Origin of the sequence: Microbispora sp. H10949, assembly GCF_014161435.1 — a bacterium.
Classification (GTDB): Bacteria; Actinomycetota; Actinomycetes; order Streptosporangiales; family Streptosporangiaceae; genus Microbispora; species Microbispora triticiradicis.
This window is the reverse complement of sequence record NZ_JABBWZ010000010.1, coordinates 245,578-301,808: the sequence shown is the minus strand read 5'-3', so window position 1 is coordinate 301,808 and position 56,231 is coordinate 245,578. Positions and strand designations below refer to the sequence as shown.

At 72.2% G+C, this 56,231-nt stretch carries 53 protein-coding genes, 1 tRNA gene and 1 pseudogene (1 of these 55 running past the window's edge); 22 read left to right on the top strand and 33 right to left on the bottom strand.

Annotated features, from left to right (window positions below):
* The first annotated feature begins 7 nt into the window (after positions 1-7).
* Positions 8-1,183, top strand: a complete 1,176-nt coding sequence (locus HHX40_RS26475) for an amino acid deaminase/aldolase (RefSeq protein WP_182882742.1) — start codon at positions 8-10, stop codon at positions 1,181-1,183.
* 39 nt (positions 1,184-1,222) lie between these two features.
* On the opposite strand, the gene HHX40_RS26470 is transcribed toward HHX40_RS26475, so the two are convergent.
* Positions 1,223-1,558: a DUF3618 domain-containing protein gene (locus HHX40_RS26470; protein ID WP_117408107.1), complete on the bottom strand. Its 336-nt coding sequence runs from the start codon at positions 1,556-1,558 to the stop codon at positions 1,223-1,225.
* 134 nt (positions 1,559-1,692) lie between these two features.
* Here HHX40_RS26470 and bcp point away from each other — a divergent pair, with 134 nt between their 5' ends.
* From bcp to HHX40_RS26450, 4 genes and pseudogenes are all read left to right on the top strand, one after another.
* Positions 1,693-2,160, top strand: coding sequence for a thioredoxin-dependent thiol peroxidase (gene bcp, locus HHX40_RS26465; protein WP_182876632.1), 468 nt, complete (start codon positions 1,693-1,695; stop codon positions 2,158-2,160).
* 57 nt (positions 2,161-2,217) lie between these two features.
* Positions 2,218-2,652 (top strand): annotated as a pseudogene (locus HHX40_RS38325) (HNH endonuclease signature motif containing protein); the annotation flags it as partial.
* Between the two features lie 36 nt (positions 2,653-2,688).
* A tRNA-Leu gene (locus HHX40_RS26455) sits at positions 2,689-2,762 on the top strand.
* 323 nt (positions 2,763-3,085) lie between these two features.
* Positions 3,086-4,279 carry an esterase-like activity of phytase family protein gene (locus HHX40_RS26450; RefSeq protein ID WP_182882741.1) on the top strand — a complete coding sequence of 398 codons (1,194 nt, stop codon included), beginning with the start codon at positions 3,086-3,088 and terminating at the stop codon, positions 4,277-4,279.
* Positions 4,280-4,416: 137 nt separating this feature from the next.
* On the opposite strand, the gene HHX40_RS26445 is transcribed toward HHX40_RS26450, so the two are convergent.
* Positions 4,417-5,127, bottom strand: a complete 711-nt coding sequence (locus HHX40_RS26445; RefSeq protein ID WP_182882740.1) for a hypothetical protein — start codon at positions 5,125-5,127, stop codon at positions 4,417-4,419.
* A 166-nt stretch (positions 5,128-5,293) separates the two neighbouring features.
* Between HHX40_RS26445 and HHX40_RS26440 the strand changes: the two genes are divergently transcribed.
* The 4 genes from HHX40_RS26440 to HHX40_RS26425 all read left to right on the top strand — a co-directional run bounded on the left by HHX40_RS26440 (position 5,294) and on the right by HHX40_RS26425 (position 10,654).
* Positions 5,294-6,478, top strand: a complete 1,185-nt coding sequence (locus HHX40_RS26440; RefSeq protein WP_310738290.1) for a sensor histidine kinase — start codon at positions 5,294-5,296, stop codon at positions 6,476-6,478.
* A gap of 159 nt (positions 6,479-6,637) precedes the next feature.
* Positions 6,638-7,303, top strand: a complete 666-nt coding sequence (locus HHX40_RS26435) for a response regulator transcription factor (RefSeq protein WP_208759158.1) — start codon at positions 6,638-6,640, stop codon at positions 7,301-7,303.
* Between the two features lie 114 nt (positions 7,304-7,417).
* Positions 7,418-8,161, top strand: a complete 744-nt coding sequence (locus HHX40_RS26430; RefSeq protein ID WP_138462186.1) for an ABC transporter ATP-binding protein — start codon at positions 7,418-7,420, stop codon at positions 8,159-8,161.
* 3 nt (positions 8,162-8,164) lie between these two features.
* On the top strand, positions 8,165-10,654 hold the full coding sequence (locus HHX40_RS26425) for an ABC transporter permease (protein WP_182882739.1): 2,490 nt from the start codon (positions 8,165-8,167) through the stop codon (positions 10,652-10,654).
* Between the two features lie 119 nt (positions 10,655-10,773).
* Here HHX40_RS26425 and HHX40_RS26420 read toward each other — a convergent pair whose 3' ends face one another.
* The 10 genes from HHX40_RS26420 to HHX40_RS26375 form a co-directional block, all read right to left on the bottom strand.
* The gene (locus HHX40_RS26420; RefSeq protein ID WP_182882738.1) at positions 10,774-11,439 is read right to left on the bottom strand and encodes a dihydrofolate reductase family protein; all 666 of its coding nucleotides are present in this window, start codon (positions 11,437-11,439) and stop codon (positions 10,774-10,776) included.
* Positions 11,439-11,960 carry an SRPBCC family protein gene (locus HHX40_RS26415; protein ID WP_182882737.1) on the bottom strand — a complete coding sequence of 174 codons (522 nt, stop codon included), beginning with the start codon at positions 11,958-11,960 and terminating at the stop codon, positions 11,439-11,441. The genes HHX40_RS26420 and HHX40_RS26415 overlap by 1 nt, the downstream gene beginning before the upstream one ends.
* Positions 11,944-12,306, bottom strand: a complete 363-nt coding sequence (locus HHX40_RS26410) for an ArsR/SmtB family transcription factor (protein ID WP_182882736.1) — start codon at positions 12,304-12,306, stop codon at positions 11,944-11,946. Before HHX40_RS26410 ends, HHX40_RS26415 begins: the two co-directional genes overlap by 17 nt.
* A gap of 113 nt (positions 12,307-12,419) precedes the next feature.
* Positions 12,420-13,943 carry a toxin glutamine deamidase domain-containing protein gene (locus tag HHX40_RS37895; RefSeq protein ID WP_310738289.1) on the bottom strand — a complete coding sequence of 508 codons (1,524 nt, stop codon included), beginning with the start codon at positions 13,941-13,943 and terminating at the stop codon, positions 12,420-12,422.
* Between the two features lie 107 nt (positions 13,944-14,050).
* Positions 14,051-15,853, bottom strand: coding sequence for a molybdopterin-dependent oxidoreductase (locus HHX40_RS26400; protein ID WP_310738288.1), 1,803 nt, complete (start codon positions 15,851-15,853; stop codon positions 14,051-14,053).
* Positions 15,854-15,900: 47 nt separating this feature from the next.
* Positions 15,901-16,503 carry an RdgB/HAM1 family non-canonical purine NTP pyrophosphatase gene (rdgB, locus tag HHX40_RS26395; RefSeq protein WP_182876637.1) on the bottom strand — a complete coding sequence of 201 codons (603 nt, stop codon included), beginning with the start codon at positions 16,501-16,503 and terminating at the stop codon, positions 15,901-15,903.
* A 25-nt stretch (positions 16,504-16,528) separates the two neighbouring features.
* Positions 16,529-17,245, bottom strand: coding sequence for a ribonuclease PH (rph, locus tag HHX40_RS26390; RefSeq protein WP_117409402.1), 717 nt, complete (start codon positions 17,243-17,245; stop codon positions 16,529-16,531).
* A 5-nt stretch (positions 17,246-17,250) separates the two neighbouring features.
* Complete coding sequence (locus HHX40_RS26385; RefSeq protein WP_117409401.1) at positions 17,251-18,003, bottom strand: MBL fold metallo-hydrolase; 753 nt, start codon at positions 18,001-18,003, stop codon at positions 17,251-17,253.
* A complete protein-coding gene (gene murI / locus HHX40_RS26380) occupies positions 18,000-18,836 on the bottom strand; it encodes a glutamate racemase (protein WP_396699189.1) in 837 nt (278 codons plus the stop codon). The genes HHX40_RS26385 and murI overlap by 4 nt, the downstream gene beginning before the upstream one ends.
* A 127-nt stretch (positions 18,837-18,963) precedes the next feature.
* Positions 18,964-19,758 (bottom strand): thioesterase family protein, encoded by a 795-nt coding sequence (locus HHX40_RS26375; protein WP_117409399.1) that lies wholly within the window; start codon positions 19,756-19,758, stop codon positions 18,964-18,966.
* A gap of 189 nt (positions 19,759-19,947) precedes the next feature.
* Here HHX40_RS26375 and HHX40_RS26370 point away from each other — a divergent pair, with 189 nt between their 5' ends.
* Positions 19,948-21,627: a DUF3352 domain-containing protein gene (locus HHX40_RS26370; RefSeq protein WP_182882735.1), complete on the top strand. Its 1,680-nt coding sequence runs from the start codon at positions 19,948-19,950 to the stop codon at positions 21,625-21,627.
* A 58-nt stretch (positions 21,628-21,685) separates the two neighbouring features.
* On the opposite strand, the gene HHX40_RS26365 is transcribed toward HHX40_RS26370, so the two are convergent.
* The 5 genes from HHX40_RS26365 to clpS all read right to left on the bottom strand — a co-directional run bounded on the left by HHX40_RS26365 (position 21,686) and on the right by clpS (position 24,430).
* Entirely contained in the window at positions 21,686-22,633 is a 948-nt protein-coding gene (locus tag HHX40_RS26365) for a PLP-dependent cysteine synthase family protein (protein WP_182876641.1), read from the bottom strand.
* Positions 22,634-22,912: a MoaD/ThiS family protein gene (locus tag HHX40_RS26360; RefSeq protein ID WP_182876642.1), complete on the bottom strand. Its 279-nt coding sequence runs from the start codon at positions 22,910-22,912 to the stop codon at positions 22,634-22,636. It abuts the gene before it with no gap.
* Positions 22,913-23,191: 279 nt separating this feature from the next.
* Positions 23,192-23,608 carry a Mov34/MPN/PAD-1 family protein gene (locus HHX40_RS26355; RefSeq protein WP_117409395.1) on the bottom strand — a complete coding sequence of 139 codons (417 nt, stop codon included), beginning with the start codon at positions 23,606-23,608 and terminating at the stop codon, positions 23,192-23,194.
* A 10-nt stretch (positions 23,609-23,618) separates the two neighbouring features.
* Positions 23,619-24,143, bottom strand: coding sequence for a DUF2017 domain-containing protein (locus tag HHX40_RS26350; RefSeq protein ID WP_117409394.1), 525 nt, complete (start codon positions 24,141-24,143; stop codon positions 23,619-23,621).
* A complete protein-coding gene (clpS, locus tag HHX40_RS37150; RefSeq protein WP_182882734.1) occupies positions 24,143-24,430 on the bottom strand; it encodes an ATP-dependent Clp protease adapter ClpS in 288 nt (95 codons plus the stop codon). The genes HHX40_RS26350 and clpS overlap by 1 nt, the downstream gene beginning before the upstream one ends.
* A gap of 39 nt (positions 24,431-24,469) precedes the next feature.
* Between clpS and HHX40_RS26340 the strand changes: the two genes are divergently transcribed.
* From HHX40_RS26340 to HHX40_RS26325, 4 genes are all read left to right on the top strand, one after another.
* Complete coding sequence (locus tag HHX40_RS26340) at positions 24,470-25,753, top strand: nicotinate phosphoribosyltransferase (protein WP_310738287.1); 1,284 nt, start codon at positions 24,470-24,472, stop codon at positions 25,751-25,753.
* Positions 25,754-25,817: 64 nt separating this feature from the next.
* Positions 25,818-26,390, top strand: coding sequence for an isochorismatase family protein (locus tag HHX40_RS26335; protein ID WP_182882733.1), 573 nt, complete (start codon positions 25,818-25,820; stop codon positions 26,388-26,390).
* 89 nt (positions 26,391-26,479) lie between these two features.
* Positions 26,480-27,160, top strand: a complete 681-nt coding sequence (locus HHX40_RS26330; protein WP_182882732.1) for a hypothetical protein — start codon at positions 26,480-26,482, stop codon at positions 27,158-27,160.
* 241 nt (positions 27,161-27,401) lie between these two features.
* Complete coding sequence (locus HHX40_RS26325) at positions 27,402-28,046, top strand: hypothetical protein (RefSeq protein WP_182882731.1); 645 nt, start codon at positions 27,402-27,404, stop codon at positions 28,044-28,046.
* 57 nt (positions 28,047-28,103) lie between these two features.
* Here HHX40_RS26325 and HHX40_RS26320 read toward each other — a convergent pair whose 3' ends face one another.
* The 6 genes from HHX40_RS26320 to HHX40_RS26295 all read right to left on the bottom strand — a co-directional run bounded on the left by HHX40_RS26320 (position 28,104) and on the right by HHX40_RS26295 (position 35,242).
* Positions 28,104-29,858 (bottom strand): DEAD/DEAH box helicase, encoded by a 1,755-nt coding sequence (locus HHX40_RS26320; protein ID WP_182882730.1) that lies wholly within the window; start codon positions 29,856-29,858, stop codon positions 28,104-28,106.
* 310 nt (positions 29,859-30,168) lie between these two features.
* Positions 30,169-30,696, bottom strand: coding sequence for a hypothetical protein (locus HHX40_RS26315; protein WP_220499590.1), 528 nt, complete (start codon positions 30,694-30,696; stop codon positions 30,169-30,171).
* Between the two features lie 460 nt (positions 30,697-31,156).
* Positions 31,157-32,041 (bottom strand): hypothetical protein, encoded by an 885-nt coding sequence (locus tag HHX40_RS26310; protein WP_182882728.1) that lies wholly within the window; start codon positions 32,039-32,041, stop codon positions 31,157-31,159.
* 129 nt (positions 32,042-32,170) lie between these two features.
* On the bottom strand, positions 32,171-33,223 hold the full coding sequence (locus HHX40_RS26305) for a zinc metalloprotease (RefSeq protein WP_182882727.1): 1,053 nt from the start codon (positions 33,221-33,223) through the stop codon (positions 32,171-32,173).
* A gap of 71 nt (positions 33,224-33,294) precedes the next feature.
* Complete coding sequence (locus tag HHX40_RS26300) at positions 33,295-33,546, bottom strand: DUF3039 domain-containing protein (protein WP_373868705.1); 252 nt, start codon at positions 33,544-33,546, stop codon at positions 33,295-33,297.
* A 133-nt stretch (positions 33,547-33,679) separates the two neighbouring features.
* On the bottom strand, positions 33,680-35,242 hold the full coding sequence (locus HHX40_RS26295) for a DHA2 family efflux MFS transporter permease subunit (protein ID WP_182882726.1): 1,563 nt from the start codon (positions 35,240-35,242) through the stop codon (positions 33,680-33,682).
* A 134-nt stretch (positions 35,243-35,376) separates the two neighbouring features.
* On the opposite strand from HHX40_RS26295, the gene HHX40_RS37145 reads away from it, so the two are divergent.
* Positions 35,377-36,018 (top strand): TetR family transcriptional regulator, encoded by a 642-nt coding sequence (locus tag HHX40_RS37145; protein ID WP_182882725.1) that lies wholly within the window; start codon positions 35,377-35,379, stop codon positions 36,016-36,018.
* A gap of 22 nt (positions 36,019-36,040) precedes the next feature.
* On the opposite strand, the gene HHX40_RS26285 is transcribed toward HHX40_RS37145, so the two are convergent.
* Positions 36,041-37,018, bottom strand: a complete 978-nt coding sequence (locus tag HHX40_RS26285) for a leucine-rich repeat domain-containing protein (RefSeq protein ID WP_182882724.1) — start codon at positions 37,016-37,018, stop codon at positions 36,041-36,043.
* 238 nt (positions 37,019-37,256) lie between these two features.
* Between HHX40_RS26285 and HHX40_RS26280 the strand changes: the two genes are divergently transcribed.
* The gene (locus HHX40_RS26280) at positions 37,257-38,681 is read left to right on the top strand and encodes a cellulase family glycosylhydrolase (protein WP_182882723.1); all 1,425 of its coding nucleotides are present in this window, start codon (positions 37,257-37,259) and stop codon (positions 38,679-38,681) included.
* Between the two features lie 97 nt (positions 38,682-38,778).
* On the opposite strand, the gene HHX40_RS26275 is transcribed toward HHX40_RS26280, so the two are convergent.
* From HHX40_RS26275 to HHX40_RS26265, 3 genes are all read right to left on the bottom strand, one after another.
* Positions 38,779-39,354, bottom strand: a complete 576-nt coding sequence (locus HHX40_RS26275) for a YqgE/AlgH family protein (RefSeq protein WP_117409087.1) — start codon at positions 39,352-39,354, stop codon at positions 38,779-38,781.
* A 106-nt stretch (positions 39,355-39,460) separates the two neighbouring features.
* On the bottom strand, positions 39,461-40,870 hold the full coding sequence (locus tag HHX40_RS26270; protein ID WP_182876656.1) for an NAD-dependent malic enzyme: 1,410 nt from the start codon (positions 40,868-40,870) through the stop codon (positions 39,461-39,463).
* A gap of 241 nt (positions 40,871-41,111) precedes the next feature.
* A complete protein-coding gene (locus HHX40_RS26265) occupies positions 41,112-42,023 on the bottom strand; it encodes a tetratricopeptide repeat protein (protein WP_182882722.1) in 912 nt (303 codons plus the stop codon).
* Positions 42,024-42,150: 127 nt separating this feature from the next.
* On the opposite strand from HHX40_RS26265, the gene HHX40_RS26260 reads away from it, so the two are divergent.
* Complete coding sequence (locus HHX40_RS26260; RefSeq protein ID WP_182876658.1) at positions 42,151-42,657, top strand: DinB family protein; 507 nt, start codon at positions 42,151-42,153, stop codon at positions 42,655-42,657.
* 30 nt (positions 42,658-42,687) lie between these two features.
* On the opposite strand, the gene HHX40_RS26255 is transcribed toward HHX40_RS26260, so the two are convergent.
* Positions 42,688-44,358, bottom strand: coding sequence for an acyl-CoA mutase large subunit family protein (locus tag HHX40_RS26255; RefSeq protein ID WP_182882721.1), 1,671 nt, complete (start codon positions 44,356-44,358; stop codon positions 42,688-42,690).
* A 188-nt stretch (positions 44,359-44,546) separates the two neighbouring features.
* Between HHX40_RS26255 and HHX40_RS26250 the strand changes: the two genes are divergently transcribed.
* On the top strand, positions 44,547-46,277 hold the full coding sequence (locus HHX40_RS26250; RefSeq protein WP_310738286.1) for a S8 family serine peptidase: 1,731 nt from the start codon (positions 44,547-44,549) through the stop codon (positions 46,275-46,277).
* 131 nt (positions 46,278-46,408) lie between these two features.
* Here the strand turns inward: HHX40_RS26250 and HHX40_RS26245 are convergent, their stop codons facing one another.
* Entirely contained in the window at positions 46,409-46,954 is a 546-nt protein-coding gene (locus HHX40_RS26245) for a MarR family transcriptional regulator (RefSeq protein WP_244302225.1), read from the bottom strand.
* A gap of 420 nt (positions 46,955-47,374) precedes the next feature.
* Here HHX40_RS26245 and HHX40_RS26240 point away from each other — a divergent pair, with 420 nt between their 5' ends.
* The gene (locus HHX40_RS26240) at positions 47,375-49,213 is read left to right on the top strand and encodes a hypothetical protein (RefSeq protein WP_182882720.1); all 1,839 of its coding nucleotides are present in this window, start codon (positions 47,375-47,377) and stop codon (positions 49,211-49,213) included.
* 128 nt (positions 49,214-49,341) lie between these two features.
* Positions 49,342-50,073: a DUF4230 domain-containing protein gene (locus HHX40_RS26235; protein WP_310738285.1), complete on the top strand. Its 732-nt coding sequence runs from the start codon at positions 49,342-49,344 to the stop codon at positions 50,071-50,073.
* 117 nt (positions 50,074-50,190) lie between these two features.
* Here HHX40_RS26235 and meaB read toward each other — a convergent pair whose 3' ends face one another.
* Entirely contained in the window at positions 50,191-51,210 is a 1,020-nt protein-coding gene (gene meaB, locus HHX40_RS26230) for a methylmalonyl Co-A mutase-associated GTPase MeaB (protein ID WP_182882719.1), read from the bottom strand.
* An 18-nt stretch (positions 51,211-51,228) separates the two neighbouring features.
* Positions 51,229-52,422: an acetyl-CoA C-acetyltransferase gene (locus HHX40_RS26225; protein ID WP_182882718.1), complete on the bottom strand. Its 1,194-nt coding sequence runs from the start codon at positions 52,420-52,422 to the stop codon at positions 51,229-51,231.
* Between the two features lie 95 nt (positions 52,423-52,517).
* Here HHX40_RS26225 and mce point away from each other — a divergent pair, with 95 nt between their 5' ends.
* Complete coding sequence (gene mce / locus HHX40_RS26220; protein WP_182882717.1) at positions 52,518-52,940, top strand: methylmalonyl-CoA epimerase; 423 nt, start codon at positions 52,518-52,520, stop codon at positions 52,938-52,940.
* A gap of 184 nt (positions 52,941-53,124) precedes the next feature.
* Complete coding sequence (locus HHX40_RS26215; RefSeq protein ID WP_117409055.1) at positions 53,125-54,429, top strand: DivIVA domain-containing protein; 1,305 nt, start codon at positions 53,125-53,127, stop codon at positions 54,427-54,429.
* A gap of 301 nt (positions 54,430-54,730) precedes the next feature.
* Here HHX40_RS26215 and HHX40_RS26210 read toward each other — a convergent pair whose 3' ends face one another.
* Together HHX40_RS26210 and HHX40_RS26205 are read right to left on the bottom strand one after the other, a co-directional pair.
* Entirely contained in the window at positions 54,731-55,501 is a 771-nt protein-coding gene (locus HHX40_RS26210) for an alpha/beta fold hydrolase (protein ID WP_182882716.1), read from the bottom strand.
* A gap of 109 nt (positions 55,502-55,610) precedes the next feature.
* Positions 55,611-56,231 carry the 3' portion of an alpha/beta hydrolase gene (locus tag HHX40_RS26205; RefSeq protein WP_138462205.1) on the bottom strand. It continues 84 nt past the right edge of the window, so only the last 621 of its 705 coding nucleotides appear in the window; its start codon lies off the right edge, out of view — the gene reads right to left on this strand; it ends in the stop codon at positions 55,611-55,613.

Below are 56,231 nucleotides of genomic sequence, written 5' to 3'. Positions count from 1 at the left end.
TGCCCCCATGGACGACCGGCAGCGCCTCGACCGGGCGACGGCCCACCTGGAGCCCCCCTTCGCGGTCCTCGACATGGACGCCCTGCGGTCGAACGCGGCCGGCATGGCGCGCCGGGCCCGGGGCAAACCGATCCGCGTCGCGAGCAAGTCGATCCGCTGCCGCGCCGTGCTGGAGCGGGTCCTGGCCATGGACGGCTTCTCGGGAATCATGGCGTTCACGCTGCCCGAGGCGTTGTGGCTGACCTCCACCGGCCTTCGGGACGTGCTCGTGGCGTACCCGACGGCCGACCGGACGGCCCTGCGCGCCCTGGGGTCGGACGAGGCCGCGGCCCGGGAGATCACGGTGACGGTCGACTCGCCCGAGCACCTCGACCTGATCGAGAGCCTCCGGACGCCTCACCCCATCCGCGTCTGCCTCGACATCGACGCGGGCTTCACAGCCTTCGGCGGCAGGTTCCGCGCGGGCGCGCTGCGGTCGCCGGTCCGCGAGCCCGGGCAGGCCGCCGCCATCGCCGCCGACATCGTCCGGCGGCCCGGGCTGCGCCTGGCCGGGCTCATGGCGTACGAGGCGCAGATCGCCGGGGTGGGCGACGCCGTCCCCGGGCCGTACGGCGGGGCGGTGCGCTGGATGCAGCGGCGGTCGCGCCGCGAGCTGGCCGTACGGCGCGGCCGGATCGTGCGGGCCGTACGGCAGGTCGCCGACCTGGAGTTCGTCAACGGCGGCGGCACGGGAAGCATCGAGAAGACCATCGCCGAACGGGCGATCACCGAGGTCGCGGCGGGCTCGGGGTTCTTCCACCCCCGGTTGTTCGACTTCTACCGCGGCTTCACCGGCCGTCCCGCGGCGCTGTTCGCCCTGCCGGTGGTGCGCCGGCCCTCCGCAGAGGTCGTGACCGTGCTCGGCGGGGGCTATCCCGCCTCCGGAGCGGCGGGACCCACCCGGCTGCCCCAGCCGTACCTGCCGCACGGGCTTCGCTACCACCCGGACGAGGGAGCGGGCGAGGTGCAGACGCCCCTGCTCGGGGAGGCCGCGGCCGGGCTGCGCCTCGGCGACCGCGTCTGGTTCCGCCACGCCAAGGCCGGGGAGCTGTGCGAGCGTTTCCCCGTCCTGCACCTGGTCGAAGGGGACCGGGTGACCGAGGAGGTCCCGACCTACCGGGGCGAGGGCATGACGTTCCTCTGACGCCCTGCCCTCCGGCTCTTCGTGATCGGTGCGGGCCGGTCAGCGGGACCGGCGGCGCAGCAGCACGATCGTCGCGCCGACCGCCACCACGATCCCCACGCCGATGAGCACCGGAGCGAGGCTGCGCGCCGGATACTCGCCGGGCTCGGCCTCGGCGTCCCCCGGGCCGTACGTCGTGATCCCGCGCGGCGTGCCCAGCACCAGGTCCTCCACGGACGCGACGAAGTCCATCGCGTTCGACTTGGCCTTCGCCACGCCGCGCTCGGCGACGCGCTTCGGGCTCACCCGGTCCGCGATGGCGTCGACCGTGCGAGCGAGCTCCGCCCGCGTGCGCTCGATCCTCTTTTCCAGCGCATCGGGATCGGTGTCCGCCATGCGATCCCCCTCCTGTGGTATTCGTGTGTGATCAGTCTGCCAGGTCCGGCGGTCGCCCCGTGCAGCGGCCGAGCCGGTAGTTTGGTTGTCGCTTGCCCGCCGATCGCCGCGGGTCACCTTTTCCGGAGGACGTGATGAGCAAGCTCCAGCCCGGCGACGCCGCGCCGGACTTCACCCTTACCGACGCCGACGACAACGAGGTCTCGCTGGAGTCCTTCCGCGGCCGCCGGGTCATCCTGTACTTCTACCCGGCGGCGATGACCCCCGGGTGCACCAAGCAGGCCTGCGACTTCCGCGACAACCTCGGCGCCCTGACCGAGCAGGGGCTCGTGGTGCTCGGCGTGTCCAAGGACAAGCCGGCCAAGCTGCGGCAGTTCCGCGAGCGCGACGCGCTCACGTTCCCGCTGCTGTCGGACACCGGTCTCGACGTGCACAAGGCCTACGGCGCGTACGGCGAGAAGACGAACTACGGCAGGACCGTGATGGGCGTCATCCGGTCCACGTTCGTCATCGACCCCGACGGAAAGGTCGAGAAGGCGCTCTACAACGTGAAAGCCACCGGCCACGTCGCCCGCCTCGTAAAAGAGCTGGGAATTTCCTGATCCACCCCTTTCGCGAAGCCTCCGGAATTGTCGGCGACAGCCGATACATTCCGGGGCATGGCGAAGTACAAGTACACCCCGGAGCTGCTCGCCGACGCGGCGGCAACCGCGAGCAGCGTCGCTGACGTACTGCGTTGTCTCGGCATCCCGTGGTCGGGTGGGGCACACGCCCACATCAGCCGCCGCCTCAAGCACTTCGGAATCGACACCTCCCACTTCGGCAGGCCCTCGCCGAACAAGAGCGCCCCGGCCCCGCGGCGTTACCTGCCTGTGGAGATCCTGGTGCTGCTGCCTCCGGGCTCCGGTCGCGAGAAGCCTCGCAAGCTCAGGCGGGCGCTGCGAGAAGTAGGAGTTCCCTACTCCTGCGCAGACTGTAAGATAGGCGGCGCCTGGCAGGGCCGGCCGCTGACATTGCACATCGATCACATCAATGGCAATTGGCTGGACAACAGAAAAGACAATCTCCGATTTCTCTGTCCTAACTGTCATTCTCAGACCGAGAATTTCGCAGGAAAAGGAAGAGGAAAAGGGGTCGTAGCCCAATTGGCAGAGGCAACGGTTTTAGGTACCGTACAGCGCGAGTTCGAATCTCGTCGACCCCACCGAAATGCAGAGAATAATAATGAAGAGTCGCAGCAAAATTCGAAGAATCGAAAGTCACCGAACTCCGAGCGGCCCGCGCTCGCGAAATTGAACCTCATGCTCGGGGCCGACGATCTGTCTTTCCTGGAGCGGTTTGTATCCGCCGGAGGAGCGGGTTCGCGGACCGCGGCTATCCGCACGGCCATCGCTCTGCTGCGTGCTCGGAGTGAGCGGGAGTGACGTCGTGCGGAGACTTCCACGGTGGCGGCCGAAGGGCCAGTTGTTCGACCGTGGCCGCCTGCTGTTGGGGCGTCTGTCACGCGGCGTCCCTAACGTGCTCGTCATGAGAAAGCTTTCGATCACGTTGGGTGCCGCCGCGCTGGCCCTCGGACTGTCGTCCCCCGCCATGGCCGTTCCCCGGCCCGCGGACTTCGGCCAGGCGACGCTCACGGGATTCGCCGTCCTGCCCGCCGAGACCTTCGTCCCCGGCAGCGAGCCCTCGGGGTCGGCCATCGGCGCCGGGCCCTTCAACGGCATCGCCGCGCCCTTCTCCGGGCAGCCCGTCCAGGGTTTCAGCGGCGTCGTCAGACGAGGTGACGGCACCTACGACGTGCTGTCCGACAACGGCTACGGCAACAAGGCCAACAGCGCGGACTTCCTGCTGCGGGTCCACCGGATCAGGCCCGGCCTCAGGGACGGGACGCTGAAGGTGCTCGGCGGGTTCAACCTGAGCGACCCCGACAAGCGCGTGCCGTTCGCCCTGACCCGGGCGGATCGGGTGCTCACCGGCGCCGACTTCGACGTGGAGTCGATCGTGCGGTCGTCCGACGGCACCTACTGGATCGGCGACGAGTTCGGCCCGTTCCTGCTGCACTTCTCGTCCTCCGGGCGGCTCCTGCGGGCTCCGATCCCGCTGCCCGGGGTCAAGGCTCCCGAGAACCCGGACCTGAACGGCGGGCAGCCGAACATCCGCAGCAGCAAGGGGTTCGAGGGCATGGCGCGCTCGGTCGACGGCCGTCACCTCCACCCCCTGCTGGAGGGGACGGTGGATGGTGACACCCCCGGCGACCTGCGCATGTACGACTTCGACCTGCGCACGGGCCGGTACGGCTCGGCATGGCGGACCTATCGGCTGGAGTCGCCGTCGAACGCCATCGGAGACGCGATCTCCGTGGACGACAACCGTTTCCTGGTCATCGAGCGGGACAACGAGCAGGGTGACGCCGCGGCCTTCAAGCGCGTCTACCTGGCGGACGCCGCCGACCGCGACCACGACGGGCGCATGGACAAGACTCTCGTCGCCGACCTGCTGAACCTGGCCAACCCCAGGGGTCTCGGCGGCTTCGGGCGGACGTTCCGCTTCCCGTTCCAGACGATCGAGGACGTGGCCCTGCTCGACGACCACACGCTCGCGCTGCTGAACGACAACAACTTCCCGTTCTCGTCCGGCCGCACGGCGGGCAAGGCCGACAACGACGAGTTCATCACCGTACGGCTCGCGCGACCCCTGCACGCGGACCGGCGCGCGCTCCAGTGATCCTCGGCTGATCCGCCGGGCCCCGTGATGCGAGGCACCGCGGTGGTTCCGCGGACCCGGTGAGCATCGGCCCGCCGGGAGAACATGCAGGCGCGTGCCGGCCGCCCCGTCGGCACGCGCCTGCCGGAGAAGACGTCTCAGCCGTTCGGCCGGCAGACGATGCCGGTCTCGGTGCGCCGGCACCACTGGGGCAGGCGGCCGTCCTCGCCGCCCGGGAGGTTCCCACCACGAGGAAACAGGCCGTCCTGATCGCCGCCGGCCTCCCGGCTCGCCCCGGCGTGCGCCTCATCCCAGATCAGACCGGTGGCGGCTACGACGCCACCGCCGAGGAGCGCTCCGACGAGCGCCGACGCGATGCCGACAGTGATCAGCCGCCCGGTCTGGCCACGCGGCAGCCGCTCCGTCAGGCGTCCGCCCAGGCCCCCCGGCGACCGGACGGACTCGCTTCGCAGGGCGCCCGCGGGATGCGTAGCCGCTTCCCGCCAGCCGGGGGCCTGCCATCCGGCCCCTCCGGGGCCGAACGCGGACCCGCCGCCCAGCGGAGGGATCGAGGTGGTGCCCGGCGGAAGGATCGCGGGCCTGCCCGAGGGAAGGGCGCGGCGCGCGTTCGCGTAGCCGGCCGGACGTGGTCCTGGGGCCCCCGGCGATATGCCCGCGGGGCCGACGAATGAGGGCGGTCCGGGAGGGCTCGCAGGACCGGCCGGAGACACCGGCTGCGGCATGGCACTCCCCTGCGGCACGATGCTCACCTCCGTTACAGCACTCCCCTGCGGCATGGCGGCCGACTCAGGGCGCGGGCCGCGCGGCTCGTCCTCAACACCGCGCGGCACCGCGTCCTGACCCGCCATTCAGATCTCCCTTTACCCCGCTTCAAGAAGCGTTCCCGGTAACAAGGATGCGCCGTGATCCGTAAGAATCGCGTAAGGGCCGCCGTCGACTGCGACCTGAGTCGTACGGCGGTATCCGTCGCAAGGGTGAGACCTTTGTGAACAGCTGATACGTATCGTTGAGAACGTGTTCGGCAGTATGCGCGCCTGGACTCGGCGCCACAGCAGGATCGTGGACACGCTGGCGATCTCCCCGCTGGCGCTCTTGTGCGTGTCGACGGTCGAGGCGTTCAGTCGCACCAGCGGGATGATGCACGCGCGGCACGTCGGCGTGCCCGTGCTGCTGCTGCTGTCCGCCGCTCTCGTCGTGCCGCTGCTGTGGCGCCGCAACCACCCGCGTGAGGTGTTCGCGGTGGTGTCCGTGGTCAGCTTCGCGCAGTGGCTGCTGAACATCGCCGTCCTGCCCGCGAACCTGGCGGTGCTCGTAGCGATGTACGGCGTCGCCGCCCGCTGCCCGCGCCGGTGGGCGCTGGCCGCCGGGGTGGTCGCCGAGGGAGGCCTGCTGCTCGCCATGCTGAGCTGGTCTCCCGATCCCATGCGGGCGTGGCCGTCGGCCTCGGTCTTCGTCGTCGCCGTGTGGATCGGCGGCATGTACGCCAACACCCGCCGCCGTTACGTCGAGAGCCTGGTGGAACGCGCCGAGCGGGCCGAGCGGGAACGCGACCAGCAGGCCCGCATCGCGGCCGCCGCCGAGCGGGCCCGCATCGCCCGCGAACTCCACGACGTGGTGGCGCACAACGTCAGCGTGATGGTCGTCCAGGCCGACGGCGCGGCGTACGCGATCGACAGCGACCCGGAACAGGCGCGCCGCGCGATGCAGGCGATCTCGGCGACGGGACGGCAGGCGCTGGCGGAGATGCGCAGGCTGGTGGGCGTGTTGCGGCAGGACGCGGGCAGCCCGGCCGAGGAGTACGCGCCGCAGCCCGGCGTCGCGCAACTGGACGAGCTGGTCAGGCAGGTCAGGGACTCGGGACTGCCGACGGAGTTCACGGTGTCCGGCACGCCCCGCACGCTCCCGGAGGGCGAGCAGCTCGCCGTCTACCGGATCGTGCAGGAGGCGCTGACGAACGCGATCAAGCACGGCGGGCCGGGCACGCGGGCGCGGGTGGAGATGGCGTACGGCCCCGGGCTGATCGAGTTGCGCATCAGCGACGACGGCAGGGGCGCGGCGGCGCCGCGGGTGGTCGGCGGCCATGGTCTGATCGGGATGCGGGAGAGGGCGGCGATGTACGGCGGGAGCATCGAGGCGGCCCCCCGCACGGGCGGTGGCTTCCAGGTGGTCGCCCGGATCCCCGCCGGAATGGCCGCCTGAATCCATGAGCCAAGACACGAGCCGCCCGGAGCCCGTACCGGATTCGCCGGCGCCGCGTCAGCCGTCCGGGCCGGACCGGGGAAAGGCGGGGAGCCTGGCCGCCGGCGGGCTCGCGTACGGTGTCGGAAGCGCGACGGTGACGAGCGGAGCGAAGTGGCAGTGATACGCGTCATGCTGGTCGACGACCAGGAGCTGGTGCGGACGGGGTTTCGGATGGTCCTCGGAGCGCAGCCGGACATCGAGGTCGTGGGTGAGGCGGCGGACGGGCAGGCCGCCGTCGAGGTGCTGCGCACGGTCGAGGCGGACGTCGTCCTGATGGACGTCCGCATGCCCCGGATGGACGGCGTGGAGGCGGCCCGCGTCATATGCGCCGCGCCCGACGGCCCGAGGGTGCTGATCCTGACGACGTTCGACCTGGACGAGTACGCGTTCGCGGCGATCAAGGCGGGCGCGGCGGGGTTCCTGCTCAAGGACGTGCCCCCGGCCGAGCTGATCAGCGCGATCCGGTCGGTCCATTCGGGGGACGCGGTGGTCGCGCCGAGCACGACCCGCCGGCTGCTCGACCGGTTCGCCGTGCTCCTGCCGGAGGGGGACCGGCGGCGGCAGGACACCGGCGCGCTGACGGCGCGGGAGCGGGAGGTGCTCTACCACGTGGCCCGCGGCCTCTCGAACACCGAGATCGCGGCGCGGCTGCATCTGGCGGAGGCGACCGTGAAGACCCATCTCGGCCGTGTGCTGGCCAAGCTCGGGCTGCGTGACCGGGCCCAGGCGGTCGTGTACGCGTACGAGACCGGGGTGGTGGCCCCCGATCATCCGAGGGGCTGAGCCGGGGGTACCCCGGAAGTCGCACCCGCGCTTCGCCGCCCGGTCCCGGGGCCGCAGATCGAGAACGTCCGCGAGGCCGAGGAAACGCCCTGATCACGCCCATAGCGTGAACTCATGAGCACAACAACCCAGACCCGCACCGCCGTGGTCGCGCGCGGCCTGACCAAGGTGTACGGCGCGGGCGACGCGGCGGTGCACGCCCTTCGCGGCGTCGACGTCGACTTCGCCGCCGAGGCGTTCACCGCGATCATGGGGCCGTCCGGCTCCGGCAAGTCGACGCTGATGCACTGCCTGGCCGGGCTCGACACCGTGACGGACGGGCGGGTCGGCATCGGCGACGCCGAGCTCACCCGGCTCAACGACAAGCAGCTCACGCTGCTGCGGCGCGAGCGCGTGGGTTTCATCTTCCAGGCGTTCAACCTGTTGCCGACGCTGACGGCCGAGCAGAACATCCGGCTGCCGCTGGAGATCGCGGGCCGCCAGGCCGACCAGGCGCTGTTCGACCGGGTGATCGAGACGGTCGGCCTGCGGGACCGGCTCGGGCACCGGCCGAGCGAGCTGTCGGGCGGCCAGCAGCAGCGCGTCGCCGTGGCACGGGCGCTGATCAGCAAGCCTCAGGTGATCTTCGCCGACGAGCCGACCGGCAACCTCGACTCGCGCAGCGGCGCGGAGGTGCTGGCGTTCCTCCGCAGGTCGGTACGCGAGCTCGGGCAGACGATCGTGATGGTGACCCACGACCCGGTGGCGGCGTCGTACGCCGACCGGGTGATCTTCCTGCGGGACGGGCTGCTGGTGAGCGAGCTGGAGCGGCCGACGCCGCAGACCGTGCTCGACGCGCTGATGGCGCTGGAGGCCTGAGCCGTGCTCCGAACGACTCTCGCCGGGCTCCTGGCACACCGGCTGCGCCTGATGCTCACCTCCCTGGCGATCGTGCTCGGGGTCGGGTTCATCGCGGGCACGTTCGTGCTCACCGACACGATCGACGCCGGGTTCTCCCAGTCGTTCGCCGCGGACGCCGACAAGGTGGACGTGGTGGTGACGCCCGCCGACGCCGAGGACGACGAGACCCTGCCGGAGCGCGCGCTCGCCGCGGTCAGAGCGGTGCGGGGCGTCCGGGACGCCCAGCCCGTGCTGTCCGGCGACGCGCCGATGATCGGCAGGGACGGCAAGGTCGTGGGCGACTACCCCACCGCCGGCGTCTCCATCCCGGCGAGCCGCATGAAGATCACTTCCGGTAGGGCGGCCTCCGCCGCCGGTGAGGCGGTGCTCGACGAGAACACCGCCAAGGCCCAGGGGTATGCGCCCGGGGCCACCGTCGCGGTGCTGGACAAGGCGGGCGAACGGCACGAGTTCCGCCTCGTCGGGACCTTCGACGTGGGTCTCGACCCGGACCTCGCCTACCGGGGGGCGGTCGCGTTCACGCCGGAGACGGCCCGGCTCGTGACCGGCGCGAAGGGCTTCACCGAGATCGACGTCCTCTCCTCCGGTCCCGCGCCGGAGACCCTGCGTACGGCCGTCGCGGCGGCCGTGGGGAGCGGTGCGAAGGTCATGACCGGGCGGGAACGCGGCGACGAGCTGGCCCGGCGCAACCACGTGGACACGGCGTTCCTCCGGACCGGGCTGCTGCTGTTCGCCGCGGTCGCGCTGCTCGTCGCCGCGCTCGTGATCTACAACACCTTCGGCATCCTGGTCGCCCAGCGGACCCGCGAGATGGCGTTGCTGCGCTGCATCGGCGCGACGCGGCGGCAGGTCTTCGGCTCGATCGTGCTGGAGTCGGCCGTGGTCGGCCTGCTGTCGTCGGTGCTCGGCCTGCTGACCGGCCTCGGCCTCGGGGCCGCCGCGGTGGCGGTGCTGAGGGCCACCGGTACGGACGTCCCCACGGGCACGGTGAGCCTCTCCCCGCAGACGATCGCCATCGGGCTGTGCACCGGCGTCGTCGTGACGGTGGCCGCGGCGCTGCTCCCCGCGCGCCAGGCCACCCGCGTGCCGCCCGTCGCGGCGCTGGGCACGCAGACCGAGGAGCACACGTTCCGCACCGGGGTCGTCCGGGTGGTCTTCGCCACCCTGTTCACGGTGGCGGGGGCCGGCCTCACCGCGGCGGGCGTGCTCCAGAACCCGGGCCAGGTGGCGCTGCTGACGGTCATGGCCGGCGGCGTGCTCGTCTTCTTCGCGGTGCTCGTCCTCGGCCCGGTGATCGTACGGCCGCTGAGCGGGCTGGCGGGCTGGGTCCCGGCGCGGCTGTTCGGCGTGCCGGGGCGGCTCGCGGTGGGCAACTCCCGGCGCAACCCCAGGCGCGCGGCGACCACCACCGTGGCGCTGACCGTCGGCGTGACGCTGATGACGTTCATGTCGGTCCTGACCGCGACGGTGCGGAGCACCGTGAGCGACCAGCTCGACCGGCAGTTCCCGGCCGACTACATCCTGACGGCGCAGACGGGCGGCATCCCCCGCGCGATCGCCGACACGTTGCGCGCGAGCCGCGACCTGTCCGCGGTGACCGAGTTCCGGGGGAAGAAGGCCAAGGTGAACGGCCACGACTACGAGGTGGGCACCGTCACCCGAGCCGCCCTCGGCACCTCCGTCAAACCGGAGGCGTCGGCCGGCACGCTGGACGGCCTCGGCGCGGGCGATGTCGCGGTGGCCGACTTCGTGGCCCAGGACCTCGGCGTCAAGGTCGGCGACCACGTGACCGTCACGTCGGGCGGGCGGAGCGTCCCGCTCACGGTGGTGGCGGTGCTGAAGGCCGGCGTGTCCCTGCTGCCGCCGTTCACCATGGCCGAGCAGGCCTTCGAGCAGCGCTTCGGCAGGGTGGACGACGCGCAGATCCTGCTGAACGCCGCCCCCGGCGTGCCCGCCGAGCGGGCGCGTGCGGTCGTGGACGACGCGACCGCGGCCTACCCGGCGGTGAAGGTCGGCAGCACGACCGAGATCCGCGGCCAGTTCGACGAGGCGATCGACACCGTGCTCATGGTGGTCACCGGGCTGCTGGCCCTCGCGATCGTGATCTCACTGCTCGGCATCGCGAACACGCTGTCGCTGTCGGTGCACGAGCGCACCCGCGAGTCGGCGCTGCTGCGCGCGCTCGGCCTGACCCGGCCGCAGCTTCGGGGGATGCTGTCGGTCGAGGCGCTGGTCCTCGGACTGGTGGGCGCGATCGTCGGCGTCGTGCTCGGGGTGCTGTACGGCTGGGCGGCCACGGCGACGCTGACCAGGGACGTCTCCTTCCGGCTCCCGGTCACGCAGATCCTGGTCTTCATCGCCGCGTCGGGCCTGGCCGGGGTGCTCGCCGCGGTGCTGCCCGCCCGGCGCGCGGCCCGCGCCTCGGTCGTCGGCGCGCTGGCGGCCTCCTGACGGGCCTTCTCTCGTAAATCCGCGCCGCGTCCGCCCGATCGGGTGGACGCGGCGCCCACACACACGCCGGGAGCGCCGATGCGCACCGCGTCCTCCCGGGCAGGCTTGCCTTGCGTCGGCTACCGCCTGCCGACGGTGTAGGTCAGGTGGGTCACCCGGGATGACGCGTCCGTGCGGGTCTGTTCGAGGGCGAGGCGGGCCGGGTCCACGCGGTCGAACAGGCGGATGCCGGTGCCGAACAGCACGGGCGCGAGGGTGATCGAGAACTCGTCGAGCAGACCGCTGTCCAGGTACTCCTGGATCGTCTCGGCGCCGCCGGCGATGCGGACGTCGCGGTCGCCCGCGGCCTCGCGGGCCTGGTCCAGTGCGCTGGAGACGCCGTCGTTGACGAAGTGGAAGATCGTGCCGCCCGGCCGCTCCCACGGGTCACGCTTGGTGTGGGTCACGACGAACACCGGGGTGTGGAACGGCGCCTCCTCCGGCCAGGCCTGCTCGCCGGCGTCGAACATCCGCTTGCCCATGACGCTCGCGCCGGTGCGCTCGTACGTCGCCCGGGCGATGTCGTTGTCGAGCCCTTCCTCACCGCCCTCGCCGAGCTTGAGGTTCTCCCGGATCCACCGTTGCGGGAACGCCCACGCCTGCAGTTCCGACCACTTCGTCATCCAGCGCTGGACTCTCGGGTCGTTCCGGCCTTCGGGCGAGAAGACGTCCTCGACGGGCACGGCCTCAGGCGCCATGAAGCCGTCGAGCGACATCGTCACGCTGAAGAACACCTTCCCGGCCATCAGTCCTCCGCTCCCTTAGGTGTGGTCTCGTTCCGGGTGAGTTCGGCGACGTAGGCCGCCAGGTTGCCCAGGGTCTGCTCGCCGCCCTCGATCGCGTGGTATTTCTGCACGGCCTCCTCACGGAGCTCCTTGGTGGGGAACACGGTGCGCATCGTGATCCTGGTCTTCTCGCCGGCCGGCTCGAAGGTCAGGACCGACTCGAAGGCGTTGGGGTCGTCGCGGTACTCGCCGTGCACCAGCGCGATCCGCTCCGGCGGGACGATCTCGGTCCAGGTGATCCACTCCTGGTAGTCGGTTCCGTCCGGCCCGTGCATCACGAAGGCCCAGGCCCCGCCGACGCGGAACTCGAAGGACCGCGTCGTGGTCGTGAACCCCTCCGGGCCCCACCACTGCGACAGGTGCCGGACCTGCGTGAACGCCTCGAACACCAGCTCCCGCGGGGCGCCGATGGCCCGGGAGAGCACTATCTCGCGGTCCGTGGTCGTGTGGTCGGGCTCGCCGCCGCTACCGGTCGTCGCCATCCGGTGGTTCCTCCTGCCTTGCCTGTTCCAGATTTCGCACGTACTCGTCCAGCCGGTCGAAGGTCTCGTTCCAGAATCTCTCGAAGCCGCCCACCCACTCGTGGACCGGCCGCAGCCCGCGGGCGTCCAGGCCGTACAGCCGCTGCTTGCCCGCCCCGCGGACCCGCACCAGCCCGACCTCGCGGAGCACCCGCAGGTGCTTGGACGCCTGTGGCTGGCTCATCCCCAGGTCCCGCGCCAGCTCGGTCACGGGCCGCTCGCCACCCCGCAGCAGCACCAGGATCTCCCGCCGCTGCGGCTCGGCGATCGCGTTGAACGCGTCCGAGGTCGTTGCCGCTCGTGCCATGGCATCATCATATGCCTATATCGGCATGCGTAAGACAGCCTGTGCTCGACGACCGGCTCGGGCTGGTCCGGGTTGACAGGCCGTGTCTGCGGCTGCGTTCGGTTCAGACCGCGTTACAGACGGCGGCCCTGGCGGTCGACGACCACCGCGAAGACGCCCGTGACGTCCTCGTACGGCGGGTCCACCGCCATGTGACCCCGCTGGGCGTCGATCCACACGACCTCTCCCCGGCAGTTCACGGCGTTCCACGCGTGGCTGCCGCCCCCGGCCCACCGGGTGATGAGGACGGCGGCCGCGCCGTGCCCGCCGAAGATCAGCCGCTGCGCGACGGCCACGTACGCCCGGCGGCCGTGGCCCACGTACTCGAAGCGGTGCCCGAGCCACTCCTCGGCCCGCGCGACGCCCCCGGTCTCCCCGGTCAGCAGCGGCCGGCCCGACGGGTCGTACTCCGGGTGCCTGCGCGCCGCCACCACCGGCTCGCCGTGCCAGGTCGACATCACCGACAGCGCGCAGTCGACGGCGTTGTTGGACCTGAAGGCGTCCTCCGTCGGGCCCTCGGCGTTGATGAGGCGGATCCAGGTGCCGCGCGGGTCCGGGAAGCGCCCGTTCACCGCCTGTGCCAGGCTCGCCTGACCATCCGGGTCCGCCTCGGCGAGGCCGCCCGGCCGGCCGTACGTGCGGGTCTCCTCCAGCCGCCGCGGACGATCGGGGCCGTCCAGCCAGTCGCGCTCCGTCTCGTCCCGCAGGACGGCCGACCAGAAGTCGTCGCCGTCCGCGAACTCCTCCATACCGGCGCCACTCCCGGGAACCGTCACCGCGTCGAGCTCGGGACCTGCCTCGGAAGCCGCCGGCGCGCCCGCCTCGGGGTCGTCGCCGGGCGCCTCGTCCCGGCCGGCGGTCTCGTCCACGTGCCCGCGACGGTCGGTCTCCTCGTCCGGCCACGCGCACCCGGCCGAAGCGGTCTCATCCGTTTCCCCGGGGACCGGTCGCTCTCCCTCCGGGGCATCCGTCGCGCCGCCGTCCACCACGCCGTCGCCGGCGTACGGGCGATCGGCCTCGGCGCAGGGGGGATCGACCTCGGCCGTCCCGGTGAGAGCGTCCTGGTCGTCGTCCTGGTCGTCCTCCACGGGCGCGAGCGCGCCGGTGTCCTCCACGCCAGTCGGCGAGCCGTCGGGAACGGCGTCGGCGGCGGTCGCCTCCGCCGTCTCCCCGGTGGTCTCCGCGGCGGTCTCCCCGGTGGCCTCCTCGATGGTCTCCCCTGTTGTCTCCCCGGCGGTCACGGCGACCTGAGGATCACCGGCGTCCGCGACGACCCCGGTGTCCCCGGCGGGCGTCGTGGCGGCCACGGCGTCCCACACCGCCGGCGGCCCGCCGCGGCGGCCGGTCAACGTGCTCATGCCGTGGCCCGCGTTGTCGCCGTTCCTGGCGGCGGGGACGACCGGCACGGCCCCGGTGTCCGCGCCCAGCGGCAGTGCCGCGATCCGCACCTCCAGGCGGCGGTCCCCCAGCGAGGGAGCAGGCGCCTCGGCCGCCTGCTCGTAGTCCCGCCATCGCCGGCCGTCGGCCGCGACGACCGGGTTGTACACACCCGACGGCAGCCGCCACCTCGCATGCCGGCGCGCCTTCTCCTGGTTCACGCGTTTGGCCCCCCTCTTCGCGCCCCATCAGGGTGCCGATGGTAGGGGCGGGCCGTACGAGGCGCGGCGGGTTTTCCCAACTCCAGACCCGGCCCGTTGTGAGCGCCTCAGCGGGCCGTGACGGTGATGGAGTGATACCCGGTCGCGCCGTCCGGCGCGGGCGGCGCCTCGTCCGCAGTCTGGGTGTGGCCGGTGGCGTCGGTGGCCCGCACCGAGATCGTGTGCCTGCCCGGCGTCAGGTCCACCTCGGCCGACCACTGCCGCCAGGTATCGGGGCCCGTGACGTCCGCCAGCTTCGCCTGCTGCCATCCGGCGCCGTCCACCCGGACCTCCACCGCGTCGATCCCCCGGTGCTGGGCCCAGGCCACGCCCGCCACGGTCGTACGGCCCGCCCGCACCTTGTCCCCGCCGCGCGGCAGGTCGATCCTCGACTGGGTCTTGATGGGGCCCTTCGCGGCCCAGCCGCGGGGCGTCCAGTACGCCTCGTCCCGGTCGAACCGGGTGACCCTGATCTCGGTGACCCACTTGGTCGCCGAGACGTACCCGTACAGGCCGGGGACGACCTGACGGACCGGGAAGCCGTGCTCCTCGGGGAGCACCTCGCCGTTCATCGCGACGGCCAGCAGCGCGTCCCGGCCGTCCATGACCACGTCCACCGGTGTGCCGCAGGTCCAGCCGTCCTCGGAGACGCTGAGCAGCATGTCGGCCTCGCGCCGGATCCCGGCGTCGCGCAGCACGTCGGCCAGGCGCGCGCCGAGCCAGCGCGCGTTGCCGGCGTACGACCCGCCGACCTCGTTGGACACGCACGTCAGCGTGACGTCGGCCTCCGTCAGCGGCCGTTTGAGCAGGTCGGCGAAGGTCAGCTCGACCGGCCGGTCCACCAGTCCGTGGATCTTCAGCGTCCAGCGGGCCGGGTCCACCGTCGGCACCACGAGAGCGGTGTCCACCCGGTAGAAGTCCGCGTTCGGGGTCACGAAGGGGGTGAGGCCCGAGATGCGCAGGTCCGCCCCGGCCGGGATGGGCGCGGCCGGTCGCGCCGCACGCGGGAGGATCTTCGCCACGCCGCGCCTGGCCAGTTCGCCGTTCTTGCGCCCGGACAGCAGCCATCCGCCGAGACCGCCGGCCCCCGCGACCACGACGCCCGCCGCCACCCCGTTCAGCAGCCTGCGCCGGTCGAAGGCGTACGGCTCGGCGGGCTGCGCGGAAAACGGCGTGGAGGATGACGCGGGGGCGGGTGACACAGGGCCAGTAGACACGGTCCCCGCCCGCATCACGGCCGGCTTGGCCGGGCTGACCGGGCTGCCGACCGGGCTGCTGGCCGGGCTGCCGACCGGGCCGGCGTCGCCGACCGGCTGGACCGGCGTGCGGCTCTGAACCTCGGCCGCCCTGTCTGCGGCCCTGTCTGCGGCCCTGCTGGCGGTGACGTAGTCGTCCTCGTCGCTCCGCGTGGCCCGGCGCCACAGCCGCGAGAGGGCGTACGCCCCGGCGGCTGCCCCCGCGAGCGAGGGCAGCACGTGCGCCGCTCCCGCGTCCGGCCGGGACAGCGCCGCGGCGGCGCCGACGAGCCCGAAAACGGCCAGCCCCGCCATGCCGTACGCGGTCCGGCGGCGGGCGAGCAGCCCCAGGCCGGCGGCGACGAGCGCGAGCACCACGACGATCCCGGTCAGCAGCACCGGTTTGTCGGCGGAGCCGAACGTGCGGATCGCCCACTCCTTCAGACCGGCGGGCGTGGCGTCGATCACGGCGCCGCCCACCGCGACGACCGGCGCCGCGGCGGGGTCGACCAGACCGGCGACGAGCTGGGCCGCCCCCAGCGCCACCCCGGCGGCGACGAGACCGGTCAGGACGGCGGCCCAGGCGGGCACGCCGCTGCCTTCGCGGGCGCCTTCGCGGATGCCTTCTGCGTTCACGATCCGAACGCTACGCCCGCCCCCGCCCCGGCGGTCTTACGGCGCGATTACGAGACGACCTGACCGATCACCGGGGCCAGCGCGCGGAAGGCCCTGCCCCGGTGGCTGATCGCGTCCTTCTCCCCGGCCGACATCTCCGAGGTCGTCCGGGTGTCGCCGTCCGGCACGAAGATCGGGTCGTAGCCGAAGCCGCCCGTGCCGCGCCGCTCCCGGATGAGGAAGCCGTGCATGGCCCCCTCCACCACGTGCTCCTCGCCGTTCGGCAGCGCGAGCGCCGCGCAGCAGGCGAAGTGGGCCTGACGGCGGCCGTCCGGCACGTCGCCGATCTGCGCCAGCAGCAGGTCGAGGTTGGCGTCGTCGTCGCCGTGTCGGCCCGACCAGCGGGCGGAGAAGATGCCGGGCATGCCGTTCAGCGCGTCCACGCACAGGCCGGAGTCGTCGGCGACGGCGGGCAGGCCGCTCTGCGAGGCGACCGCGTGCGCCTTGAGCAGCGCGTTCTCGGCGAAGGTGAGGCCGGTCTCGGCCACGTCACCGATGTGCGGGAAGGCCTCCAGGCCCAGCAGTTCGACCGGCACGCCGGCGTCGGCGAGGATCCGGCGCAGCTCGACGATCTTCCCGGCGTTCCGGGTGGCCAGGACCACCTTGTTCATGCTCTCGTCCTCGGTGCTCGTAAGGTTAGGAGAGGGCCTCGGTCTGCAGGCGGGTGAGGTCGGCGCAGCCGCTCGCGGCGAGGTCGAGCAGGCCGTTGAGCGTCGTGCGGTCGAAGGGCGTGCCCTCGGCCGTGCCCTGGACCTCCACGTAGTCGCCCCTGCCGGTCATCACCACGTTCATGTCGGTCTCGGCCTTGACGTCCTCGCTGTAGTCGAGGTCGAGCATGGGCTCGGTGCCGACGATCCCGACCGAGACGGCGGCGACCGAGTTCACCAGGGGGTCGCCGGGGCACATCCGGCGCTGCCGCATCCAGGTGATCGCGTCGGCCAGCGCGACGTACGCGCCGGTGATGGCGGCGGTGCGGGTGCCGCCGTCGGCCTGCAGCACGTCGCAGTCGAGCAGTACGGAGTTCTCCCCCAGGGCCTTGTAGTCGACACAGGCGCGCAGGGAGCGGCCGATCAGCCGGGAGATCTCGTGGGTACGCCCGCCGATCTTGCCGCGGACCGACTCGCGGTCGGTGCGGGTGTTGGTCGACCGGGGCAGCATGGCGTACTCGGCCGTCACCCAGCCCAGCCCGCTGCCCTTGCGCCAGCGGGGCACGCCGCTTTCGACCGTCGCGGCGCACAGCACCTTGGTACCCCCGAACTCCACCAGTACGGAGCCCTCCGCGTGGGCGAGCCAGTTCCGGGTGATGGTCACGGGGCGTAGCTGGTCGGATCGACGACCGTGTGAACGAGCCATACGGGTCACCCTAGGTCATACACGGCGCCGCTCCGTGCCAACTCCATCGGCCCGTCGAAACCGCCGCGTGAGGCGTCCTCCAGGACCCGGGCCTTGTCGTACCACGGCACGAGATGGGTGAGGACGAGCGTGCCCGCCCCGGCCCGCGCGGCGTGCTCGGCCGCCTGCCTGCCGCTGAGGTGCAGGCCGGGCGTGAGGTCCGGCCCGTCGAGGAAGGAGGCCTCGCACAGCAGCACGTCGGCGTCGTGGGCGAGCTTGACCAGCTCGGCCGACTCCCCGGTGTCCGCCGAGTACGCCACCGAACGGCCCCTGCTGGACACGCGGAAGCCGTACGTCTCCACGGGGTGGTTCATGGGGGCGGCCGTCACCTCGAACGGGCCGACGTGCCGTGTGCCGGGTGACAGCCGCAGGAAGTCGAAGGAGTTCTCCAGCACCGGCTCGTCCGGCATGGCGTACGCCGCGTTGAGCCGCTTGGACGCTCCGGCGGGGGCGTACACCGGGATCTTCGGCAGCGGGCCGTCCGGGGTGTAGGTGCGTACGACGTGGTAGGCGCACAGGTCGAGGCAGTGGTCGGCGTGCAGGTGGGACAGCAGGACGGCGTCGACGTCGTAGAGCCCGGCGTGCCGCTGCAGCGCGCCCAGCGACCCGCTGCCGAAGTCGACGAGCATCCGGAAGCCCTCGGCTTCGAGGAGGTAGCAGGAGGACGGGCTGTCGGGGCCGGGGAAGCTGCCCGAGCACCCGACGACGGTCAGCTTCATCTCGGACTCCCCACGCCGGTCGCCTCGCCGAGCCCGGGGGCGGTCCGCTCCACCGACTGCAGCTCCGGGCCGAGGAACCGCTGGCCGAGCCGTTCGAACAGTTCCGTGTCGCCGGTCGCCCGGAAGCGGTGCCTCGGCCGGCCCGCGCCGTTGGACAGCCCCCGGTCGTGCAGGATCCGGTAGACGTCCTTGGCGGTCTCCTCGGCGCTCGACACGAGCGTGACCCCGTCCCCGGCGACGTACGACAGCGCGCCGGTGAGCAGCGGATAGTGGGTGCAGCCGAGGATCAGCGTGTCGCAGCCCGCGTCCTGGATCGGCTTGAGGTAGCCCCGGACCACCTCGATGAGGTCGTCGCTCATCGTCTCGCCGCGCTCGACGAACTCCACCAGCAGGGGGGTGGCCACCGCGACCAGTTCGACGTCGGGGGCCGCGGCGAAGGCGTCGTGATAGGCCATCGACTCGATGGTGGCCCGCGTGGCGATCACGCCGACCCTGCCGTTCCCGGTGGCTCGCACGGCCCGCCGCGCGGCGGGCTGGATCACCTCGACGACGGGGACGTCGTATCGCTCCCTGGCGTCCCTGAGCACGGCGGAGCTGGCGCTGTTGCACGCGATGACCAGCATCTTCACCCCGTGCTCGACCAGGTGGTCCATCACCTCCAGCGCGTACGCGCGGAGCTCGGCGATGCGCTTGGGCCCGTACGGCTGGTTGGCCGTGTCGGCCACATACAAGATCGATTCGTGGGGCAGCTGGTCGATGATCGCCCGGGCGACGGTCAGGCCGCCCACCCCGCTGTCAAAGATCCCGATCGCCCTGCTGTTGTCCTCCGGCACGCTTCCCAAGGTTAGGGGACCGGTCCCGGCCACCGGCGGTAAGAAAGCTCACATCGCGAGCCGCCGCGCCGGAGGCTCGGCGATCGGGCAGCGCCGCCGCGCCGGAGGCCCGGCGACAGGGCAGGGCTCAGCCGCGGCCGAGCCGGGCGAGCTGGCGCGACTGGGCGACCAGCCGGCCCGCCGAGTCCCACACCTCGACCTCCTCGTCGAACCAGCCGTCGCTGATCAGCCGCCCGCCGCCGATGAGGGTCAGCCACCCCGGGGCGGGCAGGGCGCGCAGGTGCCAGGTCAGCTCGACCGTGGGGGCCCAGCCCCGCGCCCCCGCCGAGAACACGACCGGCGGCAGCGCGTCCACCGCCATCGCCAGCACGAACGGGTCGGGGTCCTGCGGCTCGGCCAGCCGGAAGTAGGCCCGCGACTCGGGCCGCCCGGTGGGCTCCCCGGTCAGCCAGCCGATCGTGGGCGGGTCGAACAGCATCTCCATCCGCGCGCTGAAGTTCATGGCCGACGCCGCTTTCGGATCGGGCAGGCGCACGCAGTCCGCCAGGCCGGGCATGGCCACCGAAGGGCCGTCCGACCAGTCCGGGTCCGCCGACCCGTCGAGCGTGGCGGTCGCGACGAGCATCTCGACGAACGCCTCGCCGTCCCGCACGAGCCGCGCCCGGGTCATCGCCGCCGTACGGCCCGACTTGAGCTGGTCGAGCACGACCTGGGCCGGGCCCGGCCGGGCCACCCGCAGGAAGTGGGCGCTGGTGGACACCGGGTGCGGGTGCGCCGAGGCGTCCGCCACCGCGCGCAGCACGGTGGCCATCAGATAGCCGCCGTTCAGCGGCCCGCCCATGGAGTATCCGTCGTCGAGACACACGTCGTAGGTGGTGTCGTCGACCCGGATCGCCCGCGTGGCCTCGTCGAACTTGGTCATGCGCCCCTCGCCGCTCTACCGAATGATGTTCTGCTGGTTACTGTAGCGTGGCGCTCTCCGCCGCAGCGGACGGGGATCACCTGAGCGCGACGGTCAAGCGGGCTGCAAGCGCCCTTCTAGCGGCCGCTCCTAACCTCCGGGCGACGACGCCTCCGGGCGTACGACCCGACGACGCTAGTGAGTGAGCCAATGCCCGCCGACCGCTCCCCCCGGCAGCCGGACCCCCGGACTCCGCACCCCCGACACACCGAACCGGCGTCGGGCCCCTGGAGCCCGCGTGACGAGAGCGACCTCGACCGCACCATCTCCTACCGGTTCCCCCGCCCCTCGGGGCGGGAGGCGCACACCGTACGGTTGCCCGGCTGGAGCGAGCAGGAGGAGATCGGCTTCACCACTGTGGCCGAACCGCCGCCGCACGCGCCGGCTCCGGCTCCAAAGGGTCGGCGGGGAGCACGCGGCTGGATCCTCGCGCTCGTCGCCGCCGTGCTCGTCGGAGTGGTCGGCGGGGGCGGCGTGTGGGCCGCCTCGAAGCTCAGCGGCGGCGGCACCCAGCCGCAGGACGTGCTGCCCGCGGACGCGATCGCCTACGTCCGGCTCGACCTCGATCCTTCCGCCGACCAGAAGCTCGCGTTGTTCGGCATCGCCCGCAGGTTCTCCGCCACCCGGGACGTCGTCGGCGGCGACGACCCGCGCGAGGCACTCGTCACCGCCCTGGGGAAGGACGGCTCCGGCCTCGCGAAGGTCGACTACGCCAGGGACGTCGAGCCGTGGCTGGGCGACCGCGTCGGCCTCGCCGTGCTCCCCTCGACCGGCGGCGACGACCCCGTCGGGGCGATCGCCGTACAGGTCAGGGACGAGGCGGCGGCCAGAGAGGGCATCGCGCGCCTCGGCCTGCGCGACGGGAAGGGCGGCCTCGCGTTCCGCGACGGGTACGCCGTCATCGCCCCGACCCAGGAGCTGGCCGACCGGTACGTCACGGCGGCGCCGCTGTCCGGCGAGCCCCGCTTCGCCGACGACCTCCGCACGCTGGGCGAGCCGGGCGTGCTGTCGTTCTGGGCCGACGTGGAGAAGGTCGCCGCGGCCGCGTGGCCGTCGCGGAACGGCGCGGAGCCGCTGCTCGACCGCGTCAAGGACATGCGCTTCGCCGGCGCCCTCCGGTTCTCCGGCGACTACGCGGAGCTGGCCGGGATCACCTGCGGCGGGAAGACGGCGCCGGGCCGTCCCGAGCCGGTGCGGATCGGCGAACTGCCCGCGTCCACGGTCGCGGCGGCCTCGTTCTCCGGCCTGGGCGACCTGCTGCGCGAGCAGTGGCCCTCGATCGAGCGGGCGGCGAACGGCGCGGGCGGCGGGCCGTACGCCGAGACGCTCGACGCGGCGCGGCAGTACGGCCTGTCCCTGCCGGACGACCTGGTGACGCTGCTGGGCAGGAACCTCACGCTCGCCCTCGACGAGCGGGGCCTGGACGGCTCCCAGCCCCACTTCGGCGCGGTGCTCACGACCGACGCCGCCAAGGCCCAGGACGTGGTGGACAGGGTGAAGGCCTACCTCGACGGCATCGAGCGGCCGGCGGACTTCGCCACCGCGGGCGGCGACGGCCGGTTCGTGCTCGCGACGACCCCGGAGTACGCCGCCACGCTGGGCGGCGGCGGCGGCGCGCTCGCCGAGTCCGAGACGTTCCGGCTGGCCGTCCCGGACGCCGGGAACGCCACCTACGCGGTGTACGCCGACCTCGACCGGCTGGAGAAGCTGTACCTGAGCGGCGCCGGGGACGCCGGGCGGCGGGACCTGGAGAAGCTGCGGGCGGTCGGCCTGAGCGGCACCTCCGGCGAGGCCGGGTCGAGCTTCACCCTCAGGGTCGTGTTCGACTGAGCCCCCGGCCCGCACGGCCGCGCCGCCGTCCGGCGGGTGGCGCGGCGGCGGGCCGGAGTCAGGCCCAGAGCTGGCCTTCCAGGCGGTCCTCGGCCTCGTCGAGCGTGCCCTCGTAGGCGCCGGTGGACAGGTACTTCCACCCGCCGTCGGCCACGATGAACACGATGTCGGCCCGCTCCCCCGCCTCCACGGCCTTGCGGGCCATGCCGAGGGCCGCGTGCAGGGCGCAGCCGGTCGAGATGCCGGCGAAGATGCCCTCGGACGCCAGCAGCTCACGGGTGCGCCGCAACGCGTCGGCGGAGGTCACCGAGTAGCGGGTGGTCAGCACGGACGCGTCGTACAGCTCGGGGACGAACCCCTCGTCCACGTTGCGCAGGCCGTAGACCAGCTCGCCGTACCGCGGCTCGGCGGCCACGATCTTCACGTCCGGCACCTGCTCGCGCAGGTAGCGCCCGACGCCCATGAGCGTGCCGGTCGTGCCGAGCCCGGCGACGAAGTGGGTCACACCCGGCAGGTCCGCGAGGATCTCCGGCCCGGTGGACTCGTAGTGGGAGCGCCAGTTCGCCGGGTTGCCGTACTGGTAGAGCATCACCCAGTCGGGATGCTCGGCCGCCAGGCCCTTGGCCACCCGTACGGCCTCGTTGGAGCCGCCCGCGGCCGGCGAGGAGATGATCTCCGCGCCCCACATGCGCAGCAGCTGGCGGCGCTCCTCCGAGGTGTTCTCGGGCATGACGCAGATCAGCCGGTAGCCCTTGAGCCGGGCCGACATCGCCAGCGAGATGCCGGTGTTGCCGGAGGTCGGCTCCAGGATCGTGCAGCCCGGCGTGAGCAGCCCGTCCTTCTCGGCCTGCTCGATCATCCACAGCGCCGGCCTGTCCTTGACCGACCCGGTCGGGTTGCGGTCCTCCAGCTTCGCCCAGATCCGCACGTCGGCGGACGGCGAGAGCCGGGGCAGCCCCACCAGCGGGGTGTGCCCGACCGAGTCGATCAGCGAGTCGAAGCGCATCTAGCGCGCTCCGCCAGCGACGGCCGGGAGCACGGTCACGGTGTCGCCGTCGGCGACCGGGGTGCCGAGCCCGCCGAGGAAGCGCACGTCCTCGTCGTTGAGGTAGACGTTGACGAAACGGCGCAGCCCCGACTCGTCCACCAGCCGGCTCTTCAGGCCGGGGTGGCGCGACTCCAGGTCGCCGAACAGCTCTTCGAGGGTCGATCCCTTGGCGTTGACCGCCTTGGCGCCATCGGTGTAGCTGCGGAGGATGGTAGGAATGCGGACCTCGATGGCCATCTCGGCTCAATCTCCTTGATCTGTGGTCGTCGTTGTGGTGGGCGTCCGTTTACTCACGTCCGCCGGGCGCGTCCGTTCATCTGGATGGAACATGGCGGGACGGGCGGCGATTCCAGCCGGGCGGCGGCAGCCGGCCGGGGCTCAGCGACAGTCGTAGACGACGACGGACGGCGTGTGCGCGAAGAGGAACGCCTGAACAGGAGATTCCGGGCGTACCCGGCGCATCAGGACAGCCGGTGACGACACAGGACGAGCGTCATCGTAAGGCATGGTTCAAGTTTAACCGTACGCCTCGACGATCTTGACGTCCTCCTCCGTCACAACCCCGTCATTGATCCGGAACGACCGGAACGGCGTCTCCTCCTCGGAGGCGGTCGAGACCAGCACGTAGTGGGCGTCGGGCTCGGAGGCGTAACCGATGTCCGTACGGGAGGGGTACGCCTCGGTGGCGGTGTGGGAGTGGTAGATCACGACGGGCACCTCGTCCCTGTCGTCCATCTCCCGCCACACCCGGAACTGCTCCATGGAGTCGAAGCGGTAGAACGTCGGGGACCGCTCGGCGTTCTCCATGGGAACGAAGCGCTCGGGACGGTCCGATCCGGCGGGCCCGGCCACGATGCCGCACGCCTCGTCCGGGTGATCGGCCCGCGCGTGGGCCACGATCCTGTCGACCAGCTCGCGTGAGATCGTCAGCATGCCGGAAAACCTACCAAAGGGCCCGGACGAGGCTGTCCTGCAGGTAGGTGAGCCAGTCGTAGGTCACGAACGCGGGATAACGCGGGTCGTCCTCGGACATCGAGGCGATCTCCTCGTGGACCTCCTCGGTCACCTCCAGGCGCACGCCGAGCGCGAGGCGGACGTCGTTGAGCGCCCGCAGCCACGCCTGCCCCTGCTCCGCGGTCAGCGTCAGCCGCCCCGGCGCCGCCGTCTCCAGCAGGGTGGTCGCGTCGGCCCGCTTGCCGTCGCGCAGCGTCGCCTCCGTGTAACGCCGGAACTCCCCCGCCGCCTCGTCGTCCTCGGCGTACGCCGAGGGGAACAGCCGCGCGAGCACGGGGTCGTCCGGCGGGGTGGCCGAGCCGATGCCGAGCGCGCGCTCCAGCGGGTCGTCCCCCGTGGTGCCCGGCTCCACCAGGCCCAGCACCTGTGACACCAGTGAGCGCAGGATCGACACCTCGCCCGCGTCGAGGTGGATCGAGACGCCGTCGCGTGCCGCCTTGAATCCCGTGCTCATCATCTGTCCTGCTGGACGGTCGCCCACAGGCCGTAGGAGTGGAGTATCTGCACGTCCCGCTCCATCTCCTCCCGGGTGCCGCTGGAGACCACGGCCCTGCCCTTGTGATGGACGTCCATCATCAGCTTCTCGGCCTTCTGCCGGGGATAACCGAACACGGTCTGGAAGACGTACGTGACGTACGACATGAGATTGACCGGGTCGTTCCACACGATCGTGAGCCACGGCAGATCGGGGCGCACGTCCGACGACGGACGCTCTACCTCGGCTGGAGCTGTGCTACCCACGTAACCATCCTGCACCACGACCGTCGTAGTCTTCGACACGTGCGCATGACCACGGGCACGGCCCTGCTGACCGACCAGTACGAACTGACGATGCTCCAGGCCGCGCTGGCGGGCGGTGCGGCGCACCGGCGGGCGGTCTTCGAGGTGTTCGCCCGGCGGCTGCCCGGAGGACGGCGCTACGGCGTGGTGGCCGGCACCGGGCGGTTCCTCGACGCGCTGGAGGACTTCCGCTTCGACGAGCAGGACATCGAGTTCCTGTGCTCCGCCGGGATCGTGGACGGGCCGACGGGCGACTTCCTCGCCGGCTACCGCTTCTCCGGCAACGTGTACGGCTACCGCGAGGGCGAGGCGTTCTTCCCCGGCTCCCCGATCATGGTGGTGGAGGGGACCTTCGCCGAGGCCGTGCTGCTGGAGACGCTGATCCTGTCGATCCTCAACCACGACTGCGCGATCGCCGCCGCCGCCTCCCGCATGGCGCAGGCGGCCGGAGACCGGCCGCTGATCGAGATGGGCTCGCGCCGCACCCACGAGTACGCCGCGGTCGCCGCCGCCAGGGCCGCCTACCTGTGCGGCTTCGCCTCCACCTCCAACCTCATGGCCGGTCACCAGTACGGCGTGCCGACCGCGGGGACCGCCGCCCACGCGTTCACCCTGCTGCACGACTCGGAGGCGGAGGCCTTCCGGATCCAGATCGAGTCCCTCGGGCTCGGCACCACCCTGCTCGTGGACACCTACGACGTGGCGAGGGCCGTACGGACGGCGGTGGAGCTGGCCGGGCCGGACCTCGGCGCGGTCCGCATCGACTCCGGCGACCTCGCCGTGGTGGCCGTCGAGGTGCGCCGCCTGCTCGACGACCTGGGCGCGGACCGGACGCGGATCGTCGTCACCAGCGACCTGGACGAGTTCGCGATCGCCGCGCTGGCGGCGGCGCCGGTCGACGCGTACGGCGTCGGCACCGCCCTGTCCACCGGGTCGGGCCACCCGACGGCCAGCCTGGTCTACAAGCTGGTCGCCAGGGAGGACGCGTCGGGCGTCCTCCAGCCGGTCGCGAAGGCGTCCGTCGGCAAGCCGAGCGTCGGCGGCCGCAAGTGGGCCTACCGCAGGACCGGCGGCGGCACCGCCACCGCCGAGGTGATCACCCGCGAGCCGGTGGAGTCCGAGGACCGCCCGCTGCTGGCCGAACTCGTCCGGGACGGCAAGGTCGTGGGCCGGGAGAGCCTCCTGACCGCCCGCGAACGCCACCGGGCGACTTCGGCTGAGTTGCCACTCGAAGCCCGCAGCCTCTCCCCTGGAGACCCCGCAGTCCCTACTATCTTCAAGTGATCGCGGAGGACCGGCGCATGAGGACGACGCCGGTCCTCCGTGATCGCCACTGTGAGGTGACCCCATGAAGACCGCGCTCATCATCGTGGACGTGCAGAACGACTTCTGCGAGGGCGGCAGCCTGCCGGTCGGCGGGGGCGCCGGGGTGGCCGCCGCGATCGGCCGCCACGTCGACGAACACGGGTACGACCACGTGGTGGCCACCCGTGACTACCACGTCGATCCCGGACCGCACTTCGCCGCCGAGCCCGACTACGTCGACACCTGGCCGCCGCACTGCGTGGTCGGCACCTCCGGCGCCGACTTCCACCCGGCCTTTGACACGGCGAAGGTCGAGGAGATCTTCAGCAAGGGGGCGCGGCAGGCGGCCTACAGCGGGTTCGAGGGCGCCACCGCCGACGGCGTGGGGCTCGCCGCGTGGCTGCGTGAGCGGGGAGTGGAGGCCGTCGACGTGGTCGGCATCGCCACCGACCACTGCGTCCGGGCCACCGCCCTCGACGCGGCGGCCGGCGGCTTCTCCGTACGGGTCCTGCTGGACCTGACCGCCGGCGTCGCCAGGGAGACGACCGAGGCGGCGCTCGCCCGGCTCGCCGAGGCCGGCGTGGAGCTCACCGGGGAGCCCGTCCTCCAGTCCTGATCCACGCCGCGCCGGACGTCAATTCCTTCACCACGAAGCGTCACGGGTGTATTACCTGGAGTGACGACCCTTCGTGGATTGGCGGCCCGATGTTCGCGTTCTCGCTCGGCCTGTGCTGGCTCGTCCTCACCCCGGTCTGCGTCTGGCTGCTCTTCGGCCGCGGCCACCGCGGTGCGCTTCGCGCCGCGGGCGCGCTGACCCTGGCGGCGCTGCAGGCGGTCACGATCGCCCTGGGCTTCGCCCAGAGGCCCGAGGCGACGCCCGCGCAGACGGTCGCCGTCCGCGACACCGGCGCCGCCGCACCGAAGGAACGCCCGCCGGCCGCACCCGGGCAGGACGAGACGGACGGCCAGAGAAGGCGGGAGGCGCCGGGCGGCCCGGCGGGCCCCGTCACCTCGCCGGCGTCACCCCCGCCCCTGGCGAGCGGCGGGTCCGCCTGCGACGAGCGCGTCGCCACCCCCGACGCCGTACGGCTGTCGTTCCGCGGGCGGGCCCTGCACGGCCTCACCGTCTACTGGCCCGCCACCACGGGGCAGTGCGACACCGCGACGGTGGCGGTGCACCAGGCCGGGCACCGCCTGCGCATCTGGGTGCGGGAGGGCGCGGAGGACGGGCGCCAGGAGGGGACGCACCGCGTCCCGATACGCGTGGAGGGGGGCGTCGCCTCCCTCAGCCTCCGGCTGAGCCCGGCCACCCGGCACCATCGCCGCTACGTCGCCATCGACGGCCACACCGGCGACCGAATTCCACTCAGGTCGCACATGTCCTAGTGAATGGCGATTCACGTTTCTCGACTTCCCGGTGCCGGTAGGAAAAAACACACGCGCCGCTCCCGCTTCCGGTGGCCATTCATACACCGGTATGAACAACCCTTATCCCGCCCAGGACGTGCGGCGAATTTCCTGAATCCTCGCCCTCCCATGACGGTTCGAACCTGATAGCAATGTCCTCCGCGCACCCCGCCTTCGCAGCGCACCCAGGCAGCGCTGCCCTAAAGTTGGAGGACGCCCTATGGCCATGCCCACCCTCAAACAACGCGTCAAGCGCTTGGAGAATGACTTCATGGAACTCAGCGTCCATTGCCGCAAGCAGGCGGCAGAGCACGCGTACGACGCGATGCAGATGACTTGGGACAAGATCGATGCGATGAGCGACCGCCTGCTCCGGGTGGAGCTGGTCGCCGCGGAGACGAGAGCGGACGTCGGCATCCTCAAGCGTCAGATGGGCGTCGTGACCATCCGGCTCGACCGCATCGACGGCGAGATCAGCCGCCTGGACCGCAACGTCGAGGCGCTCAACGTCCGATTCGAGCACCTCACCCAGCGCGTCGACGGCCTCCACGACCGAGTCGACCACCTCACCCAGCGCGTCGACGGGCTCAGCGACCGAGTCGATGGGCTGACCGAACGCGTCGACGGACTCACCCAGCGCGTCGACACCCTCAACGAACGCGTCGACGGCCTGACCCAACGCTTCGACGACCTCACAAAACGAGTCGACGGACTCAACGACCGGGTCGACGGGCTCAGTGACCGGATGGACCGGATGGCGGCGTCCAACGCGGCGATGTTCGAGGCCATCCTCGAGCGGCTGGACGGCCTGTCCGCCCAGGTCCGGCACGCCTCGGGGTCTGGGGTCACGCCCGGCGCGAGCTGACGGCGTCCCTCGGTTCGCCGTCCTTTCAGGGGCGGCGGACCGAGGGCCGAGGCGGGGTCACCTGCGCTGGGCGGCCCATTTGCGGATCATCGCGATCCGCTCGCGGACCTGCTCGGCGGTGGCCTGGGCGATGGCGGGCCCGCCGCAGGCCCGGCGCAGCTCCGCGTGGATGACGCCGTGCGGTTGGCCGGTGCGGTGGTTCCACGCCCCGACGAGGCCGTTGAGCTCCTTGCGGAGCTCCGCGAGCTGCTCGTGCGGCGCGAGAGCCGGCGCCTGCTCCTCGCCCTTGCGGGTCTTGCGAATCGCCGCCTGCTGGTCGGCCTGACGCTTACGCAGCAGGGACGCCACCTGGTCGGGCTCCAGCAGGCCGGGCAGGCCGATGAAGTCCTCCTCCTCCGGCGAGCCGGGGGCGGCGGCGGTGCCGAACTCGCCGCCGTCGAACAGCACCCGGTCGAAGGTCGCGGACGCCTCAAGGGTCTGGAAGGGCAGCTCGTCGCCGAGCGCGTCGGGCTGCTTCTTCTCCTGCTGCGCCTGCTCCAGCAGCATGTCGTCGAGGCCGTCCTCGTCGCGGCGGCGGCCCAGCACGTGGTCGCGCTCGGTCTCCATCTCCCCCGCCAGGCCCATCAGGACGGGCACCGACGGCAGGAACACCGACGCCGTCTCGCCGCGCTTGCGGGCGCGCACGAACCGCCCGACGGCCTGGGCGAAGAACAGCGGGGTGGAGGTGCTCGTGGCGTACACGCCGACGCACAGCCGGGGGATGTCGACGCCCTCGGAGACCATCCGGACCGCGACCAGCCAGCGCCGCTCGGAGGTGGCGAAGTCCTTGATCTTCTTGGACGCGCCGGGGTCGTCGGAGAGGACGACCTCCGCGCCCTCGCCGGTCACGGTCCGGATGTGCCGGGCGTACGCCCGGGCGGACTCGTGGTCGGAGGCGATGACCAGGCCGCCGGCGTCCGGGACGCCGCGCCGGACCTCGGTGAGCCTGCGGTCGGCGGCGTGGATGACCTGGCGGATCCAGTCGCCCTTCGGGTCGAGCGCGGCGCGCCAGGCCTGGGAGAGCTGGTCCTTGGTCAGCGGCGTGCCGAGCGTGGCGGCGATCTCGTCTCCGGCCCGCGTGCGCCACTTCATCTCCCCCGAGTAGGCGAGGAAGATGACCGGCCGGACGACGCCGTCGCCCAGGGCCGGGCCGTACCCGTAGGAGTAGTCGGCGACGCTGCGCAGGGCGCCCTCGCCGTCCTCCACGTAGGTGACGAACGGGATCGGGCTCTCGTCCGACCGGAACGGCGTGCCGGTCAGCGCCAGCCGCCTGGTCGCCGGCTCGAACGCCTCACGGACGCCGTCTCCCCACGACTTGGCGTCACCGGCGTGGTGGATCTCGTCGAAGATCACCAAGGTCTTGCGCGCCTCGGTGCGGGCGCGGTGCAGCGCCGGGTGCATCGCGATCTGGGCGTAGGTGACCGCGACGCCGGTGTAGTCGCGGGAGGTCGCGCCCTGGCTGTTCTTGAACTCGGGGTCGATGCCGATCCCGACCCGCGCCGCCGCGTCGGCCCACTGCCGCTTGAGGTGCTCGGTCGGCGTGACGATGGTCAGTGCACGCACGACACCGCGGCTGAGCAGTTCGCTGGCGATCCGCAGCGCGTACGTCGTCTTGCCGGCGCCGGGGGTGGCGACGGTCAGGAAGTCTCTCGGCTCGCGCCGGACGTAGAGGTCGTAGGCCTCCTGCTGCCAGGCACGCAGCTTGGGGGCGGTCCCCCAGGCGGCTCTGTCGGGGTAGGACGGGGAGAGGTGGGACGCGGCCGAAACGCTCAACGACGCCTCCCCGAACTCATCGGAACACTGGTGTCTCTATCGGTTCGCTCCCTCACAGTGCCATCAGAGTAGCCCGCCACACCGACAGAACGCGCCGACCACACGCATGGTGGTCCGAAATCGCATGGTGTGGGAATCCCCACAGCTCCGGAACGGACCGCCGTCGGACGTGGCCCGATCCGTACCGGCCGGAGCCACGGACCAGGAGGATCGCGGCCCAGGCCGGGACGGCGGGCACGCACGAGGCGGCCGGCCCGCGGAGCCCCCAGGCATCCGCGGACCACCCGCCCCGGCGTCGGTCAGCCCGTCGTCACAGACGCGCCGGCTTGGTGCAGTCCGAGGCGGTCAGCGGCAGGGTCGAGGCGCCGCTCGTGTTCGCGACGCTGCAGTCGGAGACGAAGATGCTGCCGTCGGCCTTCCGCACGGTGACCCTGAGCCGCCCGACGGGAATGCCGCTGGTGGTGAGGCTGCTCAGGACGCCGCCGGTGCCCAGCAGGGTGGTGCTCGGCGACGGCGCCAGGGTCACGTCGTACAGGAAGCCCGGGGAGAACACCGAGGTGAGGTCGGCCCAGGACGTGCCGTCGTTGACGAACACGTGGCCCCTGCGGGCCGACCCGGTGAAGGTCTGCGAGGTGAGCGGCACCACACTCGTGGTGGCGCCCGCCGCCGGCAGCACGCTGAAGGTTGTGATGATGTTCGCCGAGTCGAGACGCGGGAGGGGAATGAAGCTCTTCTCCCCGCCCTGCGGACTCGTCGCCCCATGCGCGACCGGGGTGGTCTTCGTCGAGGTGGCGCTCGCCGCGATCGAGCCCGACAGCCCCACGGTCGCGCAGGTCACCGCCACCGCGGCGGACCAGGTCAGCAGGCGACCGGCGCCACGCGAACCAGAGGCAGAGCTGCTCCTACGAGAAATCAATTTGATTTCCCCCCATGGTGAGAATTGGTCTTTCCGGGTCACCGCGTTTTTCGTGCGATGCGACCTCGAAGATACCCGTCCGGAGAAACGCGGGCAGCGAGCCACTTATCGGATACCGGCAAACAGATGTTACGCCTATCTCAAAGCCGTTCCGGCGATTGTCGCGATTCCCCGCATCACACGACGGATCCGCCGACCGAGCACGCGCCCATTCATATACTCATCCGCCCGGGCATACGGGACGGAGCGCGCGACTGCTATGACAACCCTTTTTCCGATTGAGTCGCTATATCGGGCAGAACGCCGCCAAGATGCCATTTTCCTGGCACGCGGCGTGCCGAATCCGCCGTACAGAGAAGGCCCGGCGGATCGGTCCACGGCGTCAGCGGGCGCCCCACATGAGGCCCTCGATCTCGGCGCGGGACCGCGGCTGGTCGGGGTGCGCCAGCCCGAGCAGGACCGTGCTGCCGCCGTCGGACCGGGTCAGCAGGGTCACCCGCATGAAGGCGGGCTCGTTCACGACGTCGCTGTACTCGGCCCGTACGGCCCGCGTGTGGCCCGGGCGCCCGCCGACGGTCACCGCGCGGTCGTCGAGCACCTCGACCTTGTCACCGTGCAGCAGCAGGCGGGCGTAGAGGTCGCTCAGGTCGATGACCTCCGAGCGGAGGCCGGGCGGATCGACCGGGTCGCCCGGCCGGGCCATGACCGTGGCGCTGTCCCCCCGCGCGACGACGGTGGTGAAGCCGCTCACCGGGGCGACCACCCCCTCACGCCACTCGGGCGGGAGGGTGTAGGCGACCCCGGCGACCTGGTCGTGGATCACGGTGGGCGGCACGCGCTCGGCCCGGTTCAGGACCGTGACCACCACCGCGCCGATGACCGCCGCCGAGCAGGCCAGCGCCAGGCCGCCCACCAGGAGCCGCCACAGCCATCGGGGCATGCGCCGGGGCGGCGTGGCGGGCGCGCCGTACCGGCGGGCGGCGGGCGGAAGCTCGTCCTCCTCCTCGCCGGGCGGCGTGAGCGGCCACACGGAGGGTTCGGCCGTCGCCCGCCCGGAGACCGGCGCGCCGTACGGGGCCGTGCGCTCGCGCCCGTCGCGCGCCGGGCGGTGCCGGCCGGAGGCGCCCTCCGCCCCCGCGTCCCCGCCCGCTCCCGGCACGCCGTACGGACGTGTGAGGCCCCTGCCGGTGGTGTCGGGGCCCGCCTCGCCCCGGCCGGAGGGCTGCTCGGCGGGCGGCCAGACCCGGCGGGTCCACTCGTCATCCACAAAGCCTCCCGGGCGACCTGGCCGGGCGTGCGTGGGACGGAACCGGCGAGCGACGGAGCGGTCAGGGCCACCCGCGGAGCCCTGTGACCGTGAACGCTGCTGGGAGTTATTCACACACGCGCCGCCGCGTCAACGCCTCCCGGCCGATTCGTCATCGGGCGGTGCGGCGAGAGCGTCCGACGTCACCTCCGGGTCGGCGCCCCGCGGACCCGGCCGGCGGTACACGTCCCACATCTGCCGGATCCGTACGGCCTGGCCCGGGGTGAACTCGCGCATGCACCGGTCCTGGGAGTAGTCCATGAAGTTGTGCGTCGGGTCGTTCCCCGGCGCGGGACAGCTGTCCTTCCTCGGCGGGCAGCCGGTGGTCGGCCGGGCCTCCGCGGGGGTGTCGTCCACCGAGTCGCCCGGTGCGGCGCAGCCGTTCTCGAAGGTGTGCAGCAGGCCGAGCCAGTGCCCGATCTCGTGGACGGCGGTGAAGCCCCTGGCGAAGTCGCGCAAGGGGCCGCCGGGCACGCTCCGCCAGTCGACGACCACTCCGTCGAGGCCGGGGTCGTCCTTGTACCAGTAGGGATAGGTGGAGTATCCGAGCACGAGCCGGCTCATCTGGGCGATGAAGAGGTTGAGCGTCTCGGGCCCGCCGGTGCGGAGCTTCTCCTTCAGCGGCTCCTCGTATCCCAGAGGGTCGCGGAACCAGGCGCGGTTGTCGGTGTGGGTGACGCCCTTGAGCTCGAACCTGACCCCGGTGTCGGCGCCCCCGTACCCGCCGGAGTAGGCGGTGTTGAGCACGGCGATCTGCCTGGCCACGGCGGCGTCGGGCAGGCCGAGCGCGCCGTCCCTGACGATGTGCACCCACACCGGGACGGTGATCCGCTCGACGGCGCCCGGGTCGCGCCGGGAGAGACCCGCGGCGCCGCTCCGCTCCGCCGCGTGGAGCCTGCGGTCGAGATCGGCCGACATGCGGGCGGCCTCGCCCGGTCCGGGGTCGCGCGGCTCCATCGCGTGCGTGAGCCGCCGAGGAAGGGCGGTTTCCGCGCCCGGGCGCCGCGCGACGCCGGTCTGGGCCGCCGCAGGGCAGTCATCCGGCCGGGCGGCCTGCGGGGAGGCGGCGGACGCCGGGGCGGCGCGGACGCCGCCCAGCGCGTACAGGCATGCGAGGACGACGGCGATGGGTCGCCGAACCATTCTTTCCCCCGATACGGCTGGTCAGAAGGCTGACGTTAGCCGTCGGGGGGAAGGTCATCCCGTACCGACACTCACTCGGCGGGCGGCTCGCCCTTGGGCAGCCCTTCGTAGATCTCCTTGCACTCCGGGCAGACCGGATACTTCTTCGGGTCGCGGCTGGGCACCCAGACCTTGCCGCACAGGGCTCGCACCGGCGCACCGGTCACGTAGCTCTCAGTGATCTTGTTCTTGTCGGCGAAGTGCGAGAAGCGCTCGTGGTCGCCGTCGCCGTGCGAGAGCCGGGGTGTTACGTCGCTCTCGGGAAGAATCTTCGTGCCGCTCACGAGGACCAAGTCTATTGCAGCGGGCGCGCTCCCCTCGGTCCGCGGACGCGCGCGGCGGGCCGCCCTCGGGCCGGAGACGCGTACGGCCCCCGCGTGGTGGCGGGGGCCGTACGAGGAGCGGATGGCCGTGCCGTCAGCCCAGGTGGACCGAGGCGCCCTCGGTCTTGCGGCCGGCCCGGACGAACAGGGCCAGAGCCGCGGCGAGCAGGGCGACCGCCGTGCTCACGAGGAAGCCGAGGTGCAGGCCGTCCATGAAGGACAGGTGTGAGGCGTCCGCCAGCACCTTCGCGAGGGGGCCGGTCCCCGGCGGGGCGGCGCCGACCGACGCGGCGGCCTCCAGCAGGCCCATCTGCTCGGGCGGCACGGCCGCCGCGGCCGGGCCGAGGTGGCCGGGCAGCACGTCGGCCACCCTGGCGGACACGACCGCGCCGAGGATGGCGGTGCCGAGCGCGCCGCCGACCTGCATGGCGGAGTTCTGCACACCGCCGGCGACACCGCTCAGCTCCTCCGGCGCGTTGCCGACGATGATCTCGGTGGCGCCGACGAACACCGGCGACAGACCGAACGCGAGCAGCACGAACGGGATCGCGGTGTCGGCGAAGGCGGCCTCCACGCTGAGCCGCGACATGAGGAACATCGCGACCGCGCTGATCACCATGCCGCCCGCGATGGTGATCTTCGGGCCGAGCTTGCCGATGAGGACGCCGGCGATGGGCGAGGCGACGATCATGCCGGCGCTCATGGGCAGCATGCGCAGACCGGAGTCGAGCGGCGTGAGCCCGTGCACGCCCTGGAAGAAGAACGTGAGGAAGAACATCGCGCCGAACATCGAGAACGCCATCAGGATCATCAGCACGGTGCCGATCGAGACCGACGCGTTGCGGAACAGGCTGAGCGGCAGCAGCGGCTCACGGACCCTGGACTGCCAGAACACGAACAGCGCGCCGAACACCACGGTGGCGGCCAGGAAGGCGAGGGTGCGCACGTCGCCCCAGCCCCAGCTGGGCGCCTTGATGATGGCCCACACCAGGTCGAACATCGCGACCGACAGCAGCAGGACGCCGAGCCAGTCGACCCTGGACAGCGCCTGCGCCCTGCTCTCCCGCAGGGCCCACAGTCCGAACGCCAGGGCCGCCGCACCGACCGGCACGTTGACGAAGAACACCGACTGCCAGCTCACGTTCTCCACCAGGAGGCCGCCGATGATCGGGCCGCCCGCGCTCGACAGGCCGATGATCGCGCCCCACGCGCCCATGGCCATGTTCAGCCTCTCGGCGGGGAACGCCGACCTGAGCAACGCGAGCGCGGCGGGCTGGAGCAGCGCGCCGAAGAGTCCCTGCAGCACCCGCAGCGCGATCAGCATGCCCACCGAGGACGACAGGCCGATCGCCAGCGAGGTCAGCGCGAAGCCGGCCACGCCGGCGAGGAAGACCCGCTTGTGCCCGAAGAGGTCGCCGAGCTTGCCCGCCGTGATCAGGAAGACCGCGAGCGCGAGCAGGTAACCGCTGGTCACCCATTGCAGGTCCGACAGCGTCGCCTTGAGTTCGACCTGGATCACCGGGTTGGCGATGGCCACGACCGTGCCGTCCAGCATGACCATGATCACGCCGAGCGAGACGGCGAGCAGCGTGAGCCACGGACGTCCCTGGCCCCGTCCTGGAGGCGCGTCCGCGTCCACCGATACGGCTTGTGTCATCGAGGTTCCCCCTAAGCACCACTGAGCAGACCCCTGGCAATTTAGTGTCAGTCCATGACAGATGACAAATCCTTTTATCCGACATACGGTGACATCTGCAGGTTGCTACCGGCAGTTTTCGAGGAGGTGACGCCGTGGGGCTCCGCGAGCGCAAGAAGCAACGCACCCGGGACGCCCTGGTCGACGCGGCCCTCGACCTCTTCCTCACCAGGGGCTACGAGGCGACCACGGTCGAGCAGATCGCCGCCGAGGTGGACGTGTCGTCGAGGACGTTCTTCCGCTACTTCGCCTCGAAGGAGGACGTGGCGCTCTCGCTGACCGCCGAGGAGCAGGAGATGTTCCTCGCCGAACTGGTCACCCGCCCGGAGTCGGAGTCGCCGTTCACGGCGCTGAGTCAGTCGATGCGGGCCATGCTGGGCATCCTACGAGAGCTCGACGAGGTGGAGACGGGCAGGATCGTCAAGGCCCGCCGGCTCATCCACTCCACCCCGTCCCTGCTCGCCGGGGGCATGCGGCTGGTGCGGGAGAGCGAGCGCAGGCTCGTCGCCGAAGTGGCCCGCAGGATGGGACTCCCGCCCGACGACCTCCAGCCGCAGTTCGTCGTGTCGCTGTTCGTCGGCATCGGCCTGATCTGCCTGGACGGGCCGACGGAGGACCTGGGCGACATGGCACGGCGGTACGAGGACCTGCTCACGCTCGCCGAGCGCTCCCTCCGCCCCGGCTGGGACCTGCCCGTACGCCCCGGGACGACCGGAGTCGTTCCGCCTCCGCGCTGAGGGCCCCCGGCAGGAGGACGACTCACAGGAGGACGACGCAGCCGCGCTCACGCAGCGGCCGGACGCAGGCGGGCGCCTCGTCGAACTTGACCCAGCGCAGGTCGAGCTTCTCCAGCAGCGGCAGCTCCGCCAGCCCCGCGGGCAGCGCGGTGAGGCGGGTCGCCCGCAGGTCGAGGTGGGTCAGCCGCGTCAGCCCCACGATGGACCGAGGTAGCCGTTCCAGGGGGTTGCCCCGCAGGTCCAGATGGCGCAGCCCACTCAGCCCTCCGATCGACTCGGGCAGCGCGGTGAGGCGGTTGTTCCTGAGGTGCAGCTCGCGCAGCCCGGTCAGGCGGCCGATCGTCTCCGGCAGCTCGGTGAGCCGGTTGTCGTGCGCGCGCAACTCGTGCAGGGCCGCCATGCCGCCGATCGACGCGGGCAGCTCCGCCAGCCGGTTCTCGGCGAGGTTGAGGTAGCCGAGCCGGTCGAGCCGTCCGAGTGAGGCGGGAACCGTCGTGAGCCCGTTGTCGCTCAGGTAGAGGTAGTCGGTCAGGCCGGGCAGGTCCCCGATCTCCGCCGGCACTTCACGGAGCCGGTTGTGCCCCAGGTCGAGCATGCGCAACGCGCCCAGACGGGCCAGGCCGGGAGGCAGATCGGCGATCTCGTTCTCGGCGAGGTTGAGCGACCGCAGCCGGCTCAGCCGCCACAGCGCGGCGGGCACGGAGGTCAGCGCGTTGCGTCCGAGGCCGAGGTGTTCGAGCGCGGTCAGATTCCCCAGCTCGGGCGGGATGGCCGTGATCCGGTTGCCGTAGAGCCACAGGACCCGCAGGCGTTCCAGCCGCGCGATCCATCCGGGCAGCGACGTGAGCGCGTTCCCGTCGAGGTCGATGTGCCGGAGCGTCTCCACCCCCCGCACGGCGGCCGGCAGGGACGACAGCCCGGCGTCGGCCGCCACCAGGGCGACCGGGACACCGCCGGCGAGCCGCACGGCCTCCTGGGGCGGCCAACCGGGTTCGGGCATGTCCGCGACCCTACCGGCGGCCGCGCGGCCGGTGAACGTTTCATCGGGTCGCGGCGGCCCAGGTGAGGGGGACGGGAAGCGATCGCGCTGGTCCGGCGGCCCATCCCGCCGAACCGGTTCAGTTGCGGCGGGCCCGCCCGGCGGCCACGCCGGTCCGTCTCCTGTACGGTCCCGGGCCGTGCCGCCTATGGTGCCGGAGGCGCTCCCAACGGCGTCGCTCCCCCACCCGAGGTACAGAATGAAGACACGTCTCATCGCCGTGGGCGCGGCACTACTCGCCCTCCTGCTGTCGGTGGCCGCGATGAACCAGACCGCACAGGCCGCGACCGGCCTCCACGTCAGCGGCACGAAAATCGTCGAAGCCAACGGGAACAACTTCGTGATGCGCGGCACCAGCCACGCGCACACCTGGTACGCGAGCCAGACGAGCTCGTTCGCGAACATCAAGTCGCTGGGCGCCAACACCGTGCGCGTCGTGCTGAGCGGCGGCCGCTGGACGGCCAACTCGGCGAGCGACGTCGCCAACGTCATCTCGCTGTGCAAGCAGAACCGGTTAATCTGCGTGCTGGAGAACCACGACACCACCGGGTACGCCGAGCAGAGCGGGGCGTACACGCTCGACCAGGCCGTCGACTACTGGGTCGGCCTGAAGAGCGTGCTGACGGGCCAGGAGAACTACGTCGTCATCAACATCGGCAACGAGCCGTACGGCAACAACAACCCGTCCGCCTGGACCACCGCGACCAAGAACGCGATCGTCCGGATGCGCGCCGCCGGGTTCCAGCACCTGCTCATGGTGGACGCGCCGAACTGGGGCCAGGACTGGCAGTTCGTCATGCGCGACAACGCCGCCTCGGTCTTCGCGAGCGACACCCAGAAGAACACCGTCTTCTCGATCCACATGTACGGCGTCTTCGACACGGCGGCCGAGATCACCGGCTATCTGCAGGCGTTCCAGACCGCGAACCTCCCGCTGGTCATCGGCGAGTTCGGCAACATGCACTCTGACGGCGACCCGGACGAGGACACGATCATGTCCCAGGCCCAGTCGCGGGGCATCGGCTACCTCGGCTGGTCCTGGAGCGGCAACGGCGGCGGCGTCGAGTACCTGGACCAGGTCACGAACTTCAACGTCGGCCAGCTCACCTCCTGGGGCCAGCGGCTGTTCAACGGCGCGAACGGCATCAAGTCGACCGCCAAGGAGGCCACGATCTACAGCGGGCCGCCGGTGAGCCCGTCGGCCAGCCCGTCCGGCTCGCCCAGCACGTCCCCCAGCACCTCCCCGAGCCCGCCCCGCAGCCCCTCCGCGTCGCCCAGCGCGTCCCCGAGCGCGTCTCCGAGCACGTCGCCCAGCGGCAACGGCCGGGGCTGCTCGGCGACGTACCAGGTCACGAACCAGTGGGGCGGCGGCTTCCAGGCCGAGGTGACCGTCAAGGCCGGTTCCGGCGCGATCTCCGGCTGGACCGTCACCTGGACGTACGCCAACGGCCAGACGGTCACCCAGGCGTGGAACGCCGCGGTGACGTCGAGCGGCTCGTCGGTCACGGCGAAGAACGTGAGCTACAACGGCGGCCTCGGCGCCGGAGCGTCCGCCTCGTTCGGCTTCCTCGGCTCCTGGAACGGCGCCAACCCGGTGCCCGCGGTGACCTGCACCGCGAGCTGAGACACGGCGACCCCTGAAAGATCATCGAAGGCCGGGCGCGCTCACCGCGCCCGGCCTGCGCCGTACTGGCCGATCGGGTCCCCGAGAAGGCCGGTGGTCAGTTGAGCAGCGGGTCGTCCGGGAACGTGGCGACCAGGGCGAGATCGCCCTTCTGCCGGCGCAGCACGGTGCGCCACAGCGCGGAGGGGTCGGGGTCGAAGGTGTCCCCCTGCTCCGAGTCGACGACGTACCAGGCGCCCTCCTGCAGTTCGTTCTCCAGCTGCCCCGCCGTCCAGCCCGCGTAGCCCGCGAAGATCCGCATCTGCGAGATCTCCCCGGCCAGGATCTCCGGGGGCGCGTCGAGATCCACCGTGCCGAGGCGCGACACCGCGGCCCTGCCCTGCAGCCGGCGCCAGCCCAGCGGCTCCTCCCCGCTCAGCACGACGGCGAGCGCGAGCGCGCTGTCCGTCTGCACCGGGCCTCCCTCGAACAGCACCGGAGGACCGGTGACCAGGGGGTCCCACGAGGGCAGGACCTGGGTCACCGCGATCTCACTGGGCCGGTTGAGCACCACGCCCAGGGTGCCGCCGTCCTCGTCGTGCTCCAGCACGAGCACGACGCTACGCCGGAAGTTGGGGTCGTCGAGCAGTGGCGTCGCTACTAGCAACCCGCCGACGTAGATCGCCTCCGCCATACATCCCATCATGAGGGAGGAATGCGAATTCGTGTACGTCGCCCCCGGTTTGCCGCGGCATGTGACCCAACGTGACCGGAGCGTCGCCATCGGCGCCGGACGGCGGTCAGGCCTCCGTGAAGCCGCGCGGCCGGCCTCCGGCCGACTCCCGTACGGCCGCCGCCACCGCGTTGGCAACGTCGGGGTGGAAGACGCTGGGGATGATGTAGTTGGGCCCGAGTTCCTCGGCGCTCACCACCGCGGCCAGCGCGCGGGCCGCCGCGAGCAGCATCTCCGGGGTCACGCCGTCCGCCTGCGCGTCGAGGAGCCCGCGGAACACGCCCGGGAACGCCAGCACGTTGTTGATCTGGTTGGGGTAGTCGGACCGGCCGGTCGCCACGACCGCCGCGTGCTCGCGGGCGTCGTCCGGGGAGACCTCGGGCTCGGGGTTGGCCAGCGCGAACACCACCGCGTCCCGCGCCATCGCCGCGACGTCGTCCCCGGTGAGGATTCCGGGGGCGGAGACGCCGATGAAGACGTCGGCGCCCTTGACCGCGCCGCGCAGGTCGCCGCCGTACCCGTCGGCGTTGGTGTGCTCGGCGATCCACCGGAGCGACTCGTCGAGGTCGTCGCGCCCGAGGTGGACCGCGCCCCGGTAGTCGCAGACGACGACGTTGCGCGCCCCGGCGGCCAGCAGCAGGCGCAGCACCGCGGTGCCGGCCGCGCCCGCCCCGGCCATCGCGATCCGCACCTCGGAGATCTCCTTGCGGACCACCTTCAGCGCGTTCGTCAGCGCGGCGAGCACGCAGATGGCGGTGCCGTGCTGGTCGTCGTGGAAGACCGGGATGTCGAGCAGTTCGCGCAGCCGCCGCTCGACCTCGAAGCAGCGCGGCGCGGAGATGTCCTCCAGGTTGATGCCGCCGAACCCCGGCGCGATGGCCCGCACGGCCGCGACGATCTCGTCCACGTCCTGGGTGTCGAGGCAGATGGGCCAGGCGTCGATGCCGGCGAACCGCTTGAACAGGGCGGCCTTGCCCTCCATCACCGGCAGCGCGGCGGCGGGGCCGATGTTGCCGAGCCCGAGGACGGCGGAGCCGTCGGTGACGACCGCGACCGAGTTGCGCTTGATGGTGAGGCGGCGGGCGTCCTCCGGGTTGCGCGCGATCGCCAGGCTGACCCGCGCCACCCCCGGGGTGTAGGCCATCGACAGCTCGTCGCGGTTGCGCAGGGGGACCTTGGACTGCATCTCGATCTTGCCGCCGAGGTGCATGAGGAAGGTGCGGTCGGAGACCTTGTGGATGACCACGTCCTCGACCGCGCCGAGGCTGTCCACGATCGCCTGGACGTGGTCGGCGTCCTTGGCCGCGCACGTCACGTCGATGCGGAGCTTCTCGTGCCCGGCGTTGGTCACGTCGAGGGCGGTCACCACGCCGCCCGCGTTCTCCACCGCGTGGGTCAGCAGGCTGACGGCCTTGCCTCCCGCGGGCACCTCGAGGCGCACAGTGATCGAGTAGGAAACGCTGGGCACTGTGGCCACGTCTATCCGCTCCTTTGCGGGGGTGGTGCCTGGCCGCGCCCGCCCGGCTGCTCCCGTACGCGCGGCCTCCGCGTGGCGGTCACGCTCTCGCACCCCGGCGTGGGCGGCACATGAGTGTTATCCATCGTGCCATCTCCGGCCGGGTGTTTCAGCCCACGCTCCGGGTGCCGCGCGGCGCCGGAACCACGACCGTGTGCGGCGGGAACGGGACGGCGCCGGAACGCCGTCCCGCCGGCCGCTCTCAGAACAGGGCGTTGGCGAGGGCCCTGCGCGACCGTACGACCGAGGGGTCGTCGGCGGGCAGCGCGTCGAACAGCCCGAGCAGGTGCACGCGGACCCGGTCCCTGTCAGCGCCGCGGGTGCGCCGCACGAGCCCGATGAGCCGGTCGAAGGCCTCGTCCACCCGTCCGCTCACCATTTCGAGGTCGGCGGCCTGGAGCTGGAGGTCGACGTCGTCGGAGGCGTCCGCGGCCCGGCCGAGCACGTCGGCCTCGTCGAGGTCCATCGTGCGGCGCAGCAGGCCGACCCCGGCGAGCCCGATCTTCGCGCCCTCGTCCCCCGGCGACCTGGCCAGCAGGCGCTGGTAGGCGGCGGCCGCCGCGTCCAGGTCGCCCTTCTCGACGGCCTGCTCCGCCCGCAGGAGCTCGGGGTCGACCGGCGGCTCGTCCGACTCGTCCGCGGGCGCGGCCGCCTCGACGCCGAGCTGCTCGAACACCTGCGAGAGTGCCTGCCGGAGCTGCGCCTCCGGCAGCGGACCCTCGAACAGGGGCATGAGCTGTCCCTGGAAGGCCAGGTAGACGGTGGGCACCGCGCGCATCCGCAACGCCTGGGCGAGTTGCGGCTCGGCCTCCACGTCGACGCGGGCCAGCAGCCACGCGCCGGCCGCCTCCGCGGCAAGCTTGTCCATCACCCCGCTGAACTGCTGGACCTGCTCGGCTCGGCGCATCGTCGCCTCGACGATCACGGGCACGCTCATCGAGCGCTCCACCACGTCGGCGTTGAAGGTGGCCGAGGTCACCTCGATGACTGCCGCCGAGGCGGCTCCTGACGGACCTGCGGCCTCACGCCGCGCCTGGGCCTCCAGGGCCTGCTTGCGCGCGCCGAGGTCCACGGCGCCGTAGAGCGATCCAGGTCGAGAGAACTCCGCTGCCATACCCCCAATCCTGCCGTACTCTCCCGCGTGATCCGTGCCATCCTCGCTGTCTTCCTCCGCGATCCGGGCGGCCCGGCGCCCGTCATAGGGTGAACGGCGCGGATCGCCGCGTCGAAGGGAGCAGGACATGGCAGTGGAACGCATCGGCCCGCCGAGCGTCGCCGGTGAGCGCGAGATGCTGCGCGCGTTCCTCGACTTCCACCGGGCCACGCTCGCGCTGAAGTGCGAGGGCCTGTCGGACGAGGAGCTGCGCCGCACGTCGATGCCGCCTTCGACGCTCTCGCTGCTCGGCCTGGTCAGGCACATGGCGGAGGTCGAGCGCACGTGGTTCCGGCGTGTGATCGGCAAGGAGGACGTGCCGCTCGTCTGGTCGCCGGAAGGCGACTACCAGGCGGCGTACGACGCGAGCGGGTCAACCGGCGCGGAGGCGTTCGCCGCCTGGCAGGCGGAGGTCGAGCACTCCCGCAGGATCGAGCGGGCGGCCGAGTCGCTCGACGTCACCGCCTACCAGCCCCGGTGGGGCGAGGAGGTGTCGCTGCGGCTCGTGATGCTGCACATGATGCACGAATACGCCCGGCACAACGGCCACGCCGACCTCCTGCGCGAGGGCGTCGACGGGACCGTGGGCGTCTGAGCGTGGGCGTCCGAGCGTGTCCGGAATCGGCTAGAAGGCGGCGGGCTCGGAGTAGGTGCCCCACTCCTCGCGCAGGACGTCGCAGATCTCGCCCAGGGTGGCCTCGGCCCTGACCGCCTCCAGCATCGGCGGGATCATGTTCTCGGCCGACCGCGACGCGCTCCGCAGGGCGGCCAGCGCCGCGTCCACCGCCTGCCGGTCCCGTGCCCCGCGCCGCTCGGCGAGCACCCGGCGCTGCTCGGCCTCGACCTCGTGGCCGATCCGCAGGATCTCCAGCGGCTCCTCCACCGTCGAGGTGTGGCAGTTCACGCCGACGATCCGCTTGTCGCCCTTCTCCAGCTTGCGCTGGTAGTCGAAGGCCGACTCGGCGATCTCCGACATGAACCAGCCGTCCTCGATGCCCCGCAGGATGCCGGCGGTCATCGTGCCGTCGCCGCCCATGTCCCGGATCCTGGCGAAGATCTCCTCCGCCTCCGCCTCCAGCCGGTCGGTCAGCGCCTCCACGTACCAGGAGCCGCCGAGCGGGTCGACCACATTGACGACCTCGGTCTCCTCCATGATCACCTGCTGGGTGCGCAGCGCGATCTCGGCGGCCTTCTCCGACGGCAGCGCGAGCACCTCGTCCAGCGCGTTGGTGTGCAGCGAGTTGGTGCCGCCGAGCACGGCCGCCAGCGCCTCGACGGCCGTACGCACGATGTTGTTGTCCGGCTGCTGCGCGGTCAGCGACACCCCGGCCGTCTGGGTGTGGAAGCGCAGCCACTGCGCCTTCTCCGTCCGGGCGCCGTACACGTCGCGCATCCAGCGGGCCCAGATCCGGCGTGCCGCGCGGAACTTCGCGATCTCCTCGAAGAAGTCGATGTGCGCGTCGAAGAAGAACGACAGCCCCGGGGCGAAGACGTCCACGTCGAGTCCGCGTGACAGGCCGAGCTCGACGTACCCGAACCCGTCGGCGAGCGTGAAGGCCAGCTCCTGCGCGGCCGTGGACCCCGCCTCGCGGATGTGGTAGCCCGACACCGACAGCGGCTTGTACGCGGGGATCTCGGCGGCGCAGAACTCCATGAGGTCGCCGATCAGGCGCAGGTGCGGCTCCGGGGCGAACAGCCACTCCTTCTGCGCGATGTACTCCTTGAAGATGTCGGTCTGGAGGGTGCCGTTCAGCCGCCCGGCCGGCACGCCCTGCCGCTCGGCCGCGACCACGTACATGCAGAAGATCGGTACGGCCGGCCCGCTGATGGTCATCGAGGTGGTCACCTCGCCGAGCGGGATGCCGTCGAACAGCAGGTCCATGTCGAGGGCCGAGTCGACCGCGACGCCGCAGTGGCCCACCTCGCCGAGCGAGCGCGGGTCGTCGGAGTCGCGGCCCATCAGCGTCGGCATGTCGAACGCCACCGACAGGCCGCCGCCCCCGGCGCCGAGGATCATCTTGTAGCGCTCGTTGGTCTGCCGGGCGTTGCCGAACCCCGCGAACTGCCGGATCGTCCAGGGACGGCCGCGGTAGCCGGTGGCGTACAGGCCCCGGGTGAAGGGAAACTCCCCCGGCCACCCGATGCGCCCGAACCGGGGGTCCGCACCGGGCGGGCCGTAGACGGGGTCCACCTCCAGCCCCGACAGGGTCCGGAACTCGCGGTCGCGCTTGAAGGCGGCGTCGTACCGCGCCTGCCAGCGGGCCCGCCCCGCCTCGATCGGCTCATCCGGCTGCATGCGTCCTCCCCGGTCGTCGCTCCTCTCCGAATACTAGGACGTCCTAGTAATTTCGGCCACCACCGCCTGACTCCCCGGTTCCACCAAGGTCACGTCACACGTTGGTCGCGAAATCCAACAGGCCTTTGACAGCGCGCGGAAATCTTCAAATATGGTCACCGCCCTTGAAGGTCCACACGGAGGTGGATGTGAACCGCTTGACAGTCGTCGCCGCGACCGCGGCGATGGTGGCGGCAACCCTTGCCGTACCCGCGCAGGCCGCACCGGCGGCCACGGGATCGGCGACCCAGACCGAGTACGTGGTGTTGTACAAGGAAGGCACGTCCGCGGCGGACGCCCAAAAGGCGATCGAGGCCGCCGGCGGCAGCGTGGTGAAGGTGAACACCCAGGTCGGCGTGGCCACGGTCAGCAGCACGAACGCCGGCTTCGCCAAGGCCCTCGCCGGCGCCGCGGCCATCGAGGGCGTCGCCGCCAACCGGGTGATCGGCAGCGCGCCCGACGACGCCAAGGCGTCCGCCGCCGCGCGGAAGGCCGCCTCGCGGGCCGCCAGGAACCAGGCCGTCGAGAGGGAGGGCCGGGGCGCCAAGGGTCCCAAGTGGGGCCGCAACGTCAAGGACGAGCCGCTCGCCGACCTGCAGTGGGACATGAAGCAGATCCACGCGGACGAGGCGCACAGGTACGAGCAGGGTGACAAGCGCGTCCTCGTCGGCATCCTCGACACCGGCGTCGACGGCTCGCACCCCGACATCGCGCCCAACTTCGACCGGCGGCTGAGCCGCAACTTCACGGTCGACGTGCCCGCGGACGCCAACGGCGACAACATCGACGGGAAGTGCGAGGACGACCCCGACGGGTCCTGCACCGACCCGAACGACGTGGACGAGGACGGCCACGGCACCCACGTCGCCTCGTCGATCGCCTCACCCATCAACAAGCTGGGCATCTCGGGCGTCGCGCCCAAGGTGACGATCGTCAACCTGCGGGCCGGCCAGGACTCGGGCTACTTCTTCCTCCAGCCGACCGTCGACGCCCTCACGTACGCGGGCGACATCGGCGTCGACGTGGTGAACATGAGCTACTACATCGACCCGTGGCTGTTCAACTGCGCCGACAACCCGGCCGACAGCCCCGAGGAGCAGGCTCAGCAGCGGCTCTACATCGCCGCCACCCAGCGGGCGATCGACTACGCCCACGCGCACGGGGTCACGCTGGTCGGCGCGGCCGGCAACGAGGCGATCGACTACACCAAGACCAACGTCGACGCGGTCAGCCCCGACTACGCCAGCTTCCCGGGCCAGGCGGTCAGGACCCGGACCATCCCCGCGTCCTGCGTCTCGCTGCCGGCCGAGGCCGAGCACGTCATCTCGGTGTCCTCCACCGGCATCAGCAAGCGCAAGGCCTACTACTCCAGCTACGGCAACGGCTACATCGACGTGGCCTCGCCCGGCGGCGACGTCTACGACACCCCCGGCAACACGCGGGACGTCAGCAAGGCCACCCTGTCCGCCTACCCGAAGGCGCTGGCCGTGGCCAACGGCGAGATCGACGCGAACGGCGACCCCACCGTCGACTACGTGGTGAAGGACTGCAAGGGCTCGACCTGCGCCTACTACCAGTACCTGCAGGGCACCTCGATGGCCTCGCCGCGCGCGGCCGGCGTCGCGGCGCTGATCGTCAGCCGGTACGGCCGGCATGACCGCGCCCACGGCGGCCTGACCCTGAACCCGGACAGGGTCGAGGCGATCCTCAAGGGGACGGCGACCAAGACGGCCTGCCCGAACCCGCCCGCCTACACCTACACCCGCCACCTGCCGAGCGGCACCACGGCGACCGCCACGCACGTCTGCGAGGGCACCGCCGCCGGCAACGGCTTCTACGGCAAGGGCATCGTCGACGCCCTCCACGCCGTCGGCCACTGACCATCGCCGGCCGGTGGCGCGCCCGTGACACGCGGGCGCGCCACCGGCCCGCCCTTCCGGGCCCCGGCCGCCGGCGGCCGGGGCCCGTCCACGTCAGGGCTCCTGGTCAGGGGCCGGGCCAGGAGACGGGGTCAGGGGCTGAAGTCGCCCGCCGCGACCCGGAGCGTCCGGAGCAGGCCGAACATCTCGCCCAGTTCGGCGTCGTCGTACATGCCCAGGCAGAAACCGGCGTTCATCAGGTCGTCCGTGGCCCGCCGTACGATGTCCCGGCCCTCGTCGGTGATCTCGGCGAGCACCCCGCGGCCGTCGCGCGGGTTGCGCATGCGCCGCACCAGCCCGGCGCGCTCCAGCCGGTCGACCGTGTTGGTGACGCTCGTGGGATGCACCATCAGCCGCTCGCCGATCTTCGACAACGGCAGCGCCCCCGTCCGGCTGAACGTCAGCAGCACGAGCGCCTCGTACCTGGCGAAGGTCAGGTCGTACGGCTTGAGCAGCGTGTCCAGTTGCGCCAGCAGGATCTGATGAGCTCTCATGATCGAAGTCACGGCGGCCATGGCGGACGACGGCCCGAACGTCGCGCGCCAGGTCTCGGCGGCCCGCTCGATCGGGTCGAACGGGAGCTTGAGCGGCCGGGGACCGGCCACGGGCGGTGGCTCTGAGCTGGGCGGAACGGACACAGCGATATACGGTAGCGCGGCGCCGGCCATGATCGGCCGGGGCACCCAGCGTAACCGGACTGATTCCTTGACCCCAGAACTCCTCCCGGCAGGGTCACGCTCCGTTATGGTTGCCACGTCGAAAGGTGAGGCGGCGGCAAACCCGGCGGCACGGGGAGCCCCGTCTGCTACCGGGTGTCACAGGATCTCTCCGCAGGGGAAGCGGCCGGTCATCAGCCGGCCGCCGCGGGCAACGGGATCCGGGACACCGGCCCGGAGCAGGCGAGGCGGGGCCGGCCGGCGGACCAGCGCCACGGGGAACGGCGCGGGGTCGCACACCGCTCACACAGACACGGGGGAGATTCTCAATGGGCAGCACTGCTGTCCCGGCGCCGCATGCGCGCCGGACTTCGACGGCGTGGCCGGGGGCCGCGCCCGGCTGTGGGTGAGCACAGGGGCGGTTCACGCGGAGAGCTGAAACACGGCGTGCTGGTCGCGGGGACCGTGCTGCTCGTGCTCGGGCTCGTCGCCGCGTGGAGCGTCCTGATTCCCGGTTTCATGGACTGGGACGAGATAGTGGCGGCCGTCATCGGCTCGCTGCGGCTGACGGGGCCCGTCGGCGCCGCGTTCGCGGCGTGGGTGGCGCTGCGCAGGCGCCGCGCCGAGCAGGGCCGCGTCCTGACGCCCTGGCGGGCCGCCAGGGCGCCGTTGTCGATCATCGCGGTCGTGACCGGGTCCTTCGGGGCGACCGTCCTGCTGCTCGGCCTGCGCGCCGCGCTGACCGGGCAGGGCGGCGCGCTGCTGCCCGGCGGCCTCGCCATGTCCGTCGCGGGCCTGGGGCTGTACGTGATGGTCGGCTGGATACTGGGCTGGCTCCTGCCGGTCACCGTCGTCCCACTGCTCGCGGCAGCGGGCACGTACGGCGTGTTCACCCTGCTGGCGACGGGGCCCAACTGGGCCGGCCGGCTCATCCCCGCCGCCCGGCAGCCGTACGAGCTGCTCACGGTCGGCGAGACCGCCTACGCGGACCAGGCGCTCTGGCTGGTGGGGCTCAGCGCCGCGCTGTTCCTCGGGTGGGTCGCCCTGGTGACCGGAAGGACGCTGGCGCTGGCCGCCGCGGTGATCGCCGTCCTGGCGGCCGGGACGGGCGCGGCCCGGCTGGTGAGCGAGCCGCGGACCACGCTGGCGAGCGAGCGCTACGCCTGCCAGGAATGGCCCATCACGGTGTGCGTGCGTCCGGCGCTGCGCGCCGGGCTGACCGACCTCGCGGGCATGTTCACCATGCTCGCGGCGCGGCTGGCCGGGACCCCGGCCGCCTTCAAGCGGGTCGAGCAGCGCGCGCCCGGCGAGGACGGGCCGGTGGCGCCGGGCGTCGTGGTCGTCCACCTCGGTGATCTCGGCGCCGGGTACGTCCAGCGGGCCGCCGGCGAGTTCCTCGACGGGCTGGCCCGTCCCTGCTCCGGGGTGGTCGCGGAGGGCTACCGGGCCATCGTCGTCGCCTGGCTGCGCAACGATCCGCTGCCCCCGGGGAACCTGCCCGAGCAGCACGCCGCCGCCCTGTGGTTCTCGGAGCTGACCGATGCCCAGCGGCACGACTGGCTGCGGCTGTTCTACTCCGACTTCGTCTCCTGCGGCCTGCAGGCCAGGCACTTCGGGGGCGGCACCCGGCCCGTGAACCCCGCCGTGACTCCTTATCCCGTCGATCCCACCCCGGCCGGGCACGCCGGCGCGACGCCGTCCGCCGGTGCGACGCCGTCCGCCGGTACGGGGCCCGGGGGCGCGAGTCCCGGCACAGGTCCGGGCAGTGCCGGTTCGGGCAGTGCCGGTTCGGCGGGCCTGGACGGCGCCGCCGACGCGGGGGGTTCCGGCGGGCGGACCCGGCCCGGTGCGGCCGGCGGCCCCGGCGGGGGCCTTCCGCCCGGCTCCTGGAACTCCGAGAGCGCGCGACCGGGGACCTCGGCGGACCCGGCGTCCGGGCGGCATGGACGGGCACACGACGCGGGCCCGGCGGACGAGAGGAGTTCCGGAGGGCGGCGGCCCGGCGATCCGCCGGACCATGCCCCTGGGCACGTCGAGCGTCGCGGCGCCGTGGAACGCGTCCCCGGCCCCGGCCGCGACGCCCCGCGCACGGACGACGGCCCCCGGCGCGACGGCACCGGCACCCGCGACACCAGCAGTCGCGGCACCGGCACCCGTGACACCGGCAGTCGCGACGCCGGGGACTCGCAGGAGGCCCCCCAGGTGACGGACGTGCCCGCCGCCCTCCTGGCGCCCGCCTGATCCAGGGGCGGACAGGCTTCCTGGTTGAGGCGGGCCGAAGACGGGGTTTGGGAGAGCCGAAGACCGGCGAAAAGGAGAATCGATCTTGCCCGGCGTGAGATCGCCGAAATACCGGGAAGATTCCACCCGTGGACCGACAGACACGTCCCTCCTTCGCACCGGCCGACGCCGGCCCCACGGCCGACGCCGCCACCGACGCCACGACGGGCGCCGGGAGACCCGCCCGCCGCCCGGGGCGCGGCTGGCGGGTGCTCGCCGGTCTGCTCCTCGTGATCGCCCTGCTCGTGGTCGGCGCCCGCCTGACCTGGTCCTGGATCGACCCGCTGGGCGATCAGACCATCGACAGGAGCGGGCCCGCGCTGCTGCGGTCGGTGCAGAACCTGAGCCGCTTCGAGGCCGCGACCGGCGAGTTCCAGGTGATCGTCGATCTGGAGAAGGACGCGAAGTTCCTGCCCGACGCGATCAAGGGCAGCCGGACGCTGTTCGTCGGAGCCGGCAGCGTCGACGCGTACGTGGACTTCTCGGGCCTGCCGAAGGACGCGCTCACGGTCTCCCCCGACCGCACGGCGGTGACCGTACGGCTGCCGCACGCCGAGTTGGAGAAGCCGAACCTCGACAACAAGCGGTCGTACGTGTTCGCGCAGGAGCGGGGCATCTTCGACCGCATCTCCGACGTGCTCTCGTCCTCGCCGCAGAACCAGCAGGAGCTCTACGTCCTGGCCGAACGCAAGATCGGCGACGCCGCCGCCGCCAGCGACCTGCGTTCCAGGGCCGACCAGAACACCAAGGCCATGATGGAGGGCATGTTGAAGTCGCTCGGCTTCACCAGCGTCACCATCAAGTACACCGGCGAGCCCTGATCCACGCGGCCCGGCTCCGGCGGGGGTCGCGAGGGAGGCGGCGGGCCGTGCGGCACATCACGGACGCGAGGCACGGCCTGCCAGGTTCGCGGCGGCACGATGCGCGGAGCGCCTGCCTCAGTGCAGCGCGGCGATGAGGTCGTCGGCTGCGGTGTAGGGGTCGGTCCCGGCGTCGAGCAACCGCGCGGCCAGCGCGTCCAGGCGGTCGCCGTGCAGCCCCGCGAAGCGGGAGCGAAGCCTGGCGAGCGCGATGGCCTCGATCTCGTCGCGGGCGCGGGCCAGCCGCCGCCTGCGCCCCTCGCCCGACTCCTCCAGGTATGCCTGGTGCTTGTCGAGCACGGCCATGAGATCGTCGGCGCCCTCCTCCCTGGAGGCGACCGTCGTGACGATCGGGGGTCGCCACGGCGGCTCGGCGAGCCCCGTCATGTTCCGCAGCTCGCGCACCGTCGCCTGGACGCCGTCCCGGTCGGCCTTGTTCACCACCAGGACGTCGGCGACCTCCAGGATGCCCGCCTTCGCGGCCTGCACGCCGTCGCCCATGCCGGGGGCGAGGATGACGACGGTGGTGTCCGCCAGCCGGGCGACGTCCACCTCGGCCTGACCGACGCCGACCGTCTCGACGAGGATCACCTCGCAGCCGGCGGCCTCCAGCACCCGCAGCGCCTGCGGCGTGGCCCACGCGAGCCCGCCCAGGTGGCCCCGGCTGGACATGCTGCGGATGAAGACCTCCGGATCGGTCGCGTGCTCCTGCATCCGCACGCGGTCGCCGAGCAGCGCGCCGCCGGTGAACGGGCTGGACGGGTCGACCGCCAGCACCCCCACCCTGCTGCCCCGCCTGCGGAACGCCCGGATGAGCATGCCCGTCGAGGTCGACTTGCCGACGCCGGGCGCGCCGGTCAGGCCGATCACCCGGGCGGTGTGCGGCCTGGCCGCGCCGGTGGCGAGGTCGGCCATGACCTCGCGCAGGACGTGGTTCGTCCCCCCGGCCTCCGCCCCGCCTCCACCGCCCGGACCGGCGGCGTTCCCGGCCACGTTCTCCGCGACGTTCTCCGCGGCGTTCTCGACGAGTGAGATCAGCCGGGCGACCGCCCTCGGCCGTCCCAGCCGCACCTGGGCGGCCAGCTCCCGGACGTCCACGTTCGCTCCGTTCCCCGGTCAGGCGCCGGGCGCGGGCACCCGGATGATCAGCGCGTCGCCCTGCCCGCCGCCGCCGCACAGGCCGGCCGCGCCGAGGCCGCCGCCGCGCCTGCGCAGCTCGTGGGCCAGGGTGAGCACGATGCGGGCGCCGGACGCGCCGATCGGGTGGCCGAGCGCGATGCCGCCGCCGTTGACGTTGATCTTGTCGAGCGGTACGCCGAGTTCCTTGGCCGACTGCAGCACGACCTGCGCGAACGCCTCGTTGATCTCCAGCAGGTCGAGGTCGTCCACGCCGATCCCCTGCTTGGCCAGCGCCTGGCCGATCGCGTTGGCGGGCTGCGACTGGAGCGAGTTGTCCGGCCCGGCCACGTTGCCGTGCGCGCCGATCTCGGCCAGCCATTCGAGGCCCAGCTCCTCGGCCCTGGCCCGCGACATCACGACCACGGCGACGGCCCCGTCGGAGATCTGCGAGGCGGATCCCGCCGTGATCGTGCCGTCCTCGGTGAACGCCGGCCGCAGTTTCGCCAGGGACTCCGCCGTGGTGTCCGCGCGGATGCCCTCGTCGGCCGAGAACAGGACCGGTTCTCCCCTTCGCTGCGGCAGCGGCACCGGGACGATCTCGTCGTCGAACAGGCCCTTCTCGGTGGCCTCGGCGGCGCGCTGGTGCGAACGCGCGGAGAAGGCGTCCTGCTCCTCGCGGGTCAGGCCGAGCCTCGCGTTGTGACGCTCGGTGGACTCCCCCATCGCGATCTGGTCGAAGGCGTCGGTCAGGCCGTCGTACGCCGTCGAGTCCAGGATCTCGCCGCCGCCGTACTTCACGCCCTTGCGCAGCCCGGGCAGCAGGTGCGGGGCGTTCGTCATCGACTCCATGCCGCCCGCGACGACGACGTCGAACTCGCCCGCGCGGATGAGCTGGTCGGCCAGCGCGATCGCGTCGAGGCCCGACAGGCAGACCTTGTTGATGGTGAGGGAGGGCACGGTCATGGGGATTCCGGCCTTCACCGCGGCCTGGCGGGAGGGGATCTGCCCGGCGCCCGCCTGGAGCACCTGACCCATGATCACGTACTGGACCTGGTCCGGTGAGACACCCGCCCGCTCCAGCGCCGCCCTGATCGCGATTCCGCCCAGTTCGACGGCGGACAGGCCGGACAGTGAGCCGAGAAGGCGTCCGATGGGCGTGCGTGCTCCGGCGACGATGACGGAACCAGACATTTCGAGACCCTCCACTGCGAGATCGGGGGCAACGGTGTCACCATACCCAGGAGTAGTTGGGTCGCCCGGATTCGGGCGCGGCGAAGGGACCTGCGATGCTCCTGCGGATCGACCACGTGGGCGTGGCCTGCAACAACCTCGAAGAGAAGATCGAGTTCTACGAGTCGGTCTTCGGGCTGACCGTGGTCAGCCGGGAGGTGAACGAGGAGCAGGGCGTCCGGGAGGCGATGCTGCACGTCGCCGACGGCGACCAGGGCGCGTCGTACGTCCAGCTTCTCGAACCGCTGCACCCCGACACAGCCGTGGGCAAGTTCCTCGCCAAGCGGGGCGAGGGCGTGCATCATATCGGTTACGGCGTGGCGGACGTCACCAAAGCCCTGGAGGAGATCGGGGCGAAGGGCGTGCGCCTGATCGACCAGCGGCCCAGGCACGGCTCGATGGGAGCCTCGATCGCGTTTCTGCATCCCAAGGACGTGGGCGGGGTTCTCACCGAGCTTGTTGAGTCGTCCAGGCGTTAAGTAAACGCAAGAAACGTTCATACGTAACAAGTCGCGCAGAAAGTCGGAGGGGGCCGCCAACGCGGCAGTACCGGAGTACGCTGGCGTTCATCACCGGACGTGGATGCCAATACCGGCTCCTCGCCTCGGAACCGACCCCCCCGTCCGGCCCCTGTAGCCGTCTCGACAACCAGGATCGAGCCTCATGCAGTCCGACATCGACGCCCAGCTCAACAACTTCTTCGAGGATGCCCCTTCCCGCGAATTCGACGTGGTGCTCCGGGGTTATGACCGGCACCAGGTCCACGACCACCTGAAGACGCTCGACACCGAACTGCGGCAGGCCAAGGAGCAGGTCAGCGGGCTCCAGCGGGAGCTCTCCGACTCCCAGCGCCAGCTACAGGAGCAGGAGCGGCCCACGTACTCGGGTCTCGGCGCCCGCATCGAGCAGCTGCTGCGGCTGGCGGAGGAGCAGGCCACCGAGCTGGTGCAGGCGGCCAGGTCGGAGGCGAACGAGATCCGCGCCGCCGCGAAGGTGGACGCCGCCGACCTGCGGGCCGCGGCGGAGAACGAGGCGGCGGAGAAGCGGGCGCTGGCCGCTCGCGAGGCCGAGGAGATGCGCAGCACCGCTGAGCGCGATGCCGAGGAGATCCGTTCCACCGCACGGCGCGAGTCCGACGAGCTGACCGCGACGACCGAGCGCGAGGTGGCCAAGATCCGGGCCACCGCCGACCACGAGGTCGCGGAGAAGCGGGCCGACGCCGAGCGGGAGATCGCCAAGCTGCGCACCACGACCGAGCGCGAGGTGGCCCAGCTGCGGGCCTCCACCAAGCGCGAGCGCGACGAGGTGCTCACCACGGCGAAGCGCCAGGCGGACGAGATGCGGGCGCAGGCGCAGCGGATCCTCGAGGAGTCGGAGGCCAAGCGGGCCCAGGACGAGGCGGAGTTCGAGATCCAGCTCGCCGCCCGCCGCGAGGACGCCGAGCGCCAGGAGGCCGAGCGGCACGCCACCGCCCAGGCCAACACGCAGAAGCTGGTCGCCGAGGCCGAGCAGCGCGCCGCCACCGCCGAGCAGCGCGCCGCCAAGGCCACGCAGCAGGCCGAGCAGACCCGCCGCGAGGCCGACACCCACGCCAAGCAGCTGCTGGCCAACGCGCGCAAGAACGCCGACCAGCTCGTGGCCGAGGCCAAGACCAGCGCCGACACAATAGTGACCGACGCCAAGAACGAGGCCGAGCGCACCCGTACGGCGATGCAGCGCCAGGTGGACGAGCTGACCCGCCAGCGCGACAGCATCACCAGCCACCTCGCGCAGCTCCGCCAGCTGCTCGGCGGCGCTCCGCTGCCGGGCATGGACGCGGCGGAGCCGGCGCCGGTCGCCGCCGCTCCGGCGAAGCCGGCCCTCTCGGCCGCTCCGCCCATCGCGGACAAGCCGGCCGTTTCCGCCGCTCCGGCGGAGCCGATCAGCTCTGCGAAGAGCGACGACGACTCGGAGTGGTGGCAGGAGTAGATCACCGGCACATTCGGGGGAGTCGACGACGGCCGCGCGACGGCCAGGTGACAGTGACGGCTAAGCGAACGGGGCCCGGCGGACACCGCCGGGCCCCGTTCCGCGTGTCCGGGCTCCACGTAACCGGACACCGGGTGACCGGACACCGTGTGACCCGGCTCCACACGACCGGGCTCCGCGTGACCGGACACCGCGTGACCCGGCTCCACACGACCGGGCTCCGCGTGACCGGACTCCCGGGTTCCGGTTGAGCAGACTTCCGGTTGACGGGTGAGCAGACCTACGCCTGATCAGACGGCGATCAGGGCGCGAGGGATTTCACGAACTCCGCGACCACGCGGTTGAACGCCTCTGGCTGCTCGATGGCCGACAGGTGGCCCGCCTTCTCGATGACGGCGAGCCGCGCGTCCGGGACGGCCTCCGCCATCGCCCGCGCGTCCGCGAGCGGCGAGATCTCGTCCTCGTCGCCCACCACGACCAGCGCGGGCACCGCCAGGGACCGGAGCGTGCCGAACGCGTCAGGCCGGGCGGCCATCGCCCGCTGGGCCCAGGCGACCGCCGCGGGAGGCGCCGCCTGCATGAGACCGCGGACCCTCCCCAGGACCATCCCCCTGCGCTCCCTGGTGGTCGCGCCGACCAGCGTGGGCAGCCCATCGAGCAGGACGCCCGTGTCGCCCGCCAGGACGGCGGCGGCGATCCGCTCCCGGTTGGCCCGCACCGGCTCCGGGTCGGCCTGCGCCTTGGTGTCGGCGAGGATCACCCCGAGCACCCGGCCGGGGTGGCGGCGGCACAGCGCCATGGTCACGTAGCCGCCCATCGACTGGCCGCCGACCACCGCGCGGTCGACGCCCTCCAGGTCGAGCAGCCGCACCACGTCGTCGGCCATCGCGTCGACCGAGGGCTCGTCGTCGCCGAGGAGCGTGCCGCCGAAGCCGCGCAGGTCGGGAGTGATCACCCGGCAGAGGGGCGCCAGGCCCTCCCGCTGGGCGAGCCACATCGCCGACGACAGCGGAAACGCGTGGAGCAGGACGACAGGCAGGCCGCTTCCTGCGGATCGCGAGTAGAGCTGCATCAGCTCACGGTAACGCGCGGCACACCTCCGGCCGCCCTTCGTCACCGATTCGCGACCTGGCGCGCGCGTGCGCCGCGTACGGACGGCGGGCGCACGCGCGGGCGTCGGGTCACACGGTGGTGGGCAGGGGCGCGGCGGCGGGGTTCAGGCGCTTGACGATCTCGTCGAGCACGACGCGCACGTACGGCTCGCCGACCCACAGGTGCTTGGCTCCCTCGACGCCGATGACCTCGGCCTGCGGTGCCGCGGCGAACCGCAGCGCGGCCTCCTCGGGGCGCAGGTAGTCGTCGAACTCCGGGACCAGGGCGACCAGCGGGCGGCCGAACTCTCCCCAGGCGGCGACGTCCTCGTCCCCGGCCCGCTTCAGCGGCGGCGACAGCAGGATCGCCCCCCGCACGAGCGGGTCGCGGCCCCAGCGCAACGCGAGCTCGGTGCCGAAGGACCAGCCGAGCAGCCACGGGTTCGGCAGGTCGTGGAAGTCGGCGTACTCCAGGGCGGCGGCCACGTCCCACCGCTCCCCCTCTCCCCCGTCGAACGCCCCCTGCGAGGTGCCCCGGTCGGAGGTCGTGCCGCGCGTGTTGAAACGCAGCACGGCGATGCCGGCGAGCGCGGGCAGCCGGTACGACGCCTTGCGCAGCACGTGGCTGTCCATCATGCCGCCGTGGGTGGGCAGGGGGTGCAGGCAGACCAGCGTGGCCACCGGCGGGCCGGTCTCGGGCATCGCCAGCTC

Coding starts and splice junctions, on each gene's coding strand:
- HHX40_RS26470 (WP_117408107.1), bottom strand. CDS start 1,558: ATGGCGGACACCGATCCCGATGCGCTGGAAAAGAGGATCGAGCGCACG.
- rph (WP_117409402.1), bottom strand. CDS start 17,245: ATGGCTCGTTCACACGGTCGTCGATCCGACCAGCTACGCCCCGTGACC.
- HHX40_RS26295 (WP_182882726.1), bottom strand. CDS start 35,242: ATGACACAAGCCGTATCGGTGGACGCGGACGCGCCTCCAGGACGGGGC.
- HHX40_RS26255 (WP_182882721.1), bottom strand. CDS start 44,358: ATGCAGCCGGATGAGCCGATCGAGGCGGGGCGGGCCCGCTGGCAGGCG.
- HHX40_RS26285 (WP_182882724.1), bottom strand. CDS start 37,018: ATGCCCGAACCCGGTTGGCCGCCCCAGGAGGCCGTGCGGCTCGCCGGC.
- HHX40_RS26335 (WP_182882733.1), top strand. CDS start 25,818: ATGAAGACCGCGCTCATCATCGTGGACGTGCAGAACGACTTCTGCGAG.
- HHX40_RS26215 (WP_117409055.1), top strand. CDS start 53,125: ATGCAGTCCGACATCGACGCCCAGCTCAACAACTTCTTCGAGGATGCC.
- HHX40_RS26365 (WP_182876641.1), bottom strand. CDS start 22,633: ATGCGCTTCGACTCGCTGATCGACTCGGTCGGGCACACCCCGCTGGTG.
- HHX40_RS26350 (WP_117409394.1), bottom strand. CDS start 24,143: ATGAGCACGGGATTCAAGGCGGCACGCGACGGCGTCTCGATCCACCTC.
- HHX40_RS26210 (WP_182882716.1), bottom strand. CDS start 55,501: ATGCAGCTCTACTCGCGATCCGCAGGAAGCGGCCTGCCTGTCGTCCTG.
- rdgB (WP_182876637.1), bottom strand. CDS start 16,503: ATGAACAAGGTGGTCCTGGCCACCCGGAACGCCGGGAAGATCGTCGAG.
- HHX40_RS26430 (WP_138462186.1), top strand. CDS start 7,418: ATGAGCACAACAACCCAGACCCGCACCGCCGTGGTCGCGCGCGGCCTG.
- HHX40_RS26325 (WP_182882731.1), top strand. CDS start 27,402: ATGGCCATGCCCACCCTCAAACAACGCGTCAAGCGCTTGGAGAATGAC.
- HHX40_RS26475 (WP_182882742.1), top strand. CDS start 8: ATGGACGACCGGCAGCGCCTCGACCGGGCGACGGCCCACCTGGAGCCC.
- HHX40_RS26280 (WP_182882723.1), top strand. CDS start 37,257: ATGAAGACACGTCTCATCGCCGTGGGCGCGGCACTACTCGCCCTCCTG.
- HHX40_RS26305 (WP_182882727.1), bottom strand. CDS start 33,223: ATGGTTCGGCGACCCATCGCCGTCGTCCTCGCATGCCTGTACGCGCTG.
- HHX40_RS26410 (WP_182882736.1), bottom strand. CDS start 12,306: ATGGCACGAGCGGCAACGACCTCGGACGCGTTCAACGCGATCGCCGAG.
- HHX40_RS26355 (WP_117409395.1), bottom strand. CDS start 23,608: ATGCTGACGATCTCACGCGAGCTGGTCGACAGGATCGTGGCCCACGCG.
- HHX40_RS26385 (WP_117409401.1), bottom strand. CDS start 18,003: ATGAAGCTGACCGTCGTCGGGTGCTCGGGCAGCTTCCCCGGCCCCGAC.
- HHX40_RS26415 (WP_182882737.1), bottom strand. CDS start 11,960: ATGGCGACGACCGGTAGCGGCGGCGAGCCCGACCACACGACCACGGAC.
- HHX40_RS26450 (WP_182882741.1), top strand. CDS start 3,086: ATGAGAAAGCTTTCGATCACGTTGGGTGCCGCCGCGCTGGCCCTCGGA.
- HHX40_RS26445 (WP_182882740.1), bottom strand. CDS start 5,127: ATGGCGGGTCAGGACGCGGTGCCGCGCGGTGTTGAGGACGAGCCGCGC.
- HHX40_RS26360 (WP_182876642.1), bottom strand. CDS start 22,912: ATGGCCATCGAGGTCCGCATTCCTACCATCCTCCGCAGCTACACCGAT.
- bcp (WP_182876632.1), top strand. CDS start 1,693: ATGAGCAAGCTCCAGCCCGGCGACGCCGCGCCGGACTTCACCCTTACC.
- HHX40_RS26265 (WP_182882722.1), bottom strand. CDS start 42,023: ATGGCAGCGGAGTTCTCTCGACCTGGATCGCTCTACGGCGCCGTGGAC.
- HHX40_RS26375 (WP_117409399.1), bottom strand. CDS start 19,758: ATGACCAAGTTCGACGAGGCCACGCGGGCGATCCGGGTCGACGACACC.
- mce (WP_182882717.1), top strand. CDS start 52,518: ATGCTCCTGCGGATCGACCACGTGGGCGTGGCCTGCAACAACCTCGAA.
- HHX40_RS26260 (WP_182876658.1), top strand. CDS start 42,151: ATGGCAGTGGAACGCATCGGCCCGCCGAGCGTCGCCGGTGAGCGCGAG.
- HHX40_RS26275 (WP_117409087.1), bottom strand. CDS start 39,354: ATGGCGGAGGCGATCTACGTCGGCGGGTTGCTAGTAGCGACGCCACTG.
- HHX40_RS26225 (WP_182882718.1), bottom strand. CDS start 52,422: ATGTCTGGTTCCGTCATCGTCGCCGGAGCACGCACGCCCATCGGACGC.
- HHX40_RS26420 (WP_182882738.1), bottom strand. CDS start 11,439: ATGGCCGGGAAGGTGTTCTTCAGCGTGACGATGTCGCTCGACGGCTTC.
- HHX40_RS26370 (WP_182882735.1), top strand. CDS start 19,948: ATGCCCGCCGACCGCTCCCCCCGGCAGCCGGACCCCCGGACTCCGCAC.
- HHX40_RS26330 (WP_182882732.1), top strand. CDS start 26,480: ATGTTCGCGTTCTCGCTCGGCCTGTGCTGGCTCGTCCTCACCCCGGTC.